Source organism: Ilumatobacter sp. (assembly GCF_039969435.1).
In the GTDB taxonomy this organism is placed as follows: domain Bacteria; phylum Actinomycetota; class Acidimicrobiia; order Acidimicrobiales; family Ilumatobacteraceae; genus Ilumatobacter_A.
This window is the reverse complement of sequence record NZ_JBDVNU010000006.1, coordinates 57,672-115,342: the sequence shown is the minus strand read 5'-3', so window position 1 is coordinate 115,342 and position 57,671 is coordinate 57,672. Positions and strand designations below refer to the sequence as shown.

Here is a 57,671-nt window from a genome sequence, read left to right as displayed (position 1 = left end):
GGACCTTCTTGCCGGCGCCGCCCTTCGACGACGCTGCAGCGCTCGGATCGACGAACACGGGCGCGCCGGCGTGCTGTCCGGGAGCTCCGAGGTACGCCGGCGCCGGACCGACCGAACCGGGCGGAGGGGGCGACTGACCGTACTGGCCGGGGGGCGGACCCTGCGGCGTGTGTCCGGCGACGGGTCCGCCGTACGGGGCAGCGGGCTGGGCGGGAGGACCGAGGGGCGCCGCAGCGGCCGGACCGGGGCCCGGGACGAAGCCACCGGGGGGGATCACGACGGTCCTCCCGGCATCGACGCCGTCGTCACTCGCGCCGTTCGTCGGCCCCGGGGCGTGGCCGGCGGGTTCCGGCATGACCGGAGCGCCACAGCCGTCGCAGAACTTCGACCCGGGTGGAAGGACGCGGTGGCACTGCGTGCACGGAGCGCCATCGGCGACGACCGCTGCGGGCGCGGGCGGATCGGCCGGAGCGGCAGCGGGCGCTGCCTCGACCTGGTCGGACCAGGAGCTCCCCGCGACCGGTGCGACCGTCCGATCCGCCGGCGCCAGGTGTTCGATCGTCGCCGCACCGTCCGCGAGATCGTCGGCGGCGTGACCGTCGTCTGCCTCCGGGTCCGACGTCGTGTCCGACGTCGTGTCCGGAGTCGTGGAGGTCGGCGACGACGCCGGACTGGCCACCTGCTCCGGCTCCGCGAAGGAAACGGCACGTTCGATGGTCATGCGTTGGTCGCCGAACTCGATCTCGGCGCCTGTCGGAATCGGGATCCACCGGTCACTCGGGACCGCCGTCTCCCCGGCGGCGTGGTGCAGGAACGTGCCGTTCGACGAACCGAGGTCGGTGATGATCAGGTCGGACTGGTCGAGGTCGATGCTCAGGTGCGACTTGGACACGAGCGGATCTCCGTCGACCTCGATCGTGGCGCCGTCGTCGGCTCGAGGGTCCCGGCCGATCGTCACCGGCCCGAACATCTCGTGGTCCGGGTGCCCAACGATTCGCAGTGTCGCGATCAGTTCGCCTGCCTCATCGGTCGTGGTCACGTCGTGGTCCTTTCGCTCGTCCGGTGGGGTCGCATGCGCCGTTTCTATCTGTTCCCGTGCATCGAACCCGTCACATCCCACGGGGACGTCTCCCCGAGACGACCTGCGGTCCTGCCGGCATCCTCCCCTCCCACCGTCAACCGACCGTCACCACGCCGATCGACACCTGCTCCCGACCGCTCACCACAGCGTGTCCTCGGCGGAGCCGCGGATGCGGACGGCGTCCGCCGGGAACACCAGGCACTCCGAGGTCCGCTCCCCCTCGCTCGCGTAGCGGACGTCGTTGGGTCGGATGGTCCGCAACCTCAGGTCGGAGTCGACGAGGTCGACGCCGAGGAAGTCACGGTACGGCGCGAGGCACTGGTCGAACAGCAGGTCGTCGATGGCGAGCTGGTCGTACTCGGCCGGAGCGTCCTGGAGGTCGAATCTGGCGATCAGCTGGGCGTCGTGGAACTCGTCGCAGTCCACCGGTTCGTAGACGAGGATCTCGTCGACGACGGTGTAGTTGGCGCAGTCACCCGGCTCGAGCCCACTCAGGTCGCTCGCGGTGACCTCGCCGACCGGGAACGGGTCGGCGGGCATGGTCTCGGGCCTCGGTTGCAACGACACGGTGAGGAAGACCGTCCCACCGGCAGGCAGCCGCTCGGCCTGAGCCGGACTCTGCTCGATCACCTCGTCGAAGAACTCAGCGTCGGTCGCGATGACGGTGGTGACGTCGACAGCGAAGTTCACGAGGCGCGCTTCGGCGGTCGCCTGGTTGACGCCGATGACGTTGGGCACCGGCAGCGTCTCGTCGTCCTCGGGGGAGGTGGCGGTCGACGGCGGCTGCACCGGCTGGCTGTCGACGACCGCGGGATCGGGTGGCGCCACCGTGCTCGGTGGGAGGGTGGCCAGCGGGATCGAGTCGGCCGTGTCGCCGTCCCCCGTCATCCCGGCGACGCCGAAGAACAGGCCACCGGCGACGAGCGCCACGGCGACCGCGGTGACGCCGATGGTTCCTGCCTTCATCCCCGCCCTACGAGGCCAACTCGAGCACGGCGAGGGTGAGGTCGTCGTTGACCATCCTGCCGTCGGTTCGCTCGGAGATCAGCCGGGTCGCGATGGCGTCGGGCTCGGTGCCGTCCAGGAGTTGGAAGCGCTTCGGGTCGCCCAGCAACCACTCCGACACCGCATCGCTCGCGAGCACCAGCAGATCACCGGGGGCGGTCGGGATGGTGGTCCACGTGGGTTCGTCGTGCTGACGGTCGGCCATGGAGCCGAGCAGTGACGGGTGGGATCCGAACTGCTCGGCATCCTCGTACGGGAGCGATCGACGCACGACCCGGTCACCCGACGGACCGGTCAGCACGAAGGCACAGGAGTCGCCGAGACACATCACCGTGGCAACCCTCGATCCGCCATCGCTCATGATCGCCGCACCCACGACCGTCGAGAAGGCGCCCTGACGCGCACCCTGCTCGCTCCACCACCCGTTCGGGTCGTCGGACTCGCGGCGCACCGGCTCGGGCGTGGCACCGCGAGCCTCACCCAGCCACTCGGAGAACGAACCGACCGACAGCGGTTTGGGCGGGGTCGAGACGAACTGCTTCGCGAGCGTGTCGGCCCAGGACACCGCCCCGAACGACGACGACGCTCCGTCCGCCACGGCGAGCACACCTCGTCGGGGGTCGACCGCGACGGCGTCCTCGCACTCGTCGATGCTGTTGCCGTGTTTCGCGATGCGAATCGAGAAGACGCGACTCTTGCCCTGGGAACTGGTCTTGATCTCGACACTCCTCGGATCGAACAACGCCGGGTCCAACGTCGCGATGTGCTTCTCGACCGGGGCCGCCGTGGCGTTCTGTTGCACCGGCTCACCGACTCTCGGCGGTTCGACCCCGCGCGGCGGGGGCAGCGATTCCGAGGTCGTCTGCGGCAACGGCCCGGAGCCGGCACCGGGGGCGAGGCCGAGGCGGTGATCGCGTCGGGGCGACATCGTCGCGTCGAGCAGCCAGAACGCCGCACAGGCCGCGACCGCCGCCACCACGATCCAGACGAGTCCGACGTCGCTGACGGCGGCGACCGCGACGACGATCGCGGCGATCGCCCCGCTCAGGACCAGCTTGCCGATCCGGTCGTCGCCCGCTGCGGAGGGTTCGGTGGCGTTCATCGCAGCAGGTGCCCGACGGAGGTGCCGACGTTGAGGAACGACACGACGGCTCGGAAGTCGGCGTTCATCGACATCCCGCGTGCTCCCGGTTCGGCCTGGTAGCCCTGACGGACGGCAGCGGCCCGCATGAACTCGGGGAGTTCGCTCGACATCGTGAACAACTGACGTGCGAAGCGGTCGGGGAGTTGGTTGATGTCGTTCGGGAACATCGCAGGAGCGAGCACGCTGCCCGTGGCGAGCATGATGTTGAACATCAGCAGCGGCCCGTCGTCGGAGCTCAACTTCTTGAGCCGCTCGGCCCACGTGGCGGCGTCGCCGTCGGTCGACTCCCCGTCGGTGAGGTTGATGACGATCGGCGGGAAGCTCTGCGGGTAGGTCTGGATCCAGGAGTGGGCGATGCGCCCGGCACGGTCCATCGCGGCACACATCGGCGTCCCGCCCTCGTTGAGCGGTTCGACCCAGATCGGCATGCGGTAGGACAGCGGACCGTCGCTCGTCTGGCGGGTGCGTTCCTCGATCCGCAACGGGTGCTGCGCGAGGTCGGTGGTCCACGCCAGATCACCCTGCTGGCCCGGGACGTTGATGCAGGCCTCGACCACGGCGTTCGCCGCGTGATCGGTGCGGTACCCCACGACCGACACGGCGAAGTACGGGCGCGGCGGCTCCGTGTGCGACTTCGAGCAGCGCTGGATCAGTTCCATCACCGTCGAGTTCAACTGCTCGGCCACGACCACCGACTTGGGTGTGTCGGTGCCCGCCATGGGGTCGTACATCGAGGCCGACTGGTCGACCAGGAAGATCAGACAACTGGGCGTCGCCCGGTCGACTCGCTGTGTGTACATGGGTCAGTTCTCCGTGATCGTCATGGTCGGGTCGATCTGGCAGCCTCCGACCGAACCGGTCTGTGAGAGGAAGGTGAAGATCGAGTTGCTCAACGGTTGTCCGGCTCGATTCCGGGTCGAGAACTCGCCGAACAGGCACACGGCCGATCCGAGTGCCCGTCGGTAGTCGTCGTCGCTGCGCACCTGGTCGAAGAGATCGGCGAGAGCCTCGTACCGCTCGTCGAAGCGGTCGCAGTCCACGTCCGCGAACCGATCGGCGGTCGTGACCAGCGTGAGGTTGTCGAACCAGCCGGGACTCGGCGCCGCCGGCGACCGCTCGTCGAGGATCGCCGACAGGAACTCGATGTAGCTGTCGAACGCCGTGGCTCCGTCTCCGATCTCCCGGCCGATGTCGGCGCTGATCCCGCCTTCGTTCTCGAATTCCTCGTCGGACACGACCGAGACGAGATCGCTGAAGTCGACGTCACACGGGGCCTGACTGCGTCGGTCCGACGATTCGCCTCCGTCCTCGAAGCCACCGTCCACCGGACCGCCACCCCCGGACGTCCGGTCGAACGACTCGAGTTCGGCGAGGACCGAATCACCCTGGACGTCCTCGAACTCCACGTCGTCGTCGCAGTCGAGGAAGACATCGGGATCGTCGGTCCTCGCGGCGAGTCGAGGGATCACCTCGTCGACGAACGGCGCGTCGATGATGGCCGTCGACGCTCCCGACACGAAGTACTCGTCGGAGGCGTCCTGTCCGAAGCCGTCGGTGAGCACGAGCACGCGTTCATCGACGGTGACGATCTCCAGGACGATGGCGCACGGCGCCGACGCCGTGGTGGGAACGGTCACCGGGGCGCTCTCGGAACACCCCGCGTCGGCCAGTTCCTCTGCACTCGCCCCGCTCTCGATCAGGTCGTTGCAGGTCGAACTGGTCGGATCGTTGTCCACGTCGCCCTCGTCCTCCTCCTCCCCTGACGGCACCGGCTCGTCGACCTCGGCCGCACCGGGTTCCTGAGCCGGCTCGGCCTCCTGCTCCGGGCCGTCGCCGTCGCGACTCGGCTGGGTCACGTCGGCATCGGTCGGTTCGACCTCGGTCACGACGACGGTCTCGTCGTCCGCGACGCCGACACCGACGAGCGTGACGCCGAAGCCGATCGCGAGTGCGGCGAGCGCAGCAACGAGACGCTGGGGGTTCATGGGCGGACTCCTTGGCCGGATTCGGACTTGATCTCGAGCCGGATGAAGACGCCCGCAACGGCCATCACCTGACCTGAATACATGGCGAATCGTCGAGGTTGGAGAGCACCGTCGACGAGGACCGAGATGTCGGACGTGACCTCGGCGTGATGGTCGCCGATGTCCATCTGGACCGCCCTGCTCGCGAGGTCGCGGCCCTTGACGACGAGCGTGTCGCTGCTGCTCCCACCGAGGGTGACCTTGTTCGTGTGGAAGTCGATCACCGTGCCCTGACCGGGCCCTTCGATCACGGTGAGCGATCCGTTGCGGGCGGTGCGGATGGCGACGGCGACGAGCACGCCGATCAACATCGCCACGAAGCTGGCGATCAGCAGCACCTGACCGTCGAAGCCGTTCACCTTGAGTGCCCGGTTCTCGAATTCGGCACTCGTGGCACCGTGGACCAGACCGCCGACGAACCCGGCGATGGCGCCACCCGAGAATGCGTAGGCGGCTGCCTTCGGCGATCGCAGGAGTCCGATCGCCAACCCGACGAGCGCAGCGGTGAGCGCCCAGACGTACGCGACGAGCACGGCGTTGCGGGTGTCGCCGACGCTCAACGTGGCCCGGGTCATGACGTCGGCGACGAACACGGCCACGATGCCCGCCACGAGGCCGACGGCGGCGCCGATGAGGAACCGACGGAGCGCGAGGGTGTAGTTCGAGAGGTTGAGCGCCGGCCACGAGTGGACCATGCCACCGAGCATGGCGGCGATCATGCCGACGAACAGCCCGCCGTCGAGTTGTGCCTCGGTGCTGATCGCTTGCAGGATCCCGCCGAGGATCGACCCGACGAGCCCGGCGACCGCGCCGCTCACGAGCCCGGCGAGCACCGGCTGACCGGTGATCTTCGCGAGTCCCGACCGACGTGGTGCGCTGGCGCGCGCTGCGGCAGGAGAGATCACGCCGGGTGGCCCCGACGGTGCCGGTTGGCGTACCTGGCTCGCGAGACCGGCCTGGGGCGGCGGGCCGCCGTTCGAGACTCCTGGTGCCGACGGAGAAGGCGCAGCGGGTCCCGGACGAACGGCCACAGGTCCCGGTGCCCCCGGCGTGGGCGGCTGAGATGCGGCGATCCCGGTGTCGGTCCCGCCCTTCCAGTAGCTGTCGGCGCCGGCGGGCGGACCGATCGACGGCCCGGGCGGTGTCGAGGTGGGTCCTCCGGCGTTCCACCACTCGTTGGTGGCGGCCGTGACCGGGAGGCCACCCGTGACGGTCGGCGACTGCGCCGAGTCGGGCTCGGCGCCCAGGGCGGACGGGTCGAACGATGCGTCGAGCGCTTCGCGTACCGACATCGCAGGTGGTCGGCCCGCCCGGGCGAAGGCGTGCAGTCGGCCGGTCAGGTCGACGACCTCGTCGCTCGACGACTTCGCCAGCGCCTTCCACACCTCGGCGGTGTCGGGCTCCTCGAAGTCGGTCTTGACGAACAACAGGTTCTCGCCGGTCATGAAGCGCGACAGGCTCTGGTCGTTCGAGAGGGCGAGCATCGACAGAGCGATCACGAGCGCCGAGAAGGTGTCGACGTACGGGCCCCAGTCCGTGTCGGACCGGTTGACGTGCTGGTAGTTCGGATGGCCGTACTCGTTGGGCGGACCCACACCCATGTCGGGCACCCAGATGCCGTCCAGGTCGACCAGCTCGAAGACGTCGTCGTCGGTGAGCAGGACGTTGCCGTGCTGGTAGTCGCCGTGCGCGAACTCCTTGTCCTGCAGGATCTCGACCAGGTCGAGCCACCGGTCGGCCAGCCGCGAGAGGCGCGCCGGGTCGTCGAGGCGGTCCTCGATGGCGATGTGCAACGGGTCACCCGACACCCACGGCATGACCACCACGGGCCACCACTGCCCGTGTACCCGGACTCCCTCGTCGAGCCAGGTCGCCGCCACGACCGCGGGCACGTGGTAGGCCTCGACGTGCTCCTCGAGCGCCCGGTAGCGGAGGCGTCCGTCGTCGTTCGCGCTGAGCAGGCAGCGCACCGCGACCGGACGGTCGGCGGCCTGCATGTGGAAGGCGATGGCGTTCTGTCCGCTCGCCGACGCCGGGATGCCGAGCGGGGTCAGCGTGAGTCGCCCGGTCTGCAACTCGGGATCGGAGAACGAGGTGCTCGGCTGCTGGACCGACGCGGCGTACTCGGTGCCGGTCGGCCACCGACTCGACCTCCCGGTTGCGGTCTGGCTCATGTCCACCACCTCTCGTTCGATGTCGGCGGCAGCGGCTTGGGAGGTCCCGACACCTGACCCGAGCGCTGGCCGGAGGAGTCGACCGATGGTGGTGGCGGCTGCGACGGACGGGAATCGCCGCTCCTGTCCGCCGGATTCGGTGGCGGTGGTTGTGACGGTGAGCCCGAGGGCGCCTGGGACGACGGCGGGCGCGACGGGCGACGGTCCTTGCTGGGACGTTCGGCGGTGACGTCGTCGCCGTGGGCCTCGCGTCGACGGCGTCGCCGGGCCGCGATCGGCGATTCGCGGTCCTCCTCGATCCTCTGCGACCCGGGGCCGGTCACGTCGGACAGCAACCCGAAGCAGTCGTTGGCGGTCGGGCGTTGCTTCGGGTCCTCGGCCAGACAACGTTCGATGATGTCGGCCACCTTGTCGGCGACCGCATCCTTTCCTCGGTTGTCGCGGGTGAGGTTCGGATCGGCGCCACGCCCACCACGGAACGACGGTGGCTCGCCGTAGAGCATGTGGAACATCGAGGCGCCGAGCGAGTAGACGTCGGTGGGTGATCCGATGTCGGGATCGTTGTCGAGTTCCTCGGGGCTCGCGTAACGCACCGACAACGCCGTGGTGTGGGTCTGGAACTCCGCCGACCGTTGGATCGCCGCGATGCCGAAGTCGCACAGCTTGACCTGCCCGAAACTGTTGACCAGCACGTTCTGCGGCTTCACGTCACGGTGGACGATCCCGACGTCGTGAGCCGCCTGGAGCCCCGACGCGGTGGCGGCGCCGATGAACGCGACGCGCGCCGCAGTGGTGTTGCCCGCCTCGTCGGAGTCGAGGACCGACCCTCGACTCATGAACTCCATCACGATCGCCGGACCGTTCGCCGTGCTCACGACCTGCTCGACCTGGACCACGTTGGGGTGGCCCTTGAGTGCCACCAGCGCGGCGATCTCGCGGCGGAGACGTCGCTCGAGCAGGTCGTCGTCGTCGCCGTGCGCTCGATCGAGCACCTTGAGCGCGACCACCCCACCCGTCGACGCGCGCGTGGCCTTGTAGACCGAACCGAAGCCACCCCCGGCCAGCGGCGTCACGTCCGTGAACCCGTCGATGTGCAGGCTCATCGCGACACGCCGTTCGTTCCGACGGGCGCGTCCAGGCCCGTTCGATCCGCTCCGGTTCCGCCCGGAGGGCACGCGCGCGATGCGTCTGCTCTCACCAAGGATGCAAACCTACGAGATCGGGCGGGACGATGTCACGTTCCGGGGACTGTTCCCCGCCACACCCCGAGAGCGTTCGCCCCGGTCCGGGCACTACCCCGTGGAGTCGCCTCCGTCGGGAGGGGCTGCGAGCGGGGTCGCCGCCCGGGCGTCGTCTCCGTGGCCGCGAATCGCGACGTACACGCCTGCGGCGACGGCAACCGTGACTCCCCCGGCGCCGAGTGCCCACACTGCGGCGTTGGACGAACTGCGTGCGTCGGCGGCGGCGACCGGTCGAGGTGCCACGACGGCCGACTCGTCGGCCCGTGGTGCCGGTGGTGAGATCACGGGCCCGGCGGCCACCGTGGGCGGCGCGGTCGAGGCCGGAACCGTGGTCGTGGTCGTGGTCGTGGTCGATGAGCTGGCCGGCAACGTGACGGTGCTCGACGGAGCCGGGGCCGTGGTCGACACGTCGGGCGCAGTCACCTCCGTCGATCGAGCAGCGGTGGTCGGCGCTGTCGGAGCGGGCGGCGGAGCCTGCGTCGATGCGGGGAGCGGGGCGACCGACGTCGCCGTCGACGGCTGCGGGGCGGGGGCTTGCGGGTTGCCGCGCAGCGCGTGGACCTCGGCCTGGACCCGCTCCTTGAGGTACGGGTGGAAGGTGTCGCCGGGGCACGCCGTCGAACTCATCTCACGATGCCCCGAGACGATGTCGGCGGTGACCTGCGTGCCCGCAGGCCACTTGTTGGAGCCACGCGACGTGAACGTCGCCGTGGCTCCCGGTGACGTGTCGAGCCCATAGCGGTTCGCGAGCCAGGCGAGCGTGCCGTTCAGCGACGCCAGTTGCGCGTCGGACGGGTTGCGGTCCGTGAAGTCGCCGAGCAGGCAGACCAGTTGTGCAAAACCCTGGTTGCCGCCGGTGGCCGACACCTCGACGGCCTGCTGGAGGCTGCCGGTGCGTCCCTCGAACACGCGCCCTCCGGGTTCGACGAAGAAGTTGTAGGCCACGTCGGGCCACCCCTTCTCCGAACTCGTGTGGAAGTCGTGGACCTCGCGGATGAGCTGGATCGGGTCACCCTCGCTCGGACCCGCCGTGTGGTGCACCAGCAGGAAGCGGACGTCCTCGGTCCGCGGGTCGCCGAGGTACGGCCTGCTGTCTCCGGCCCACGTCGCCCGCGGCTCCACGTTCACACCGAACTCCGTCTGGAACGAGCGGGCGGCCGCCGTCGGGTCGGGTCTGCCGAGGAGCGCGACCGCGGTGGCTGCACCGGCGAGCGCCAATGCCCGACGACGGGTCATCGGGGGCAGGCAGAGCTCACACATCGACGGACTCGACCGGTGCCGTCATGGTCGGATCCACGAATTCAGCCCGGCTCTCGGACGTCGACGACCGTGGCCTCGTCGAGGACGACGAGGTCCTCGCGGGTGACGAGGCGGACCGCCAGTGAGTACTCGACGAGCCGGGCTCTGCGGTTGGAGGCGAGACGTCCCACGTCGCCCTGGAGACCGCGGACGCCGAGTTTGCTCAGCTTGTCGCAGACGTTGTCGAGCTTGCGGTTGAACTTGGTGACCGTCCACCCGAGCCGCCGGGCGGCCTGCCCGGACGTCGGCAGCACGGCCGACGCTCCACCTCCCGAGGTCAGACCCGCTTCGGCGAGCGCCAGGATCAGCAGGCGCTGGTCGAGGGTCAGCACGATCCGCCCGATCGTGGTCTCGCCACCAGGGTCGACCACCGCCTGAATGTCGAGTGGGCTCGCACGGAATGCCGGCTCGTCGTGACGCAACAGGAGCTCGTACGTCGTCGGCCCGGCGGTGAAACGCACCACCGTCGTCTCGAAGACGATCGGGAGAACGGCGCCGGGGCCGAGGAAGGCTTCGAGGCGACCGAGTGGGTCGGACACCGTTGCGGCGAGCTGGTGGCCGACGTTCGCGAGCAACCACACCCCCGTCGCATCGGAGAGCGTGAGGAACTGCCGGTGCAGGAACCTGTTGTCGTCGACGACGAGGTCGCCTTCACGCCCGATCACGAAGGTCTCGCCGGACGCGGGGACCGTTTCGGTCCCCGCGAACTCGACGATCAGACCCACGGACGGGTCAACTCGCCGATTCGAGGGTGCAGTTCAGTTCGTCGCCGAAGTCGATGAGCGTGCCGGGCACGATGACCACCGGTTCACCGCCGCGCAGGCGACGGCGCTGCTGACCCGGCAGCTGCACCTCGGTGCCGTTCGTCGACTGCAGGTCCTCGACCAGCACCTCGCCGCCCTCCACCCGCACCTCGGCGTGCGTGCGCGACAGCCCCTGGCCCGGGCCGTCGAACTTCATGATGTGCGGCAGCCCGCCTTCGACCGCTCCGGCCACCTTCGGGTTGCGGCCGATGAGGATCGGACGGTCGACGTCGACACGCTCACCGTTCGAGAACACGAGGACCCCGTGGACGGTCGCGGCTCCTGCGGGCACGGCGGTGTGCCCTGCCTCGGCCTGGAGATCGTCGAGTTCGGAGCGACCCACGGTCATCCCGTCGTGGTCGCCCGGCGATGCGCCCGTGACGCTGCCTGCCGCGTGTTCGTCGAAGTCGTCGTCGAAGATCGAACTGGCCGGCCCACGCGACGGGCCGTCGCCGGGTCCCACGATCACCGTGGCGTCGGGCGGTGGGCCACCGGCGCCGGGGCCGATCGGCGGGCCCGACGGTCCTCCCGGGGGTGGTGGCTGCGGCGATGCCGGCTGCGGATCGGCCGGCTGGGGATCGCCCGGGACCGGATCGGCCGTGATGTCGACCGGTGCGACTGGCCCGCGCTGGTCGATCGGCTCGTCGGGCATCGCGGGTTGCGGCGGAACGACCGACGACGCCGCGCCGGCCTGGTCCTCGAACCACGAGTCACCCGACGGTGCCTCCACCTCGTCCCCTGCTCCGGACCCGCCTGCGCCCGCTGCGCCGGAGGATCCGTGGTCCGCGGCGTCGTCCGTCATCGAGTCCGTGGCGGCAGCGCCGGCGGGCTCGTCGATGTCGGAGAGCATCTCGAGTTCGACCACGGGTGCCGGGGACAGTTCTTCCTCCACGTCCTCGACCGGTGCGGGTCCGGGCTCGGACATCGCTGCGTCGGTACCGCCGGCCACCCAGCCCGCACCCGATTCGGCGAATTCGGCATGGTCGTCGGGCGCGTCGTAGCGACGGGTCAGCGAACTGGCCGGCACCGAACCGGCGAGCACGGCGAACGATCCTGCCTCGGCGGCAGGGTCGCCCTCGGACGCCGCCAATGAGATCGTGATCGCCGACACGTCGTCGACCAGTTCCTCGATCCAGGTGCGCACGCCCGACGGGTCGATCTCGTGGGTCGAGCCCGAGGACAGTTCCGCCGAGATGATCGTCCGTCCGCGAGCAACGACACGGATCGCCGAACCCTCCACCTGGGCCAGTCCGAAGTCGGGGAGCGCCTTGAGCCCCGTCGACGACAGTTCGTCGAGGATGTCGTCGAGCGGCGCGTCCTGCGAGACCAGCCCCCAGAGCCGCTCACGGGTCGAGGGATTGTCACGCTCGATGAGACCGATCGTGTGGCGCGCCACGAGTCCGACGTCGCCGCCCGGATCGAACGCCGTCGTGCCCCACGCGAGCGGGGACTCCGCGTCGTCGGCAGCGCCGTCGTCGCCGACACCGGCGTCGGGGTGGGCGTCGTCTGGGCTGCTGGCGTCAGTGGTCGTGTTGGCGGGCATGGCCTGTCTCCTGGTCGGTGGCGGGGGGCGGATCGGCGCGGTCGGCGTCGGGCGACACCCATGCTGCCGCACCGTGCGGCGTCGATGTGCGATCATCCGATTCGGATCTGCGATCGAGCGCATCGGGTGCGGCCCACGGCCGCAGGATCATGATCTCGTCGGTGGGGTCGGCACCTGCCTCGACCGCCGACTGCACGGCGGCGGCCGCGTGCTCGTCCGAGGTGGCCCACTCGAGCTGATCGGCGGTGGGTCGAAGCTCGGCCTGCGTCCGGCCACCCGCATCGGCGCCCACTGCGGCGAATTCGGCGGTGACGGCGGCACCCGGCGCAACGGGTTCCGCAGTGACGTCGGCGTCGGCTGCGATCGGTTCGGCCGTGACGCCGACGTCGAACTCGGCGGTGACGTCTGCCGTCACGTCGGCCGTGTGATCGTCGGCTGCTCCACCGGCAGCGGCGTCGGTCATCACCGGGATCGGATTCACGGCGGTGGACCTCGTCAGGTCGACCTCGGGGAACGCCACGTCGACGACGATCGCCGTGACGTTGTCGCGCGCCGGACCTTCGAGGACCGCGTCGATGAGCGCCACCGCAGCGGCCGTGGGGTCGGTGTGCGACGTGAGCAGATCCCAGATGCGATCGTCGTCGATCTCGCCGGACAGCCCGTCGGAGCACAGCAGGATCCGACAGTCCTCGTCGTCGAGCACGTGGAAGTCGGCCTGCACCGACACGTCGGCACCGAGGGCACGGGTGATCACGTTGCGCAACGGATGCGTCGCCGCCTCCTGGGCGGTGATCCGTCCCGCCTGGACCAGTTCCTCGACGTGCGAGTGGTCGCTCGTCAGTTGCTTCATCACGCCGTTGCACAGCCGGTAACAGCGAGAGTCGCCGACGTGGAACACGACGGCAGACGGAGCGTCACCGTTGTCGGCCACCGCGACACCGACCACCGTGGTGCCCATGCCCCGGGTGTTGTTCGCGGCACCCTTGCGGAGCACCGCAGCATTGAGCGCCGACACGAAGCGAGGCAGTTCGGACACGTCGAGTCGGTGTGTTCCGAACACGTCGGCCACGATCTGGGTGACGAGGTGGCTCGCCACCTCACCGGCCTGGTGGCCACCCATCCCGTCGGCGACGACGCACACGTCGGGGCTGACGAAGTAGGCGTCTTCGTTGTGGTCGCGGACGCCACCGACGTGGGTGCCCGCACCCCAGGAGAACGTCGGGCGTCCGCCGGCGTCGCCGGGGCGAGGCCCGACCGGTCGGACGACGTCTCCTCGAGCCACACCCTCGGTCCCCGCGACCGCGTCGTCCATCAGCAGACGTCCATCAGAAGAAGCGAGGGATCGATCCGTTGGCGAGGCGAACGGCCCAGATGACCACGAGAAGGGTGCCGTTGACGGCCGCCGCGACGACGATCGTCGTCGGAGGCGCCAGCCGGGACCGCAGTGGACGCACCACGGCGAACAGACCCGCGGCGACAGCGGCCTGGACCGCGATCAGCGGGATGATCGGGTGGTCCTGCCACGACGCTGCGAACTGGCCACGGGTGAGGTGACGAGCAGAACGGGTCACCCCGCATCCCGGGCAGTAGCCACCGGTGCAGCGTCGGAAGATGCACAGGCCGGCACCGTCGTCGGTCCCCCCTGCGTCGACCGCCCAGACCCCCGCCACGGCGAGGAGAACGAACCGCCACGGCGACGTGACGAGCGAGGAGAACCACGACCCTGCAGACGCTGCGTCGGGGCGGGGCGCGTGGGCTCCGGAGCCGTCGTGGTCGTGGTCTGCGTCGATGACGGTCATGAGAACGGAGACGCTCCGGGGCCGGGCGGCCAGGGTGCGGATGGTTGCTCCAAATCATAGAACACGCCCGGCTGCGGCGAGGGTCCGGCAGCGCTGCGACGAGAGGGCCAGAGCAGCAGGAGGGATCCGACGAACGGCAGGACGAACCAGGGCACGAACCGATCGATGTTGTCGGTGAGGATCGAGAACTCGATGAAGCCGAGCGACACCAGCACTCCGATGTTCAGGACGGTGGGGATCGCCACGAGCGCCACGACGATCCAACGCACGGTGGAGCGCGGGACGACGAGCGCTGCGATCGCACCGGCGACGGCGACGAGTGGCCCGATCTCGGCCGCCCACGAGAGGAACCCGAGACCGTCGGGCAGGGTGATCAACGAGAAGTACTCCTGGAAACGGAGTTCGTCTCGGCCGGGAGCGAGGAAGAAGTCGATCACGCGACCGTCGATCGCTCGGACGAGCGAGTCGGGGATCCATTCGCGGATCTCCAGGAACACGACGGCGCTCCAGACGGCGATGACGATCGCGCCGATCACGTGCGCCGAACTGCGGCCACCAGCCGATGCGGGCGCCGATGCCGACGCCGACGCCGACGAGGGGAACGTCGCGGACGGGAAGCCTGACCGAGGCGCAGCCGACGGAGGGAAGCCACCATGAGGGAAGCCGCCATGAGGAGAGCCGGCGGGCGCCCCGACCGGGAGCGGACCGCCGTCGAAGGCCGTCGGCTGAGGAGCCGCTCGGTCCAGGTAGGCGGTGACGGGAGCCACCGGCGGGGGCGGCTGCGAGGGAGGCGGCGGCTCCACCGGCGGGGGCGGCTGCGAGGTGAACGCCGGTTGCACCGGGGACGACGGCGGCTGAGCGGACGGTGGCTGAGCGGACGGTGGCTGTTGCGATGCCCACGACGGGACCGCTGGCTCCGCGACCGCCACGGGGGCAGGATCGGGATCGGTGACGGAGGACCAGTCGACGGTGCCACCGGGTCGGGCCGCAGGGACGACGGGGGGATCATCGGGCTCGGGCGTCGGGCCGGGGACGTGTGGCCGGACGGAGACCGTGCGATCGAGGTCGTCGTCGATCGGGTCGCGCGAGGAGCCGACGGCGGTCTCGACGGTGATGATCGTGCCGGTCCCCACTCGGATGTGCGATCCCGGCGGCACCGCGAGTCGTTGCCCCGGAACGGCCGACTCGCTGGTTCCGACGGCATCGACCACCTCGGTTCCGTTCGACGAGTTCAGGTCGACCAGCCAGACGCCGTCGGCGTCGTGACCGATCAACACGTGGGTCTTGGAGATCGTGGCGGCCGAGAGGCTGATCGATCGCGCCGACGGCGACGATTCGGGGGCGATGGGGGCACGGCCGAGCACGAGGTCGCCGTCGATCTCGACGCGACGACCGTCGGGGAGCACCAGGGTCGGGTCCATCACGTCACGCCGACGCAGCGATCACGACGACGTAGTAGAGGATGGCCAGTGCGAACAGTGAGAGCCCGATCAGTCCGACGATGAACGCGGCCTTTGCCATCCCTCGCTGGCTCGGATCCTGCTCGCCACGGTCGATCGCCTTCATCGACGTCCAGCCCATGATCGTTCCAGGAATCGACAGGACGAACCCGAAGCAGCAGAAGGTGAGAACGAGTCCGGAGATCGACAGGCCGAGCGCCCAACCGGGCGCCGAACTCCTCGGGTGAGACGGTCCGACGGCACCGTACGGCGTGTAGCCGGGAGGTGAACCGTACGCGGGTTGCTGACCGTAGGCACCGCCCGGTGCCGCACCGTAGGCGGGGGGCTGTTGACCTCCGTACGTGGGGATCTGCTGGTCGAAGCCCGAGGCCGGATGTCCGAAGCCGCCGGGTTGCAGGCCCGGCACCGACGGAGGTGACTCGGGTTGCGCCGACGGGAAGCTCGACGCCGCACCCGAGGCGCTGCGGCGTTCGTCGGTCCACAACCAACCGTCCCAGTAGCGCTCGCCGCCCGGTCGCTCGACGTCGGGGTACCAACCCGCTGGCGTAGATCCCGCTCCCATCCCGACTCCTCTTCTCGGCAGCGACATCGGCGTCACCACCGGCGGATTCTGCTCGGTTCACCGGTGGAGCGCAAGTACCGGACCGTCCTGCTGCGACTCCTGCAACGTGTCGACGACGACATGCGCCGTGCGTCGTGGTCCGCCAGCCGACGCGGTGTCAGAATCCTGCGACATGCTCGCCGGCACCGAGGTGGTCGTCGTGGACGACGGTGCCATCGCCGAAGCTCGCGAGTGACAGCGGCAGATCGCCGCGGAAGGAAGGGACGGACACATCGATGCGGTGCAACGGCTGCGATCACCACCAGCACGTGACGGGCCGGTTCGGCCCCGATGTCGCTGCGTCTTCTCGCGTCCCGGCGCGGTTCGGCGAGGGGGCATCCATCCGATGGATCGTCGAGGGCTGACCGCTGTCGTCGTCGCTGCGATCGTGGCCGTCGGATGCAACGGGCGATCCGATGCAGCCGACGGTTCGAGCGGCCCGGTCGGTTCCGTGCCGGCCACGCAGGTCGTCGGGAACGGACCGAGCTCCTCGGTCGGGACTCCGGCGACCACGGACGGGCCGGCCGATCGGGCGGTCGGCACGACGGAACCATCGTGCGAATCCGTCGAGCCCGAACTCACGACCGCGTCGGGGCGACGGGTGTCGTTCCGAGCCGACGGCCTGAGCGGGCCGGCACCCACGATCGTGGTGCTCCACGGGTTCACGAACACCCGTGTCGGAATCGAGCGGGTCGCCGACCTGACCGAGTCGGCGAACGTCGCGGGCATCGCGGTGGCCTACCCGTTGGGAACGCCGACGCCGATCGGTGGATTCGGGTGGAACAGCGGGGCGCGGGCATTCGCGACCACGGCCGGCGACGACGTCGCTGCGCTCGCCGACATGCTCGCTGTCCTCGAGGCGACCGGCTGCGTCGATCGCGACCGCGTCGTGATCACCGGTGAGTCCAACGGCGGGGGGATGACGCTCGCCGCACTGTGCGATGCGCGACTCGCCGGCCGCTTCCGGTCGGCCGTGATGGTGGTCCCCGCCGTCGACGACGGCGTGCTGGACCGGTGCGGCACCGACGTGGACACCACGGCGACATTGGTGGCCGTCGTCGGGCTTCTCGACGAGCTCGCGGTCTTCGAGGGCGGCAATGGCCTGCTCCCGCAACTCGAGTGGTTCGAACGGGTGGCCATGTCACGCGGGTGCGCAGACGTCGACGTCGCCGTCCCCGTCACCGGATTCGTCGACCGATACCGCGCATCCGGGTGCGATGCGTGCACCGAGCTGATCGCCGTGGCCGACGGACCGCACACGTGGCCCGGGTCGACGCAGAGCAACGGTGACCTCGTCCCCGGCACGTTCGACCTGAACCGGCGCATCATCGACGACCTCCTCGCCCCCGAACCCGAGTGTCTCAGCGAGCGCTGAGCCGGGCCGTCACCCGGCCGGTCAGGCGAGGGTCGCGGCGATGAGGTCCAGGTGGTCGAGGTCGGCGAGGTCGAGGACCTGGAGGTGCAGACGCTGCGCACCGGCCGCTCTCCACCGCTCCACGGTCGCACGCAGTTGATCCGGCGTGCCCGCGGCCCCGTTCTCACGCAGTTCGTCGGGCTCCCGGCCGATCGCCGCAGCCCGTGTGACGAATTCGGCTTCGTCCTGCCCGACGCACACGACCAGAGCCGCCGAATAGGTGAGCGAGGCCGGATCGCGACCGACCGCCTCACAGGCGGAACGCACACGATCGGTCTGTTCGACGAAGAAGTCGAGCGACACGAACGGCGTGTTGAACTCCGTTGCGAACCGGGCTGCGAGTGCGGGTGTCCGCTTGGGTCCACCTCCGCCGACGACGATCGGCATCGGCGACTGGACGGGCTTGGGGAGCGCCGGGGAGTCGGTGATCGGATAGTACGGTCCGTCGTGGGAGAACGTCTCGCCGGACGGGGTCGACCACAGGCCCGTGATCACCTCGAGTTGCTCCTCGAGGCGGTCGAAGCGTTCGCCGAGCCCGGGGAACGGGATGCCATACGCATCGTGCTCCTCGGTGAACCAGCCGGCCCCGAGACCGAGTTCGATCCGACCGTTCGACATCTGATCGACCTGTGCGACGGAGATGGCGAGCGGACCGGGCAGCCGGAACGTCGCCGAGGTGACGAGCGTGCCGAGCCGGATCGTCGTGGTCTCGCGAGCCAGCGCACCGAGCGTGATCCAGGCATCGGTCGGGCCGGGGAGGCCGTCGCTGTCGCCCATGGCCAGGTAGTGGTCCGAGCGGAAGAACGCTCCGAAACCGAGCCGTTCGGCGCGCTGGGCCACGGCCAACAGGTCGTCGTAGGTGGCTCCCTGTTGGGGTTCGGTGAAGATCGTCAGGTCGGCGAGGCGCATCCGCCCAGCGTAGAAGGCCACCCCGCCAACCCCCTGCTGCCGACCCTCTGCTGCCGACCGGTCAGCGCGCCCGCACGATCTGAGCGGTCAGAGGGTGACGACGGCCTTGCCGTGGACCTTGCGGTCGGCGATGTCCTGCAGCGCCTGGGCGGCATCCTCGAAGGCGAACGGCGGGTAGAGCGGCGGATCGATCGTGCCGGCCGCAGCCATGTCGAGCAGCGTCGTCATCTGCTCGCCGATCGATGCGGGGAACTTGGCGAGCGACGCTCCCCAGTGCACGCCGACGATCGAATAGCTCTTGAGCAGCGCATGGTTGGTCTTCACTTCGGGGATCCCGGCCACGAAGCCGATCACCAGGAGCCGACCGTCCCACCCCATGCATCGCCGCACCTGGTGGAAGGTGTCGCCCCCGACCGGGTCGTAGGCGACGTCGACTCCGCCGCCCGACGCCTCGCGCACCGCGTCGACCCAGTCGGGGGTCTCGTTGTGGTCGATCACCACGTCGGCGCCGAGTTCGGTGAGGAGGTCGACCTTGGTCTGTCCGCCGGCGACGGCGATGGTCGTGGCTCCGGCCGCCTTCGCGAGTTGGATGGCGGCTGTTCCGGTTCCTCCGGCCGCGCCCGTGATGAGCACCGACTCACCGGCCTGGAGCCGTGCGCGGTCGTGGAGTGCGTACAGCGTGGTGCAGTAGTTGATCGGGATCGCTGCCGCCGTGGCCGCCGACACGCCGTCGGGCACGGGGAACACCGCGCCCGCGTGGTGGGTGACCTGTTCGGCCAGTCCGCCGGACCCGAGGAAGGCGACGCGTTGACCGACCTCCACGTTCGTCACGCCGTCGCCGAGCGCGGCGACACGGCCGCACGACTCACCGCCGGGCGTGTGACCGGGGCCCGTCTTGACCTGGTACATCCCTCGACACTGCAACACGTCGGGGAATGCGAGACCCACCGCTTCGACGTCGATCAGCACCTCACCGGGGCCGGGCGTCGGTGCGTCCTCCTCGACCAACCGGAGTTGGTCGATCGGGTCACCGAGTTCGTTCAGTCTCCAGATGCGCATGCGTCCAACCGTAGGCCGCTCTGGTCGGACGGCTCCAAGCGATCCGCCCGCCGCGTCCATCGCAACCCGTGGGTCGCCACCTCATCGACGCTTCGGGTGTCGACGCGTCGGGTGAGGCGCTTCGCATGAGGCGTCCGTGTCAGGCCACCGGGCGGAGGCGAGGGAGGTCGAGGGTGGGGAACGGGCGGTCGTTCCAGACGGTCGTTCCGGTGAGCAGCTCGCACATCGACCACCACTGCGAACCACCGTCGAAGATCACCGCGTCCATCAGACGGATTCCGGCCACCTCGAGTTGACGGCGCAGACGCATGAAGTGCCGCACGTCGGCCTCGTTCGGCGACGGGTCCTCGCACGGTCGGCGCGGTGGCCGTTCGTCGACGATCACCCAGTCGGGGGTGCACGTGCCCTGCCTGCGGAACTCGAGGAACGTCCGGACGAGTCGCTCGGGGTCCATCGCCCAGTCGCGCAGCGAGTCGAGAGCCGTGCCGTTGGTGCCGCAGGCGAAGTGACCGTCCCGATCGAGGTGCCAGCTCTCGCAGTTCGCCTCACCGGTGAGCAGCGGTGCGAGTTCGGCGAATCGGGCGACATCGCCGGCTTCGCGGAACTCGAGGTCGTGGATGCCGATCCGGTCGTCGACGGGGACGGATCGATCGAGTGTGTGCGCCATGGCAGGCCTCCGTGTGCAGAGTGCAGTGGTGGGAGGTCGCAGCGACGGCGACGAAGCGACGGACGCGTCCGTCGGGACCAGTATGGCGCAGGGGTACTCCAGAGTTGCCCGACGCCGCCGGTCGTGACAGGGCGCATCGAGGTCGCACCGGGATCGGGGACGTGTCGGGGTCGGATCCGAACCGCGACACGGGTGTCGGTAGTGTCGCTTCGGTGAGCATCGTGGCGATCGACGGGCCGACCGGCGTGGGCAAGAGCACCACCACCCGCCGACTCGGGGCGTCACTGGGCTGCCCGCTCCTGCTCGACCCGGTGTCGGTCAACCCGCTCCTCGACGACTACTACACGGGTGAGGCCGCGCCCGCCGCCGCGCTCGCGGTCGAACTGGCCTTCCTGCGCTCCCGAGCCGAACTCCTGGCGGCCGCACCGACCGACCAGCTCACGGTGGCGGACTTCAGCGTCATGCGGACGGCTCCGTTCTCGGAGTTCCTCGACGCCGAATCCGACCGCCGGACCGTTCTCGACGAGATGCGGGGGTGGATCGCCCGCGGACCACGCCTCGACGTGCTCGTGCTGTTGCGTGCCGAACCCCGCGAACTCCTCACCCGGGTGCGCGATCGCGACCGGGCGGCGGAGAGCGACCTCACGATCGAACACCTCGTCGCGCTGCGCACCCACTTCGACACCTGGCACGACCAGATGTGCGCGCAGGCCGACACGGTCATCGAGATCGACACGTCACGCTGGGACCCTCGCGACGACTCCGACCTCGGCGCACTGATCGTCGACGTCCGCGCCGCACTCGACCCCTGACCACGAACCTCTGTTGTCCGCTCCCGGACGGATCAACAGAGGTTGGTCAGGCGGGGCGGATCGGGTTCTTGTACGTGTCGAGGTAGGTGATCGCGGCGACATCGTCACGCTTGGCGGGCTGGAAGTCGGTGCCCTTCGTGTACGCGACGGGCAGCAGGCCGGCCTGGGTCATGTGGTCCGGAATGCCCAACAGGTCGGCGGCCTCCTGCTCCTTGGCCAGGTGCAGGGTGGTCAGGCAACTCCCGAGACCGCGGCTGCGAAGTGCGAGCTGGAAGCTCCACATCGCCGGCATGATCGAGCCCATCAACCCGGCCGCTGCGTTCGCGCTGTTGTCGGGGAGCCGCCCGATGATCAGCGGGATCAGCAGGACGGGCACGTTCGCCAGGTTCTGTGCGAGGTAGTTCGCCGAGTCGATGACGCGGCCTTGCTGGCTGGCAGCGTCCATGTCGGCCGCCGCCGAGGCGAGGTACGCGCCGCCCGCCTCGTTGTACAGATCCTGCAGGGCCTGCTTCTTGGCCGCATCACGCACGACCATCCACCGCCACCCCTGCTGGTTGGAGCCGGTGGGCGCCTGCACGGCGAGTTGGAGGCACTCGAGCAGCACGTCGTCGGGGACCTCGCGTTCGAGGTCGAGACGCTTGCGGACCGATCGGGTCGTGGAGAGCAGAGCATCGGTCTGGGCCAGGTCGAAATCCATCCGGTCATCGTTGCCGATGGGGTCCGACGCCCACGATTCCACGGCCGTCGGCAGCCCACCCGGACGGGACGCCCACGGCGCCGGACGGATCGACCGGGCGTCGTGGCACACTCCGAGGATGAGCGACGTGAGACTGCTGGGACTCGTGGGCAGCCTGCGGACCGCATCCGTGAACGCAGCGACCGCCCGAGCGGTGTCGGCTTCGATGCCCGACGGAGTGTCTCTCCACGTGTACGACGTCCGCGACGTACCGCTCTACCACGGGGACGACGACCAGTCAGGTCCGCCCGCGCCGGTCACGGCTCTACGCGAGGCGATCCGTGCCGCCGACGGCATCGTGCTGTTCTCGCCCGAGTACAACAGCTCGCTCCCCGCAGTCACCAAGAACATCATCGACTGGCTGTCACGCGATCCGTCGACGTGGGCGAGCACGGGCATCACGATGGTCGTGATGTCGCCCGGTGGACGGGCCGGCGCCTCGGTGCGCGAGCACTTCGAGGCCATCATGTCCCGCCAGGCCACCCGGCTGTTCCCGACCATCGGATTCGGCAACTACGCCACGCTGCTCGACGATCAGGGTGAACTGACCGACCGGGCGACACTCGACCGACTCGCACGATTCCTCGCCGAGTTCGCCGAGTTCTGCGCGACGCCGCCCGCCGCTTCCTGACCCCTGACGGCTCCCCCGTTCCCCGGTCCCGCGTCGCCGTCCGCCACGTACCGGCGCGCCGTGGCGTGCGACGATCGTCGACGACGTTCGCGAATCACCGGGGGAACCATGAAACGAATTGCCGTCCTGATCACCTTCACCCTGGCGGTGGCCGCCTGCTCGTCGGGTGGCGACGACGGGGCGTCGACGACCGTCGACACCGATGTTCCCGCGAGCGCCACTCCCGCAACGGAATCGGCCGGCACGGATCCGGTCGGCACGGAACCGGTCGGCACGGATGCGGAACCCGCGACCAGCGAGTCGTCGGCCGAGCCCGTCTCCTCCGACCCGCCCGACACCGGTCCGGAGACCGGCTTCGCCGGCACGATCGAACTCGACGTGGAGTCACCCGAACGCTGCGAGGTGGTGGGTGAATCGTGCCTGTTGCCCTTTCCCTCCGACGCTCTGACGGTCCCCGACGACACGAGTGTCACCGGGCTCCGGGTGAACCTGTCGACGGAATCGATGCCTGCGAACGCCGACGGCGTGAACGTCGACACCGCTCGCCAGAACCGCAACGACGGGTTCAGCCCGGGCAGCGCCGCGCTCGTGCTGGTGCCAGGCGTCGACCCCGAGGCCTCCGCTCTCCCACCGGTCACCGACATCGCGCGGTCGCTCGATGCCGATTCGGGCAGCGTGATCGTCGACGCCACCACCGGCGAGACCCTCGCCCACTGGGCCGAACTCGACGCCACTGCCACCGACGACGCACGGCGCGGCCTGTTCCTGCGTCCGGCCACCAACTACGCCAACGGACACCGCATCGTGGTCGGGCTGCGCAACCTCGTCGACGCCGACGGCAACCCGATCGAGCCCACCGACGCCTTCCGCGCCTACCGCGACCGCCTGGAGTCCGATGTCCCCGAAGTCGAGGCCCGTCGCGACCAGATGGAGCAGGTGTTCGCCGACCTCGAAGCAGCGGGAGTCGATCGGGACGAGTTGACCATCGCGTGGGACTTCACGGTCATCTCGACGGAGAACCTGACGAACCCGCTGGTCCACATGCGCGACGACGCCTTCGAACAGTTGGGCGACGCCTCACCGACGTTCACGATCACCAGCTCCGAGGTCGAGATCGGCGAGACCGATCCCGCCGAACAGCGGCGCGTCGTCGACGGCACCTACGAGGTCCCGCTCTACCTGGAGGCCGGCGGAGCGAGCGGCACGGGCCTGAACCTGCCCGACGGATCCGACGTTCCGGAGGCGAACGGGTCGATCACCGCCCGGTTCCGCTGCCAGATCACCGAGGCATCCACCGCCGACGACCCCGGGGCCGGCCTGGTCTACGGGCACGGCCTGCTGGGAACCGAGGGCCAGGTCACCTCCGCCGGTCCGACTCTCGTCGCACGGAACCACAACTACGTCGTGTGCGGCACCGCTCTGATCGGGATGGCCGAGGAGGACACGGGCAACGCCGCTGCCTCGCTGGTGGACCCGGGCAACTTCTCGACGCTCGTCGACCGGTTGCTGCAGGGTCATCTGAACACGCTGTTCCTCGGTCGGCTGATGAAGCACCCGGACGGCTTCGTGTCCGATCCCGCATTCCGATCCGATGACGGTCGCCCGCTGCTCGACGTCGAACAACTGTCGTACTACGGGATCTCCCAGGGCGGGATCATGGGCCCGGTGGCCACGGCGATCTCACCCGACTGGGACCGGGGCGCCTTCGGCGTGCCGGGCATCAACTACTCGACGTTGCTGAATCGCAGCGTCGACTTCGACACGTTCCAGCAGATCCTCGACCCCGCCTTCCCCGACAAGCTCGACCAAGCGGTGGTGCTGCTCGCGATCCAGATGCTGTGGGACCGCGGCGAGGGAAGCGGGTACGCCGCCTACTTCCGCGAACCCCTCGACGGGATGAACCAGAAGTTCGCGTTGATCCAGGGTGCGCTCGGCGACTTCCAGGTGGCCAACGTCGCAATGGACGTGATGGCGCGCACGATGGGTGCGAGCGTGGGCGCACCCGACGTGCGCAGCACCGACGTCGAGCCGTTCTGGGGAATCGACCGGATCGAGTCGTACCCGTTCGACGGGTCGGCGGTGTTCCTCTTCGACAGCGGCACACCTCTGCCGCCGGTGACGAACACGCCTCCCCGTGAGGGCGTCGACCCCCACGAGGACGTGCGGCGCGCGGCCTCTGCGTACGACCAGGTCGCGGCCTTCCTGCGACCCGACGGAGTCGTGATCGACACCTGCGGAGGCAGCGCCTGCATCATCGAACCGCGCGGCTGACCACCTGCCGTCGCTGACGACGGTCGTGACCGACACGGGCCGGAGCCGCTGTCACCTGGACGGTCTCTTCCACGTGCGCAGTCCCCGGGACCCTGATTCGCGCCGATCCCGTCCCGGCACCGGGCAACTGGCACGGTCAGCCGACGGCCGACGTGGTGAGATTCCGGAGTTGGCGCAGCGCGACGGAGAGCGTGGTCAGGTCGTAGCTCTCGGCCCGGCGGATCTCCTGGTGCATCGCCACCGTCCTGGCGACGGCCCGCTGGTTCGCATCGACCCATGCCTCGGTCGTCCCGCTCTCGGAGCGCATCACGCGACGCGTCAGTTCGGCGATCACGTTCATCAGGTCGTCGCGCATCGACGAGCGGGCCTGGGTCTGCCAACGATCGGAACGTGGAAGCGCTCCGATGCCGTCCCACATCCACCCGATGTCGAACGCCTCGAACACCTCGCCGTAGACCGCGGCCGACCTGGACACGTCGCATCCCTCGTCGCGTGCGAGTCGGGTCATGTCGAAGGCGGTGTGCATCCACGGCCAGCGCGCCGACTGTGCGGCCAGGGTCGCAGGCACGCCCTCGTCGATCCGCCGGAGGCGCAGCCCTTCGATCTCCTCGGCGACCCGTCCGCCCATCGTGTCCTCCAGCGACTCCGACAGTAGTGCGATCCCCGCCGAGAAGGATCCGATCGCTTCCTCGATGTCCAGGGGCGGAGGCATGTGCCGCAGCAGCCATGCGGTGCCGCGCTCGCATATCCGACGGACCTCGAGGAGCAGGTCGACCTGGATGTCGAGTGAGATCGAGGTGCCCAGTTCGTCGATCTCGCGCCACCGTTCGCCGAAGTGGAAGATGTTGCGCGACGCCAGGAACGCTCGGGCCACGTCGGGGACCGACGCACCCGAGTCCTCGGTCATCCGATGGTCGAACGAGATTCCGGCCAGGTTGACCATGTTGTTCACCAGTCCGGTGGTGACGATCTCGCGTCGCAACCTGTGCCGGCGAAGGGCGTCGGGGAAACGTTCACGGAGAGCCGTCGGGAAGTACGCGAGCAGATCGGCCTCCAACACCGGCGACTCGGGCAGGTCGGTCGCCAGGATCTCGTCGATGTCCACGTTCTTCGTGTAGGCGATCATCACCGCGAACTCCGGCGCCCGCAGGCCACTTCCCGCCGACTGACGCTCCGCGATCTGCTTGTCGGTGGGAAGGAACTCGAGCGACCGGTCGAGCACACCGTCGTTCTCCAGCGCGTCGAGGTAGCGGGCGTGGACGTTGACCATCGGCAGGGCCTGGCCGCGAGCGATCATCAGGGCGAGGGTCTGGGCGCGGTTGTCGTCGAGCACGAGTTCGGCCACCTCGCCGGTCATCTCGACGAGCAGGTCGTTGCGCTGCTTCACGGTGAGGTCTCCGTCGCGCACGAGTTGGTCGAGCACGATCTTGATGTTCACCTCGTGGTCGCTGCAGTCGACGCCCGCCGAGTTGTCGATCGCATCGGCGTAGATGTAGCCACCGGCCATGGCGTACTCGACACGTGCGAGTTGGGTCAGCCCGAGGTTGCCGCCCTCGCCCACGATGCGGCAGCGAAGGTCGGTGGCGTCGACACGCAGCGAATCGTTGGCGCGGTCGCCGACCGCTTCGTGGCTCTCGGTCGACGCCTTCACGTACGTGCCGATGCCGCCGTTCCACAGCAGGTCGACCGGGGCGCGCAGGATCGCCGAGATCAGTTCGTCGGGCCGCAGCGACACGATGCCGTCGTCGATGCCGAGAGCGTCACGGACCGCGTCGGTGATCTCGATCGACTTCGCCGAACGGGGATGCACTCCGCCACCCGACGAGATCAGCGCCGAGTCGTAGTCGGCCCAACTGGACCGTGGCAGCTCGAACAGGCGTGCGCGTTCCTCGTGCGACGCGGCGGGGTCCGGGTCGGGGTCGAGGAACACGTGGCGGTGGTCGAACGCCGCCACGATCTTCAGGTGTGCGGACAGCAGCATCCCGTTGCCGAACACGTCGCCCGACATGTCGCCCACGCCGACCACGGTCATCTCGTCGGTGTCGACGTCCTTGCCGATCACCCGGGCGTGGCGTCGCACGCTCTCCCACGCACCGCGTGCCGTGATGCCCATCGCCTTGTGGTCGTAGCCGACGCTGCCACCGGACGCGAAGGCGTCGCCGAGCCAGAACCCGACCTCGCTCGCGAGTTCGTTGGCGATGTCGCTGAAGGTCGCCGTCCCCTTGTCCGCGGCGACGACGAGGTACGGGTCGTCCTCGTCGTAGATCACGGACTCCGTGGGCCGCACGACGTTCGGTCCGTCCAGGTTGTCGGTGACGTCGAGCAACGAACGGATGAAGCGGCGGTAGCGGTCGACTCCTTCGGCGCGCACGGCGTCGCGGTCCTCCGGCGGGGCCGAGCTGTTCTTGATGACGAAACCGCCCTTCGCTCCCACCGGCACGATCACCGCGTTCTTCACCATCTGGGCCTTGACCAGACCGAGCACCTCGGTGCGGAAGTCCTCCGGACGGTCGCTCCATCGCAGCCCGCCGCGCGCCACACGACCCCCCCGCAGATGGACGCCTTCGACCATCGGGGAACACACGAAGATCTCGAACATCGGGCGCGGTTCGGGGAGGAAGGCGATGTCGCGCGACTTGAACTTCACGGCGATCTCGTCGGCGAACCCGTCGCCGACTGTGTCGTTCTCGTTGCGTCGGTGCCGGAAGGCGTTGGTGCGCGACGTCGCGTCGATCAGGGTGAGGATGGCCCGACAGATGCGGTCGTCGTCGAGCGACGGGATCTCGTCCAGCGCAGCGAGCGCATCGGAGCGGATCTCGTCGGCGAGCAGCAGGCGGGTGACGGCGTCGATGTCGGTCGTCGGGTCGAATCGGGTGTCGAACAGTCGGGCGAGCAGGCTCGCGAGCCCGGCGTGACGCACGATCGCCTCCTCGACGTACGAGCGACTGAACGGGAACCCTGCCTGGTGCAGGTAGCGGGCATAGGTGCGCAGCACGGCGACCTGGCGACGGTCGAGGTTCGCGGCGATGATCAGCCGGTTCAGACCGTCGGCTTCGACCGTGGCGTTCATCAGGCCGGCGAACGCGGCGCGCACCTCGGACTGCTGGGTGTCGTCACGTCGCGTGCCGAACGTGGAGCCGGCGTCGAGGCGCACGCCGATGTCGTAGAGGTGGACCGCACCATCGGGGAAGTCGAATGCGTAGGGATGTTCGTCGACGGCGTGCAGCCCGAGGTGGTCGAGCAGCGGCACCAGCTCGGCGATCGTCGACGCCACCCCGCGTCGGAACACGCGGAATCGCCACTGGTTCTCGGGCGCGTCGACGGCACGACCGAGCGAGGTGGAGAGCGATTCCGTCGAGTCGGGCTCGGTGTCGAGCAGACGGGCGACGTTGACGAGGTCGCTCGTGGACGCTTCGGGGGCGACGCGTGCGCGGTAGTCGGTCGGGATCGCATCGCGCACGGCCGCGAAGGTCGAGCGGCCTCCGATGTCGCCGAGGACCTCGCAGATCGCCGTCTCGGCGCGCTCGTCCCAGGTCGTCGACACGTCGTCCACCGCCGCCGCCAGCCGCTCGAGGTCGACCCGATCGCTCGACCGTACGGTCATGGTGATCCGCGCCAGCGAACTGGCACCCACCAGGGTGTGCAGGTCACGCGCCTCGCTCGCGTAGTGCTTCTCGACGAGGTGACGGATCTGCTCGGGGAGAGCGGACTCGAAGCGGGCCTGGGGGACGTACACGAACACCGTCGTCCAGGGGCCGACCGGTTCAGCCACCTCGAAGACCCGGACGATGCGGCGTTCCTGCAGGCCGACGATGTCGATCACCAGCTCGGCGAGGGTGTGGGAGTCGAGCTCGAAGACCACCTCGCGCGGAAGTGTCTCGACCACGTGCTTCACGGATCGACCGAGATGACTCACCTCCGACGTTCCCGCCAGGTCGAGGATCTCGCGTGCGCGGTCGCCGATCGTGGGGATGGCGAACACGCTCTCGCGGTAGGCACCACTTCCGAGCAGGCCGACGAAACGGTGCTCGACCGAACCGCCGTCCGTCGCGGGCCTGATCGAGATGCACGTCATCCGCGCCGCCCGGTGGATGGTCGACACCGCTTCGGTCCGCGCGATGACCGTCCGGTCGTCGCCCGGCTTGGACGGCGTGGTCGGATCGGATGCGTCGAGGCGTGCCTCGGGCCGGTACTCGCCCAACTCGGTCCCGGGCTGCAGTCGCAGGGTCGGGGTGCCGTCGTCGCCGATCAGCCGGTCGAAGCTGGCGGCTCCGAGCAGCACGAAGTGCTGGTCGCCCAGCCACTCCAGGAGGCGGTCGCCATCGGCGAGCGAGCACATCCGGTCACGCATCGGGGCGAAGTCGGCGACGACCCGCATGACGTCGTCGATGGCGGTGGCGACGTCGGCCTCGAGTCGTTGTTCGAGGTCGGGTGGGCACCGGTCGAGTTCGATCAGCACCCACGCCTCGACGACCCCGGCGTCCGACGCGTCGTCGGACGCGCCACCCCCGGCCCTCGTGTCACCGACGGTCGGATCGGCGAAGCGGACGATCTCGTCGTTGCCGTCGCGCACGAAGCACAGCGTCGGGTGGACGAGGAGGTGGATGCCGAGGCCGTGGCGGTCGAGCACCATCCGGACCGTGTCGACGAGGAAGGGGACGTCGTCGGTGACGAACATCAGCACCGATCGCTCGGTGCGCCACCCGTCGCGTTCGGCCTTCGGCGACAGGACCCGCACGAGGACGTCACCGTGGGCTCGCCGCCGACCCAGGGTCAGGTGGGTGACCGCCGCCGCGTACGCGTCGTCGAGTCGTCGGTCGTCGGCGTCCTCGTCGGGCAGTTCGCGGTAGTAGCGCTGGATGAACTCGCGGAGGACCTGGTCGTCGGGTCTGCGCTCCTGGGCCATGGCCGCGAGCTTGGCGAGCGTCTCGGCCACCTCGGTGTGTACGTTCACGATTCCTCCGTCACCGCCCCGCCTCGTTGCGCGGCCATGATGCGACCGACAGTAGTCCGGCCCGGGCGAACACCCGTCCCGCGAGGGTCGCCGCACGCCGGCTCAGTCGACGAGGAGGGCGGACACGGCCGGGCGCAGGACCGGCTGGAACCGCTGCACGCAGAGCGTCTTCGACGGGCCTCCGTAGTAGTAGCCCTGCACGACGCGGATGCCCGCCGACGCGACCGCCCGGGCCATCTCGTCGGTCTCGACGCCTTCCGCCACGAGACGCAGGTCGAGCCGCTCCGCGAGCCCGACGACCGAGTCGACGATCGCCGCGTCGCGCCGATGGTCGCCCATCCTGGAGACGAAGCGTCGGTCGATCTTCAGTTCGTCGACGTCGAACAGGTCGAGCCGGGCGAGCGACGACGACGCCTGGCCGAAGTCGTCGAGCGAGAGTGACACGCCCGACGATCGGATGCGACCCGTCGTCTCCGCGATGCGCGTCGGACACACCTCGGCGTCGAACTCGACGACTTCGAGCGTGAGCCGGAGCGGGTCGAAACCGGTCGTCATGAGGACCATCTCGAGCTTCGAGACGAACTCCTCGCTCTGGATGTCGGCGACGGTCACGTTGACCGAGAGTCGGAGGTGGCGCGGCCAGGACAGGGCCTCGTGGATGGCCTGGCGGACCATCACCACCGAGAGTTCGCGCTGGAGTCCGGCGAGGTCGACGTGCTCGAGGAGTTCTCGCGCACCGACCAGACCGAAGCGCGGGTGCATCCACCGCGCCAGCGCCTCACCGCCGACCACGTCGCCCGAGATGATGTCCACCTGCGGCTGGAACCACGGCGCCACGTCGCCGCGACCCAGCGCACCGGGCAGGTCCTGCATCAGGACGATCCGGCGCTCGCTGTGCGGGTCGTCGGCGGGCCGGTACCAGGTCGGGCCGGTCCCGTCCCGCTTGGCCCGGTACATGGCGATGTCGGCGAACCGGAGGAGCGAACCCGGCGGGGCCTCGTCGGTGTGGGCCATCCCGATCGACGCCCTGACGGACAGCGACACCGCGTTCACCCACATCGCCGGGCCGAGGCACCGCTCGACCGCCGAGGCGAAGGCCGTGGCGCGCGACGCGTCGCCGTGCACGATCGCGGCGAACTCGTCGCCACCGAGTCGGACGACGACGATGTCGTCGTCGAGGCCCGCCAGGCGCATCGCGACCTCGCACAGCACACGGTCGCCGAGATCGTGGCCGAGCGTGTCGTTGATCTCCTTGAAGTTGTCGATGTCGAGCAGGAGCAGCGCACACGGCGACGGGCGTTCGTCGAGGTCGTCGAGTGCGCTGCGCAGCACGCGCCGGTTCGGAAGCCCGGTGAGCGAGTCGTGGTCGGCCTGGTACCGGGCGGCCACCGCCACCTCCTCGGCGAGGATCAGCGTGCCGCTCCGATTGAAGGCGATGTGACCGACCATCAGCATCCCCGCGCCGACCGCCAGCGGACCCGCGCCGAGGTCGTGGATCAAGGCCGGCGCGACCAGCGTCGCAGTCGTCAACATCGCGAGCGCTCGGTGCCAGCGCACGGGGAGGTACGGACTGTTCGACCCGAGCGAACCGATGGCGACGATGCTGATCGCCAGGTAGCCGGCGGGAGCGGTGACACCGATGACGAACATCAGCGTGTGCTCGACGACCAGGTAGTTCGCGACCTCCTCGGTGATCGAGATGTTGCGCCGCCGGACCAACGTCGTGGAGACGAGCTGGACGACGGCGATCATGAGTGCGAGCCACCACCGATGCGGCCCGAACGGAAGGAGGCCGACGAGCAGGCAGGCGGCGACGGTGAGCACGATGCGCTGGCCGATGGGGTCGGGACGCTGCCACGGACCCGGCGCATCGCGGGACAGCCGCGACCGTGGTCGGGCGCGTGGGGGTGCGGAACTCACAGCCGGTCATCGGTGTGAAGTCGGTCGAGATTGAATGCCACCTCCCCGACGAGACGACTTCTTGACTCTCTGGGCCGGCGGTCGCGGCACGACCCGATCCGACCGACGTCAGGTCGCGTCGGTGATCGCCGGCAGCACGTCGAAGAGGTCGCCGATGATCGCATAGTCGGCCTTGACGACCATGTTCGCCGCGGGGTCGGTGTTCACGGCGAGGATCTTCTTCGCCGCCTTCGCCCCGACCCAGTGCTGGATCGCACCGCTGATCCCGCAGGCGATGTACAGCTGCGGCGCGATCCGCGTGCCGGTCTGGCCGACCTGATCGGAGTGCGGGCGCCACCCGTTGTTCGTGACCGCCCGGCTGCACCCGACCACGCCGCCGAGCTTCGCGGCGAGTGCCTCGAGCACGGCGAATCCCTCCGCCGAACCGACGCCGCGGCCACCGCCCACCACGACCGGGGCTGTCGCGAGCGTGACGCCCTCGGTCATCACGATCCGGTCCCGGATCAAGGTCGCCGCCGACGACTCGGGCAGGGTGACGTCGAGGACCTGGACCGTCGCCGTCGCACCGGCGACCGGTCGGGCCGCCTCGACGGCGTGGGGCGCAACCGACAGGATCGGCATCGACGAGGCGAGCCGTGCCTCCTCGTTGAGCGAGCCGCCCCACTGGGTGCGGGTCATCTCCCAGTCGTCGGCGGTCTTCACCTCCAGACAGTTCGCGACGAAGGGCAGGTCGAGTTCTGCTGCTGCGTACGCGAGCACCTCGTTGCCGCGGTCGGATCCGGTCGCCACGATCGCCGACGGGGACAGCAGGCCGGCGGCCGCCGCCACGGCGCCGCCGTGGGCGTCGGGTCCGTAGTCGGTGAGTGACTCCGTCGCGACGTGGTGGACGGTCACGGCGCCGTGTGCGGCGCACTGGTCAGCGAGACCGGCCGCGTCGGCACCGATCAACAGCGCCTCCACGCGCACCCCGAGCTGCGATGCGATCCCGCCGGCGAACTCGAACGCCTCGAGCGACGAATCGGCCATCCGGCCACGATCGTGCTCCACCACCACGAGCACGCTCACGACGCTCCCCCGTCGTTGCTCATGACGACGACCCTTCGGGCCAGAGGCCGAGTTCCTTCAGCAGTTCGACAGCCCGGGGAGCAGCGTCGGGGCCGTTGCCGAGGATGATCGTTTCGGTCACCTTCTCCGCGGGTCGATGCAGACGGACCATCGTCTGCCCGCCCGGCGCTGCATCGGACGACACCGTGTCGACGGCGAGCTTCTTCGAGGCCAGTCGACCGCGCATCGTCGGATAACGGGGCCACGTGATGCCCTCTTTCACGCCGATCGCGCACGGCATCGGGAGCTCGTAGACCTCGAAGCCGTCGTCGGTCTCGCGGCGGGCCGCCAGCATCGCTCCGGCCCCGTCGACTCCCGGGTGGATCTCGACGCCCTTGATCGCGTTGACCATCGGCCGTTCGAGCGCTCGCGCCACTCGGATGCCGACCTGGAAGCCGCCCGAATCGGCCGACTCGTTGCCGAACACGATCACGTCGAATGCGCCGTCGGTCTGCTCGATCGAACGGATCGCGTCGATGAGCGCGCGAGCGGTCCGCTGCGGGTCCCACGCCATCGTCCCGACGTCCACCAACGTGGCCTTGGTGATGCCGATCGACGCCGCCCACCGACACTGCTCGTCGGCTGCGGCCACACCGAGCGTCAACGCGTGCGACTCTCCGCCGTGGGCCTCGACCAGCTGCACCGCCAGTTCGAGAGCGCACTCCTCGTGCGGCGAGATCGTGTGACCGAGGTTGGTGTCGTCGACGGCCATGCCGTCGTCGGTGATGTTGATCCTCGAGCCCGGCGCCGGGACCCGCTTGGCGCACACCAGAACTCTCATCTACTCATTCCAGTCGGTTCGGTGATCACTGCGGCCCGGGTGTTCGGTGTCAGACGTCGTTCACCCGGTTCTCGATCGAATGACCCGTGGTCGGTCGGGGTGAACGACGTCTGACGCCGAACACCCACCAGACACCGAACACCCACCAGACACCGCATCGGGTCAGCCCTTGAGCCTGGTGTCGTCGGGATCGAAGGGGCCGTCGGTGCCGACGACGGTGACCGGGAAGAACTCGTTCATGTACATCGTCTGCAGCTTCGTCCCGGGCGTCGCCATGTCTCGTGGGACGTATCCCATCAGGATCACCTTGCCGACCGACGGTCCGTAGCCCGCGGTGGTCACCCTCGACACCCGTCCGTGGGAGTCCACCAGCGTGTTGCCGTCGAGGTCGCAGATCGGCTCGTTGCCACCCTGCATCCATCGGACCCGGCCCTGCGAGTCGGTCTGGTCGTCGACGGTCATCGTCACCATCAGCACCTCGGGCTCACCGGCGTCACGGGTCGCGGAATAGGCCTCCTTGCCGATGAAGTCGACCGACTTCATCTTCGGACGGGCGAGGCCGGCTTCGAGCGGGTTGTACTCGCTCTCCAACTCGGCGCCCTGCAGGCGATACCCCTTCTCGACGCGACCCGACGTGCCGTACACGCCGCCGCCGGTCGGGCGGATCCCGAGATCCTCACCCGCCTCCATCAATGCGTCCCACAGCGCCGGCGCGTCGTCCCACGCCACGTAGATCTCCCAGCCCGTGTCACCGACGTAGGAGATGCGGAACAGCGTGGCCGAGACGTCGACGCCGCCGCAGCGCAACGTGACCTCGACGAGCGAACCGTACGGCGAGCCCTCGTGCGACAGGTCGGCGTCGGTCAACTTCGCGAGCACCGCCGGCGCGTTCGGCCCCCACAGGCCGAGCGTCGACACCTCGAGGGTCCTGTCGGTCACCGTGACCGAGCCGTCCTTGGGCATGTACTTCCTCATCCACGCCAGGTCGCGTCCTCCGTCGAACACGCCGGTGACGACCGTGACGACGTTCTCGGCGGTGCGATGCATCGTGAGGTCGGAGTGGAACCCACCGTCGGGGGTCAGCCACGGCGTGTAGGTGGCGCGTCCGACCGGGCCGATCTTGTTGACGCTCAGGTAGTCGGCGAACTCGACGGCACCAGGCCCCGAGATCTCGAACTCGTGGAATGCGGACAGGTCGACGAGGCCGACGTTCTCGCGCATGTTGAGGTGCTCGCCGACCGTGATCGGACTCCACCAACGGTTGTCCCACTCCACGTCCCGTTCGGCGATGCCGTGCCGTTCGACGAGGTCCTGGTTCGAGCCGTACCACTGCGGGCGCTCCCATGTCCGGGCCTGGAAGAAGAACGCATCCAGCGCCTGCTGCCGCTCGAAGAGCGGCGACACCTGGAGGTTGCGGCGGTTCTCCCACTGCTCGGCCGGGTGGACGATGCCGTAGGTCTTGTTGAAGTGCTCGGAAGCCCGCGACCAGATGTGTTCGTCGCTGCGCTCCTGGGCGTAGAACCGGGCGATGTCGGCGCCGTGCGCATCGATCACCCTCGGGTAGCCGTAGGTCATCCACTCGGCCACGACCTGCGCCATGCCCGGGCCCTCCTTCACCCACACGGCGGCGGCCGACCAGAGGTTGCGGACCTCGGTGGTCTCGCCGAGGCACGGCATCGCGTCAGGGGTGAGCGAGAGCAGGCCGTTGATCGCGTACTTGATCTCGGCGTCACCGAGCATGTCCATCAACTCGATCGCCTGCTCCATCTGATCGTCGAAGTCGTCGGGCGTGAACGGCATCTCCGTCGGGCTGAGAGCCGCCTCCTCGTTGGAGGGAATGTCGTCGGGGTGGTGCAGGATCGGACGGTGGGCGTACGAGCCGACCTCCATCGAACCCGACGACTGGCGCTCGTAGCAGAACGTGTCCATGTCCCGAACGATCGGGTAGCTGATCTCGCTCCGGGTCTCGGCGAGGATGTCCATCGGGCCGACATCGGCCATCTGGTGCACGGCAGGAACGAGCGGGATCGTGGCGCCGGCCATGTTCGCGATCCGATTGGACCAGACGCCACACGCGATCACGACGTACTCGGCCTCGATCCGGCCCTTGTCGGTCACGACCGCCACGACCTTCTGCAGGCCGGTACCGGGCTCCTCCTCGGTCTCGACGTCGAGCACCTCGGTATTGGCGAATACGCGCAAGTCGCAGGTGTCCACCGCCTCGTTCCGGAAGAGCGTGCCCGTGTCGAGCGAGTCGACCACGCTCACCGTCGGGCAGTGGAACCCGCCGAGGATGACGTCGTCGTTGATGAACGGCACCAACTCCTTGACCCGGCCCGGGGTGAGCAGTTCGGCCTCGACACCCCATGCCTTGGCCGAGGTCATCCGCCGCTGGAATTCGTCCATGCGCTCCACGGTGCGAGCGACCTCGATGCCGCCGGAGTCGACCGAGCGTTCGGCGTCGCGGTACTGGTTGGCGCTCTGCACGCCGAGCAGCGCCATCTCCTTGTTGTGGTCGACGGGGAAGATGAAGTTCGACGCGTGCCCCGTCGAGCCGCCCGGGTTCGGGAGTGGGCCCTTGTCGAGCAACACCATGTCGGTCCAACCGAGTCGGGCGAGATGCCCGACCAGACAGTTGCCGACGATGCCGGCACCGATCACGACGACCGTGGCGGTGGTCGGGACTTCCTGCTCGCTCATGTTCTCGCTCGTTTCGACCAGTTCGACGGTGACCGCACCTGTTGTGGTGTCCGACCCCGGTGTGTTGGACACCCAGGTGTGCTTGACAGTGGTGATATATCAACAGAGTATGACGGTCGTGTCAACCGCTGATTCCACACACGTGTCGCTCGCGGAGCGCGCGTACGACGAGATCCGCCGCATGATCATCCGTCTCGACCTCGCTCCGGGTGACGTGGTGCGCGAGGCCGAGCTGCAGGCGGTACTCGACATGAGTCGCACGCCGATCCGCGAAGCGCTGCAGCGCCTGGCGCGCGACCACTTCGTGTCGGTGATCCCCCGGCGCGGCATGTTCGTGGCGGCGATCCAGATCGACGAATTGGCGATGCTGTACGAGACGCGGGCGATCATGGAGCCCTACGCCGCACGTCTGGCGACCCGACGCGGCACGCAACGAGACTGGGACGAGATGGCCGACGTGCTCGCCGAGACCGCACGTCCCGGCACGCTTCCCGGAGAACTCCTGGAACTCGATCGCCGGTGCCACGAGATCATCTGGCGGGCGTCGGGCAACCGGTTCCTCACCGACACCCTCGACGCGCTGTACGCCCAGTCGGACCGCCTCTGGCACATGTACCTCGCCGACGTGCACGACATGGGCCATGCCGTCGACGAGCATGCGACGATCCACGCCGCACTGGTCGACGGCCGAGCCGACGACGTGGCAGACCTCGTGCAGAATCACGTGAACTCCTTCGATGCGCAGGTGCGTGCCGCCGTCGCCGAACGGCTCGGCACGCCGATCCCGCCGCCGGACTCGCATCGCACGATCGAGCTCGCTGCGTTCGTGCGGGAGTCCGCAGAGCACGAGGGGGTCGGACGATGAGCGTCAACGAGGCGCTCCTCGCACTGGCACGCGGCGATCGTGCCGAGGCGCTCGAGTCGTGCGACCGGGCATCGACCGACCTCTCCCGGCACCTCGCCGATCATCTGCGCTCGCACCCGGGCACCGGCGTCTACGTCGACCCCGCCGCGTTCGAGAGCTTCATCTCCGGCGGATCCAACGTGGCCCTCTACGCGTCGACGATCGAGATCCTCGCGGCGTCGAACGATCGTCGAGCCCTGCGCTCGCTGCTCGACATCGGCTGCGGCGACGGCCGGATGACCGCGGCGACGGTGCCGAGGTCGTGCGAGAGCGTGCACCTCCTGGAGCCGTCCCACTCGATGCTCGAGTCCGCGATCGCGCGCTTCGCCGACACGGAGATCGAGATCGAGTCGTCGTCGACCACGGTGCAGCAGCTCCTCACCGATCGCCCCGATACTTCGTGGGACGGCGTCCAGGCCACGTTCGCCTTGCACAACGTCGCCGCACCGGAGCGTCACGACGTGTTCAGGACGCTGGCGTCGAGGACCGGGGCGCTGGCGATCGTGGAGTTCGACGTCCCCGCGTTCGAGGACCACTCCGTCGCTCACGCCGAATACGCCACCGCCACCTACGAGGCCGGAATCGCAGAGTACCGGGACGACCCGTCGGTGATCGAAGGATTCCTGATGCCGGTCCTCGTCGGACAGTTCGACCCCGAGCGCCCCCGGCACACGTACGAACAGCCCGCGGAATCGTGGGCCGGCGAGCTCGTCGACGCCGGTTTCACGGACGTCACGACCACTGCGGTCGCACCGTTCTGGTGGGCCGACGCGGTGCTCGTGGAAGCCGCCGGGCACCGACCCGACCGCACGTGAACACCCGGTCTCCCCGGCTCTCGGTCCGACCCTCGACCGAATCGCATGCGTCGTCGAGCCGCACGTGAGGGGCCGTGCCACACCGCGATCAGAGCACCGGCGACGCGATGATCACGCGGTCAGAGCCGCGCCCAGTCCATCGGGAACACGGTCGCGTCACCGATGCCCTTCAGGTGGACCCGGCGCGGTGCCCCGAACACGATGTCGCCTCTCGACGCGATGATCTCCCTGGACAGCGACGACACGAGGATCTCGCCACCCTGGGCCAGGTTCGCGACGCGTGCCGCCACCACGACGTGCTGACCGAACAGGTCGCCGTCGGCATCGGCGAGCACCTCGCCGGTGTGCATCCCGATCCGGATGCGAACGGAGCGGTCAGGGTGCTGACTCGAATGTGCGGTGAGGTCACGCTGCACGTCCATCATGCAGTCGAGCGCCTTTCGTGCACCACCGAACGAGAGCATGAAGCCGTCGCCCTGGTTCTTGATGATCGTGCCGCCGTGCTGCGCCACGCGGTTCGACACGATCCGATTGTGGATGGCGAGCACGTCGAACCAGGCCTGGTCGCCGAGTTCGACGTTGCGCTCGGTCGACGACTCGATGTCGCTGAACACGATCGTCACGGTGCCCTGGTCGACGGGGAGCGACCGCACGTCGACGCCGTCGTCCTGGGCGCTGGCGGCGACGATGTCGATCGAGGAGCGCCGGAACCCCTCGGCCTCGGGCCGAGGCCGCTGCACCGGGAACGGATCGGCCGACCCACCCGGTGACGAGTCCACCCGAGGAGCGCCGGACGAAACGGGTGGAGGCGGCGGATTCGGCGGGGAACCCGGACCCGGGTCCGATCCTGCGACAGCGGTGCGGCCGGGGTCGACGGCACGAATCGACCCGTGCACGAGCGTGCCGCGGCCTGCGTCGCCGGTGCGCACCGTCACGTCGAGGAGTGTGTCCAACACGATCGTCGTCTCGCCGCAACGCACGACGTTGCCCGGTCCGAGAGCGGTCGGCCGGTCGAGGCGCCGACCGTCGATCGTCGATCCGTTCGTGCTTCCCAGGTCGGTCACCACGACGCGCCCGTCGGCGACGTCGAGCGACAGGTGTCGGCGGGACACCTGGGGGTCGGCCAACAGGAGGCCGTCACACTCTCGACCGACGACCAGAGGCCCGCGGACCGAGACGTACAGCGTGGTCTGATGCGGCTGTTTGATCTCGACCACCGGGTGCACGACGCAATGGTAGAAGACCGGGTCCGCCCGACCGTCGCCATCTCCGTCCGTCACCCGGTCGACCCACTCCGACGAATGCGACGGGAGGCACTCCGATGAAGGTTCCACGAACGCAGCGCACGAGCTGTGTGCGCCACCCGCCGACGACACGCTCGCCGCGGTGGCGGCCGTGCGGGCCGACGACGAGTCGGTCGGGACCCGAACACCCGACGGCGGTCGAGGCCGGGGTCGAACGGGCGGTTCGACTGTCAGGTGAACGCGAATGCGATGATCGCCACGACCCCACAACCGGACGTGACGCCGAGGAGCATCGAGCCCACCAACGGCAGCCATCCACCGACGACACTCCGATCGGTCGGCAGTTCCTCGGAGGTCCAACGAGGGTCGGCCGCGATCGCTGCGAGTTGATCGCGGTGGACCAGGTCGTCCAGCACCGCGACCTCGCGCTCCGCAGGATGCAGCTTCAACGCAACGGGCGCCGTCTTCAGGTTCGACGCGATCGAGGTCGGAGCGAGGAATGCCACACGTCTCGGACCATCGACGGCCAACGCCGTCGCCACGACGATGGAGGCGCCGTCGCCGAGCGGGTCCGATCGACTGGCCAGGAAGCCGTCTGCGGACCCGGCTTTCCGACTGCGTACCGTTCGGCCGGCAACCCCGACCGGGTCCACCTCCCCACGAACGATCGACCGACTCGCGACCTCGACATCGGTGATCAAGCGGGACTGGGCTCGCCGGGACCACGCCGCGAAGCCGAAGCTGCATGCGAGGAACACGAGCAGCGCCGTGAGCATCACGCCGATCGTGACCTCGGGAGCCGTGTCAGCGTCGAGCACGAGGACGAGACCGAGGAACATGCCGATCGCCATCGACTGTGCGACGACGAGTCGGCGGGTGACGGACGACAGATCGTTGAGCATCGACTCAGGGTATGAATCGGGTGCGGGCGGACCGGCGCGAACCGACCGGGGACGTCTCCCCTTCCTCGACTCCTCGGCGTCCGACGCCTCACGAACCGGTTCGCCATCGAGTGGGCGTCGACCTTCGTTCGACACATGGCTCACTGTTCTGTATAGTGGAACCGTTCCACATCGTGGACCAACCAGAACGGACGCCAGACATGAGTTTTCCTTCGGACCTCGAGATCGCCAGCACGGCCACGCTGCGCCCGCTGACCGAGATCGCATCGGCGTCCGGCATCCCTGCCGAGTGCATCGAACCCTACGGGACGGGGGCCGCCAAGATCGGCCTCGACGCGATCGAGAAGATGGCGGACCGACCCTCGGCCAAGTACGTCGTGGTGTCCGCGATCACTCCGACACCGCTCGGCGAAGGCAAGACCACCACCACCGTCGGCCTCGGCATGGGCTTCAGCCACATCGGCAAGCGCGGCGTGATCGCCGTCCGCCAGCCGTCGATGGGCCCGACCTTCGGCATCAAGGGCGGCGCGGCAGGCGGCGGCTACAGCCAGGTGGTGCCGATGGAGTTGCTCAATCTGCACCTCACCGGCGACATGCACGCCGTGACCGCCGCGCACAACATGTGCTCGGCTGCGCTCGACGCCCACCTCTACCACGGCAACGAGTCCGGCCTGGACGTGTACAACATCACGTGGCGTCGCGTGATCGACGTGAACGATCGGTCGTTGCGCAACATCACCATCGGCCTCGGCGGACGCCTGGACGGCGTGCCGCGCGAGACCGGCTTCGACATCACCGCCGCATCGGAGGTGATGGCCACCCTCGCCCTGTGCACGTCGCTGCAGGACCTGCGCGAGCGCCTCGGACGCATCGTCGTCGGCTACAGCAAGGCCGGCACGCCGGTCACGGCGGACGACCTGAAGGTCGCAGGGTCGATGGCGGTCATCCTGCGCGAGGCGATCAAACCGAACCTGATGCAGACGCTGGAGAACACCCCGGCGCTCGTGCACACCGGTCCGTTCGGCAACATCGCGACCGGCAACTCCTCGATCGTCGCCGACCGCATCGGCATCCACATGGGCGACTACCTGATCACCGAGGCGGGCTTCGGAGCGGACATGGGCGCCGAGCGGTTCTTCAACATCAAGTGCCGTGCGTCGGGTCTGGCACCCGACGCCGCCGTGCTCGTGGCGACCGTCCGTGGCCTCAAGGCCCACTCCGGCAACCACCACATCGTCGCCGGCAGGCCGTTGCCCGAGGACCTGTTGAAGGAGAACCCCGACGAGGTGCACCAGGGCGGCGACAACCTGCGCAAGCAACTCGAGAACATGCGCATCCACGGTTGCACCCCGGTCGTCGCGATCAACGTGTTCCCCGGCGACCACGACGGCGACATCGCTGCGATCGAGGAGATCGCCGAGGAGTTCGACGCTCGCTCGGCGGTGTCCACCCACTTCACCGAGGGTGGTGCCGGAGCGAAGGATCTCGCCCAGGCCGTGGCCGAGGCGGCCGAGGAGGAGTCGAACTTCCAGTTGCTCTACCCCGACGACATGAGTCTGCGCGACAAGATCATCACCGTCGCCACGAAGGTCTACGGAGCGGACGGTGCCGAGTTCTCGCCCGCGGCGAACCAGCAGATCGACAACTACGAGGCGAACGGGTTCGGCACCCTGCCGGTCTGCATCGCCAAGTCGCACCTCTCGCTCTCGCACGACGCGAAGTTGAAGGGCGCCCCGACCGGCTGGACGCTGCCCGTACGCGAGGTCCGCGCCTCGGTCGGCGCCGGCTTCGTGTACCCGATCTGCGGCGACATGCGCACGATGCCCGGGCTCGGCCAGACCCCGGCGCTGCAACACATCGACATCGACGCCGACGGCAACATCGTCGGCCTCGACTGAACCGGCACGGAGACGGAGATCACGATGTCCGCCCGAGCGATCGAACTGGCGACGAAGAACGAACCACGCCGCACGCGGTCGCGCACGAGCGCACTCCTCCCGCCCGGCCCGTCGACCCTGCGCCGACTCGTGGCCGACGCCAGGGTCGAACTGGTCCCGATGAAGTCGCTCGAACGGGCGGCGAGGGAACTCCGACCCGGGTCCCACGTCTCGATGACGTGTTCCCCGGCGAGGTCGATCGAGGCGACGCTCGACGAGTCCGAGCACCTCATCACCGCCGGTCATTCGGTCACTCCACACATTTCGGCGCGGATGGTCCGGACCCCCGAACACCTCGCGGCGATCCGGGCGCGCCTCGTCGCCCTCGGCATCCGCGAGATCTTCGTGGTCGGTGGCGATGCCGGCGAGCCCGGCTGCTACTTCGACGCCATCGAGTTCATCGAGGCCCTCCTCGAGGTCGACGACGCTCGAGGCCCCGAGCACCGCCAGATCGGCCACATCGGCCATCCCGCCTACCCGGACACGCACCCGTTCATCACGACCGAGCAACTCCACGAGGCCCTCCACCGCAAACAGGAACTGATCCTGGCGACGGGCCGCACGTCCCACGTGTCCACCCAGATGTGTTTCTCGGCCGACCAGATCCGGAACTGGCTGCGGATGGAACGTGCATCCGGATTCACGGTCCCCGTCCACCTCGGTGTGCCGGGCGTGATCGACACGGCGAAGCTGATGACGATGGGCGTCCGCCTCGGAGTGGGCACCTCGCTGCGCTACCTGACGAAGAACAGGAGGGCGCTCGGCTCGCTGATCTCCCAGCGATCCTTCGAGCCCGACAGGCTCCTCGCGCCGCTCGCCGACGACCTCGACGAGTTGGGCATCGACGGGATCCACCTGTACACGTTAAACCAGGTCGACGCGACCGAACGCTGGCGACAGCGGACCCTCGCCCGAAACCAAACGGTGTCTGACACCGAATGACAGACCGATCCATCCGGTGTCTGACACCGTTTGGATCACGCAGAAGCGACGAGGCCGTGCGGTCGTTCAGTCGCCGTCGAGGGGCGACACGGGGGCGGGGCCGTCGTAGATCTCGCTCGTGATCGGCGACGGGTGCTCGCGCTCGTCGCCGCGCGGCCCGGCGGGCGGCCGCATGCCGCTCTTGGTCGCAGCGCGGCGCACCGGGTTGATCACCAGGTTGATCGCCATCGCCCCCGCTCGGGCCGGGAACGGGATGAACTCGCGCTGACGCTCGAGCGGTTTGGTCTCACGGAACACGATCCGGAACCCGACGTACACCACGATCACCCCGAGCACGACCGACAGCGCCCAGAAGAACCACTGTGACCCGAATCCGGAGATCAACGGTGCGGTGGCGAGCGGACCGACGAGTGCGCCGGCGCCGTTGATCCGGATCAGAGTCCCCGACGCCCCCACGAGCTTGCCGTCGGGCGTCCAGTCGAGCGCGTACGACACGACGAGGGAGTACAGCGGGAACATCATGCCGCCGAGCAGGATCATCAGGCCCGCAACGGCGAGGCCGCCCTGCGGGAGCACGGCCATCGTGGCCGCCACCGCACTTCCCACGACGGCCACCGCGAAGATCACCCGGCGACGCGGGATCTTGTCGGAGAGCCGACCGATCGGCCACTGGAACACGATCGCGCCGATGGTCGGGGCGACGAGGAAGAAGCCCGTCCGCTCGATCGTGAGTCCGATCCGGGCCGCGTACACCGCACCCAGGCCGAGCAGGATGCCCGCTGCCGACCCGCTCATGAACGATCCGACCACACCGGTCGGCACGACGCCGATCAGTTCACGGATCGAGACCGGCTCGGGGACGGTGACCACCGGTTGTCTGGTGGTGGCCGCCAACGTGATCGGCACCAGCGACATGGAGACGAGCACCGACGAGACCACGAAGAGCTGGAAGCCGCTCGGGTCACCGATGGCCACGAGGTACTGGCCGATGCCGAGCCCTCCCATCGACACGATCATGTAGATCGCCAGCGTTCGACCGCGGTTCGACGCGTCGGTCATCTCGCCGAGCCACGACTCGATCACGATGTACAGCCCGGCCATGCAGAACCCGAACACGAACCTCATCAACGTCCAGGTGAGAGGGACGACCGAGATCGAATGGATGAGCACCGCACTCGACGCGGTCGATGCCAGACCGGCGAACATCCGGATGTGGCCGATCTTGGGGATCCGCGGGACCACGAGGCTCGGCGCGAGCAGGAAGCCGGCGAAGTAGCCCGCCATGACGACGCCCGTGACCAGGACACTGAACCCCTCGGCGGTCGACCGGATGCCGATGACCGCACCGTTGAGGCCGTTGCCGACCATCATCAGGGCGAGGCCGGCGAACAACGCCCACAGACCACCCATTCCCGTGGCCACCGGGCGCGGTTCGTCGACGAATCCGGTGCCGTCCGGGGCACCCGATGCCACGGCGGTCGCGTTCCAGTCGGTGGCAGTCAGGGCCGAGAGGGTACTGCGCGGGTCGCGTCGAACACGACGCCGGACATGCCGCCGACCGGTGACGTCGAGACCGGCGACGGCGAGGATGGCGATGACGGTGACGGTGATGGGGTCGTCGTCATCGTCGCTGTCCGCGCAGTTGGTCGATCTTGCGACGGTCACGCTTCGTGGGGCGACCCGTGCCGCGGTCACGCTCGGCGAACACCGCGACCTCGGGGAGGCGCTCGGGCGGCGGGGGCGAATGATCGACGAAGCAGCCCTCGGCCACGGCGGCACCGACACGTTTCGCGATCACGTCGGTGACGACGACGATCCGCTGGCGTCCGGCGAGTCTGGCTTCGATCCTGTCGTCCACGACGATCTTCGTGGCCGGCTTGGCCACCTTGCCGTTGACCTCGACTCGACCGCCTCGACATGCAGCCGCAGCATCGGCGCGGGTCTTGGTCAGTCGTACCGACCACAACCACTGATCCACACGAGCCGAGTCCACCACCTCCCCAGCCTGCCACCCCGACTCACGATGCGCTGCCACCGAGAACCCGGGTGCGTAGTATTTCTCGCACAGGGGTTGACATCCACGCATTGCGTGATAAAGTACGCATTACGAACACGCACCGGGCAACGACGCCAGGTCGCCATCCACACAGGAGTCATCCCATGAACGTCCCCACCCAGATCACCGAGAACTTCGACGCCGCCACCAAGACCTTCGTCGACGCCAACGAACGTGTCCTCGACACCGTGGTCAGCGTCAACCGTCGCCTCGTCGACACCGTCGTGCGCATCAACGAGAGCATCGTCGACCGAGCCCCGAAGGTGGAGCTGCCGATGGCCGACAAGCTGCCCGTGACGTTGCCGACGCCGGCCGAGTCCGGCGCCCGCTACATCGACTTCGTCGAGCGTGCCGCCTCGGTCAACCGCGACTTCACCGCCAAGGTCGTGGCGCAGCTCCCGACCGGCGTCGCCGCGACCGCCAAGACCAAGGCCACCAAGGCCGCCAAGTGATCCGTTCCGCCTCGGGCGGCTCGTGACGACCACGTGAGATCCCGGACCTCCCCCCGGTCCGGGATCTTTCGCGTCCCCACTGAACATAGGATCGAAGCGACATGAGCGAGACCCCCTCCCCCGCCAGCGCGTTCGGTGAGTTCATCAAGAGTCAGCGCAAGCTGGCCGCACTGAGCCAGCGCGAACTCGCCAAGCTCGCAGACCTGTCCGACGCCTACCTCTCCCAGCTCGAACGCGGCCTGCACGAGCCGTCCGTGAGGGTGCTCAACGGACTGTCGGACGCGCTCAACGTGCCCGCCGATCGGCTGCTGCGCTTCCTCGGACGCAACAGCGAGGCCGACGCCGACGCGGTGACCACCGAGAAGGCGATCCTGCTCGACGACGATCTCACCGACGTCCAGAAGCAGTCCCTGCTGGACATCTACCGCAGCTTCATCACGGCCAACAACATCTGAACCCCGCATCCGATCCGGCGACATCCGTCCCGGATGACAGCAGGTGATGGCAGCGGTTCAGGCGTGTTGGAGTTCGGCGGCGCGATCGCGATCACGCTTCTCGCCGTAGCGCTTGGCGACACGCTCACTCGTGGCCATGCGCTTCATCAACCGCTCCTGCGCCGCAGCGCCCTCGCCGGTGAGCCCGCCGATGTTGGCGGCGTCCCACTGACGCAGCACGACCGGAGCGAGGATCTGCTCGTGGTGGATCTGCAGGTCGTAGATCCCGGCCTTCGCGATCCGCTTGGAGTGTTCGTCGAAGCCGGGGATGCCGGTGCCGGGCATCGCGAACGTGCGGACCTGCTTCTCCATTGCGATCATCATCTCGTTCGGTGCAGCCTGGACGGCGGCGGCGGCGAGGTCGCGGTAGAAGAGCTGGTGCAGGTTCTCGTCGGCACACACCCGCTTCATGACCTCGTAGCCGACGGGGTCACCCATCTGCAGGCCGGTGTTGCGGTGCGAGATGCGGGTGGCCAGTTCCTGCAGTGCGAGGTAGACGAAGCCCTCGTGGAGCGTTTCGGGGTTGGGCGTCTCTCCCAGCGCCACCTGCGCCATCCGGCCCCGCTCGAGTTCCACCAGATCGATCGCACGGGTGGCGGCGAGGTAGCCGTAGATCACCATCGAGTGGCGACCCTCCTCGGCGGTCCACCGACGCACCCAGGTGCCCCACGGACCGTCGGCGCCGAAGAGCGACTCGACCGTGCGGAAGTAGTACGGCAGGTTGTCCTCGGTGAGCAGGTTGACGTAGAGAGCACTGCGCACCTCGGGCGTCAGTGCATGACCGCCGAGGTCGGCGTCGGCCTCGGTCCACTGGTGCCCCGGTTCGACGTCGCGGCCGCGGGCGTGCGGTACGTGCTCGTGGGGGAACCACTCCTTCGACGTCTCGAGATGGCGTTCGAGGAGCTGCTCGACCACGGGCGTCAGCTCGAAGAGGATCTGCTGGTCGTTCACAGGGACCAGCCTACCGTCCGGTAGGTAGGGCGTCCATCGCGACCGAGTGATTCCCATGCGCCACCGAGGCGGACGGTCGCTTGCTGCGCGTCAGGCGGGAGCGAAGATCGGTTCCCCGGTCTCGAGCAGGGTCTTCATCCCCGACAGGATCGTCACCCAACCGATCTCGAGGTGCGCCGCAACCTCCGTGTCGGGCAGGTCCTCGTGGACGCAGGAGAGGAACGTGACCCCCGGCATCGGCATGAACGGCTCGAAGATGCCGAAGGTGACCTTCGACTCCGGGAGCGCGGCGACGTCGGGCGCCCACAGCCCGTTGAACGTGGTGACGAGCTCTCTGCCGGGGTCGACGTCCACGATGGTTCCGGTGATGACATCACCGCCTCCGGCCTCTCGCTGAGGCGGTCCTGGCCGGACGCATCGGCCGCTACCAACTGCACGCGGCCATCCAGTCCGTCCACAACCGTCGAGCGCCGACCGGAGTGACCGACTGGGCGTCGATCGCTGCGCTCTACGACGGGGTGGCCGGCCTCGATCCGACCATCGGCACACTCGTGGCTCGCGCCGCCGCCCACGCATCGGCCAGTGGACCCGACATCGCGCTCCGCCTGCTCGGCGAACTGCCCGCCGACCGCACCGCCGACTACCGGCCGTACCACTCGATGCGGGCCCACTGCCTGGCGGGCGCCGTCCGGCCCGAGGCCGCCGGCGCGAGCGCTCGACGCGCCATCGAACTCACCGAGGACCCGGCCGTCGGACGGTGGTTGAGGTACACCCACCTCGGCGACAGAACCTGAGCTGCTCGAGCGTCGCGGACCGGTCGGTCCCGGCCGTGCCGTGGCGTCTCAGCTCCGACTCGATCGATCCCGCGGCTCGCTCCGTGGTGTCGGACCGAGGAGTCCGTGGACGATCAACCCGGTGAAGCGCGCCGCACGGTCTTCGACGTCGACGGACGTGAGGCCGAGCACCTCGTCGAGTTGGGTGAACTTCGCTCGGAGCTGGACGAGTCCCTGCACCATCGCCCAGCACAGGCGTGCAGCGTCGGTCACGTCGATGTCCGGGTTGCGTGACTCCGCGATGTCGGCGATGGTCGACTCCAACAGGCCGTAGGCACGGAGTCCGGCGGACTGGAGATGGGCGTCGTCGGCATCGACCACGTCGTCGCGGAACATCACCTCGCAGTGCCCGGGGTGGCGAACGCCCACCCGGACGTACCCGCGACCGATCGCCTCGAGCCGCTCGACGGGGTCCTCGACGCCGCTCGCAGCCGTCGAGGTCTCGGCGTACAGCGTCTCGAATCCCTCGATCGCCACGGCCGTCAGCAGGCCGCGGACGTCGCCGAAGTGGTACCCGGGCGCAGCGTGGGACACTCCCGCCCGCCTGGCCACCTCGCGCAGGCTGAACGCGCCGAGACCCTTGTCGACGATCACGTCGACCGCCGCGGCGCGCAGCGTGTGCGGAAGATCCCCGTGGTGGTACGGGCCAGGTGTGCTCACGGTCACCCGGTCAGTATGCCCAGATCATCTTGACGGTGTCACCTTCGATCTTTACAGTGTCAACCGAGGCTTCATGACACTGTCAAGTCGCCACGGAACCCGATCGGCAGAACCGCCGAACACCATCCACGCAGGAGTCACGATGTCCATCACCCCCGAAGCCCGGCCGCTGGCCGCAACCGACGTGGCGTCCACCACGGACCGAAGCGGTGCACCGCCCAGCGATCCCCGACGATGGGCGATCCTCGTCGTCGTGTGCGTGGCGGTCTTCGTCACCACGCTCGACGGGCTGATCGTCAACATCGCACTCCCGACGCTGTCGACCGAACTCTCGGCGAACACGCGACAGCTCCAGTGGATCGTCGACGCCTACCTCCTCGTGTTCACCGGGCTGCTCCTCGCAGCCGGTGGGCTCGGCGACCGGTTCGGTCGCAAACGGACGCTGATCATCGGCTTGACGGTGTTCGGCGCCACCTCGGCCTACGCCGGGACCGTCGGAACGGCCGGCGAGCTGATCGTCGCCCGCGCGCTGATGGGCATCGGTGCCGCAGCGATCTTCCCCGCGACGCTCGCCATCATCACCAACGTGTTCACCGAACGCGGCGAGCGCGCCAAGGCGATCGGGATCTGGAGCGCGACCAGCGGCGTGGGTGTCGCCGCCGGGCCGATCGCGGGCGGTTGGCTGCTCGAACACTTCTGGTGGGGGTCGATCTTCTTCGTCAACATCCCGGTGGTCGTCGTCGGCATCGCCGCGACGATTGCGATCGTTCCGGAGTCGCGGGACGAGTCCACACCGCCACTCGACCGAGGCGGGCTGGTGCTCTCGATCGCATCGATCGCCGCACTCGTGTTCACCATCATCGAGGCGCCCGTGTACGGCTGGCTGAGCGGCATCGTGTTGGGTGGGTTCGCACTGTCGGCGGTGCTGCTCGCAGCGTTCATCGCATGGGAACTGCGCGTCCAGCATCCGCTCCTGCCGGTGCGCATCTTCGAGAACCTGCGCTTCAGCGCCGCCAGCGTGTCGGTCACCTCCGCGTTCTTCGCGCTGTTCGGCTTCGTGTTCCTGATCACCCAGTACTTCCAACTCGTGCGGGGCTACACGCCGCTGCAGGCCGGCGTGCGCACGCTGCCGGTCGCGTTCTCGATCGCCGCTGCGTCCGTTCTCTCGCCGCGCATCGTCGAGCGGGTCGGCACCAAGGTGGTCGTCGCCGGCGGGTTGGCCATGATGGCGGCCGGCTTCGTGTGGGTGTCGACGGCCTCGGCGCAGACGCCCTACATCGAGATCGTCGGCCAGATGCTGCTGCTGGGACTCGGGCTCGGGTCCACGACCGCACCCGCCACCGAATCGATCATGGGCTCGCTCACTCTCGACAAGGCCGGCATCGGATCGGCCGTCAACGACACGACGCGCGAACTCGGCGGCACGCTCGGCGTCGCAGTCGTCGGATCGGTGTTCAGCTCCGTCTACGTCGCGGCGCTCGCCGACAGCTCGACGGTCGCTGCCCTCCCCGATGCCGCTCGCGCTGCGACCGAGGAGTCGGTCGCAGCCGCCGGCACCGTGGCGCCGACGCTCGGGGAACTGGCCGGTGTCTACCTCACCGACGTGAGCGACGCCTTCCTGTCGGGTCTGTCGGTCGCCTGCCTGGTGGTGGCGGGTGTGGCCGCAGCTGGATCACTCTTCGCCCTCCGCTACCTCCCCGCACGCGAACGTCCGACCGACGAGCCCGCGACCGGGTGACCTCCGCCGGCGAGCAACCGGCGGGTGCTCGGCACCGGCACGGTCGGCTCGCACGGGGAACCCGACCGTTTGGAGGGGCCGTCGGCCGAGGACACCGAGCCGGTGAGTTCTGCGCTGTGGTTCCGACACCCGGGGCTCTGGCCGAACCCGATGCGCAGCTCGTCCCGTGCCGCCACCGACGACGGTGCCTCCGACGAGATCGCCGACTCGGCATCGAGTCTGTGGGAGACGACACTCGACGCGATTCCCCGTGTCGCCACGGCGCTCGTCATCGTCGCCGTCGGCTGGCTGGCAGCCCGGGCGATCCGCTGGCTGCTCCAACGATTCTGGGAGCGCAAGCAGACACCGAGCTTCGCGCAGGTGATGAGCAAGGTGGTCGGGTGGATCTTCCTGACGATCGTCGTGCTGCTGGCCATCGCCGTGACGTTCCCCTCGGTGAAACCGGTCGACATCCTCGCCGGACTCGGCTTCTTCTCGGTGGCGGTGGGGTTCGCCTTCCAGGACATCCTGGAGAACACGCTGTCGGGTGTGCTCCTGCTGTTCCGACAGCCGTTCCGCACCGGTGACCAGATCACGGTGGTCGATCGTTCCGGGACGGTCGAGGGCATCACGATCCGTGAGACCCGCCTGATCACCTACGACGGTGAACTCGTGGTGATCCCCAACCGCGACGTCTACAAGAACGTGATCGACGTCCATACGTACCGCCCGTCTCACCGCATGCAGTTCATCGTCGGCATCGCCTACGAGAACGACGCCGCCGAAGCCACGGCAGCGATCTGCGACTCGCTGACCGATGTCGATGGCGTCGAGTCCGACCCCGCTCCGATCGCACTGGTCGAAGCGCTCAACGTGTCCACCGTCGACATCGCGGTGATGTTCTGGACGTCGAGTCAGAGGCGTTCCTCGATCGAGGTGCGCGATGCTGCGATCAAGGCGGTGAAGCGTCGACTGGATGCCGACGGCATCGAGATGCCCGCCGACATCATCGCTCTCCAGGCCACGCCGAGCTTCAAGGCCGCACTGCAGAACGAGGCCGAGGTGACACCGGCGGGCAGCGTCAAGCGACAGGTGGACTGAACGGTTCCGTCACGCGAGGTCGTGCGCCGCCCGCAGGACGTCGACGGCAGGTCTGCCGAGGGCGTGGGAAGCGGTTGCCACGTCGTCCCATTCCGCACTGACGTTGACCACCTCGCCGTTGCGTCGGGCGATCTTGACGCCGATGCGGTGACCCTCCACCTCGACCGACGACTCGCTGCGTTCGAGCGCCTCGCGTTCCACGACGTGACGACGCAGACCGATCGTCGACGTGCTCGCGAAGATCGCCGCGCTCACCGCATCGACGGCGTCGGGTCGACAGAGAGCGCTGAACGTGTGAGCGGGCCGACCCTTCTTCATCACGATCGGCGTCACCCACGCGTCGACCGCGCCGGCACGCATCACCTCCGTGATCGCCTCGGGCCACACCCGCGGGTCGAGGTCGTCGACGTTCGCCTCCAGCACGATCATCGACTCGTCTGCCGACGCCGAGTCCGACACCGACCGCGACACGACCGGCGCACCGATCACCAGACGCGTGACGTTCGCGACCGCCTCGGTGTCCTTCGTGCCGGCACCCATGCCGGTGGAGCCGAGCCTCATGGCCGGCATCGGCCCCCATGCCGTGACCCACTCGGCGAGCAGCGCCGCGCCGGTGGGCGTGGTCGACTCGTACGGCGCCGGACCCGCCGCCACCGGTGCGATGCCGTCCAGCACGGCGAGCACCGCCGGAGCCGGAACGGGAATCGGGCCGTGGGCCCCGCGTGTCGAGCCGCTGCCGAGTGAGAGCGTCGAACAGTGCACCTCGGCGAGGTCCAGTGCATCCATGCCGATGCACACCCCGGCCACGTCGGCGATCGAGTCGAGTGCCCCGACCTCGTGGAAGTGCACGTCGTCGATCGAGGTCGCGTGCACCTTCGCCTCGGCGCGGGCCAGACGTTCGAAGGTCGCGACCGCACGATCCCGAGCAGAGCCGTCGAGCCGGGTGAGCAGTTCGACGATCTCGGGCAGGTGACGCATCGTCGTGGCACGAGGGACGTCGACGTGGACCTTGGTCGCCGCGAGACCGGCGCGCACGACCGATTCGGACCGCAACGTGATGCCGAGGTCGAAGCGATCGATGCCGTCCTGGACGAGGGCGAGCGGCACGCCAGCGTCGACGACTGCGCCGAGCAACATGTCGCCGCTCGCGCCGGCGGTGCCGTCGATCCAGCCGATGCGCGCCGCCGCGGGGACGGACACGGTCATCGACCGCCGCCGACGAGTGACAACATGCGCACGGCGGCACAGGCGGCACCGAACCCGTTGTCGATGTTGACGACCGTGACTCCCTGGGCACAACTGGCGAGCGCACTGTGCAGCGCAGCGGTTCCACCAGCGGCCACCCCGTAGCCGACCGAGGTGGGTACGGCCACGACGGGTGCAGCGACGAGCCCGCCGAGCACCGAGACGAGCGCGGCGTCCATGCCGGCGACGGCGATGACGATGTCGGCCGAGCGGATCTCGTCCAGGCGCGCCTCCAGCCGCCAGAGACCGGCGACGCCCACGTCGACGATCAGTTCGCAGTGCACGCCGGAGAACCGCAGCGTCCGTGCTGCCTCCGTTGCCACGCTCGCGTCGGACGTTCCCGCAGCGACGACCGCGACGGTGCCGGAGCGCTCGGGAAGCGTGCCGTCGAGGAACGCCGTGAGCGACGTGCGATCGTCGTCGAGCCGGTCGAGCACCGCCTGCGGTAGTGCATCGAGTTGTTCGTCGCCGAGGCGGGTGAGGAGCCGGGGTCCGTTCGACGACGACGCGAGTTCCACGGCGATCGCACGCACCTGGTCGACCGTCTTCGTTCCGCACAGCACCGCTTCGGGCATCCCGATGCGCTCGAGCCGGGCGTGATCGTGCTGATGCATCACGCTCCCCCGACGACAGCGCCCGCAGTCGGTCCGTCTGGTTCCGAACCGACCGGATCGACCGCGGATCGCTCCGAGCGGTGGCCGGTGCCGGACGCACCGACGAAGGCCCTCCCCGGCTCGTACGCACGGGCGTCGAGTTCGACGGAGGTGATCGACGGTTCGATCGAGCGCATCGTGGCGGCGAGTCCGACGAGGAGGCGGTCGTCGATCAGGTCGCGGTCGACGTCGGCGACCTCGACGAGCACGGCCGTGTCGCGTACTCGGCAGCGGACCACGCCGATCCCCGATCGCTCCCGCACGAGCGCCTCACCGGCTTCGATCGCCCGGAGCATCGACGGGGTCACCCGGGTCCCCGTGTAGAGCCGGCTCGCGAGGCACGGCGACGCAGGCAGGTCGGCCTCGGCTAGACCCAGATGCCTCGCGATCGAACGGATCTCGGCCTTGGTCACCTCGGCCTCCACGTACGGATGGCGCACCTCGCGTTCGGCGGCGGCGGCCAGGCCCGGGCGGTACTCGCCGAGATCGTCCAGGTTGGCCCCGCTGAGGATCACCGCGTCGGGCAGCGTGTCACCACGGAGCGCCATCACGGCGTCGTAGAGGTTGCTCTTGCAGTGGTAACACCGGTCGGTCGGGTTGGACAGGTAGGCCTCGTCGTCGAACTCGCCGGAACGGACGATCCGCGTCTCCCAACCATGGCGTTCGGCATGGTCGACGACACGGGCCGTCCCGTCGCCGGGAACGGCCGGGGTGACCGTGTGTGCGATCAGCGTGGCGGCCGGGGCGGCCTCGTGCGCGACGTGCGCGAGCAGCAACGAATCGATGCCGCCGCTGCACGCGACGATGCGTGGATGCATCGATCCGAGCACGGCGTGCAGGCGGCCGAGGGCGCCGACCGCGTCGGGTCGTGCGGTGATCGAGACCTCCATCGCGCCCAGTGTCGCAACTCGTCCGTCTGGTTCCTCACTCTGCGATCCGACGCCTCGTCAGGTGGCGCAGTGCACACAGTGGACCGCCCAGGGAATCGCCTCCAGGCGCTCCTCGGGGATCACGGAACCGCACGAGTCGCACCGGCCTCCGTCGCCGTCCCGCAGCTTGGCCTCGGCGCGGCGGATCGTGGCGAGTTCGTGTTGCAGACCGTCGTGGATGGCGACCTCGCTGAATCGTTCGACGGCGATGTTGGTTCCCTCTCCGACCCGCTTGCCGAATCCGATGCCTCCGACCGCGGTGACCGCCGCCGCTTCGATCGCGACGAGTCGGGCTTCGATCTCGTCGGCGCGGTGCGCGAGCGACGGGGCGTCCATCGCTGCCGGTGTCCGATCGTTCATCGTGTGGGTCCAACGCACGCCGTCGGTCGCGTGTTCCTCACCATCGGGTGATCCGGCACACTGCGATCCATGAGCCGACTGTTCGTGTGTCTGTGGCCGCCGGAGGAGGTGGTGACCGAGTTGGAGGAGCTGCATCGCAAGGATCAGGTCGGCGCCCGGTTCCTGCCGCCGCAGAACTGGCACGTCACCCTGCGGTTCGTCGGCAACGCCGATCCGAACGAGGTCGCCGGAGCACTCGACCGGGCGGTGTTCGAGCCGACCGAGGTGACGCTCGGTCCTGCGGTCGACATCGGGAACGGTGGCACCCTGTTCGTTCCCGCTCGCGGCGCCGACGACCTCGCCGCATCCGTCGTCGCTGCGACACGCCACCTGGGTGACCAGCCGATCCGCTCCCGATTCCTCGGACACGTCACCCTCGCCCGGCTGAAGAAGCGGGCGAACATGCCTCGCGCGCTCGGGGAACTGGTGAGTGCCTCGTGGACCGCGACCGAGGTGGCACTGGTCGAGAGCACCCTGCGCCCCGACGGCGCCCGGTACGACACGCTGCAGACCTGGCCGATCCCGACGTCCTGAGGGGATCAGAGCTCGCAGTCGACGCAGTGGACGTCGGGCGGGACGTCTCCGTCCACGAGTTCGGTGATCCAGTCGATCAGCCGCACTCCCTCCACCTCCACGTCGTAGACGTCGTCGTTGCCGATGATCGTGTGCGAGTTCCCGGGCGCCACGTAGACCGCGAGCGGGATGCCCGACGTCTCGATCTGGAGTTCCGTGGCGTCGAGGAGACCCGGGATCTGGTCGGGGACGAGGCCGAGTGGCCCCACGAGGTCGGCCTGGATTCCGTCGAAGGCGAAGTCGAAGCGGGCGAACGTGATGTCGGGGTCGCGGAGGCCGGCTCGAACGGTCAGACCCGGCACGCTCCACCCGGTCTGGCCCTCGGCTTCCGGCCAGTCGGGGATCGCAGCATCCGCACCCCACAGCGTGACGATGGACTCGTTGATCACCGGGAGGTCGGGATACGCACCCGAACCGTCGCCGAACGTGACGATCTCGGCGGCGGGAAGTCGATCGGACATCACACCGGCGACGAGCGGGGTGGCCACCGAGCCGGCGCTCTCACCGGCCACCACGACCTGAGCGACCGCGGGGTAGACCTCGACCAGGTGGTCCAGGACGGCGTCGGTGTTGGCCCAGCCTCGATGCTCCACGACGACGCCGGGTGAGTACTCGGTCCGGATGTTGCCGAGGTGTCCGTCGCCGGTGCAGTACGGGACGTAGATGATCGAGTGGTCGGCCAGCGGATTCGCGTCGTTCGCTGCATCGAACAGACCGGCCCCGGCGGCGAGCTCGTCGACTCCCTTCCTGATCCCGACCGAGTACGTCGGGTCCCCGTTCGAGTCGCAGGTCTCGGCGCTGTAGCAGGCGCCACCACCCTCGAAGAACAACAGCACCTTCGACGGATCTCCGGGCCTCTCGAAGAACGAGTACGCACTGCCGTCACCACACATGCAGTCGGGCGAGTCGGGCACGATCCGGTGCCAACTCGCTGCCCCGTCGGGCACCTCCGGAGCGGACGGACCAGGCGCGGAATCGTCGGTGATCCCTGCACAACCGGCCGCGAGCAGAGCAACCGTTGCGAGCGCGGCGGCGACCCTGTTCATCACGCGAGTCTGGTCGCGTCCCGCCGACGGCGCGCGAACCCCGGTCGGGGCAGGTGTCGTCACGTCGGCACGAAGACGCTGTCGAAGCGGGGGCGACCGGCCGACGACGTCACCACCTCACCGTCGGCGACGAGTTTCACGAGGTGGCCGAGCACGCTCGCTCCGGCGGGGCGGTGCAACTCGACGCGCACCGCGGCGTACAACTCGCTCACCATCTCCGGAATCGTCGACAGGCCGCGACGCACGGCGTCGAGCACCTGGCGCTCGCGTTCGACTCGGTGCTCGACGAGCTGCCCGATGTACCGACTCGGGTCGGGGATGGGTGCACCGTGCGTGGGGAGAGCGACGTCGTCGTCGCGGCCGGCGACCATCCGCAGCGAGTCCATGTAGGCACCCATGTCGCCGTCGGGCGGCGACACGACCGTCGTGCTCCACCCCATCACGTGATCGCCGGTGAACAGGACGCGCCCGGCATCGGTTCCGCTCAGCGAGAAGCAGGTGTGGTTCGAGGTGTGACCCGGCGTGTGCAACGCCCGGATCTCGAGTCCGCCACCGGTGAACACGACGTCGTCGGTCCGGACGCGTGCATCGGGATCGAAGTCGAGGTCGGTCGACTCCTCCACCGGTGGCTCGGTTCCGGCGGCGTCGTCAGCCGTGCCCTCACCGTCGGTCGGCTCGGGTGCGCGGCCGAAGTCGTCGGGGAGCGAGCCGATGTCCCACTCGTCCACGGCCTCCGCGTGGGGGCCGAATGCGTAGGTCGGTGCCCCCGTCTCGGCGGACAGCCACGACGCCAGTGGCGAGTGGTCGGCGTGGCAGTGGGTCACGAGGACCGAGCGCACGGTCCTGCCGTCGAGAGCCGCCGCCAGTGCGTCGCGATGCGAGTCGAGACGCGGGCCGGGATCGACGACGGCCACCTCGTGGCCGCCGACGATGTACGTGCCGGTCCCCCGATACGTGAACTTCGACGGATTCTCGGCGATGATCCGCTGCACACCCGGCACCACGTCCTCGACCACGCCGTAGGCGAAGTCGTCGGGTTCCAACGTCACGTGGTCCATCACCGTGAACCTATGCGCCCTGCCACGGCCCGGACGGGTGGAACCCGTCCGGTGCACTTCACCGTCGACGGCGACGGCGCACTCGGGGATTCGATCGTCGGCCGGGTCACCCGCCGGCAGTCGCCCAGAACGGGGCACGCAACTCGCGTTTGAGGATCTTGCCCGACCCGGTCTTGGGCAGGACGTCGATCCATTCGATCGACCGGGGGATCTTGTAGTTCGCGAGGTGGGCGCGTGCGTGCACATCGACTCCCGCCTCGTCGATGTCGGCGCCCTCGCGACGGACGATCACCGCGTGGACGGACTCGCCCCACTCCTCGTTCGGGATCCCGAACACGGCCGCTTCGAAGATGTCGGGGTGGGCTTCGAGCGCTGCCTCGATCTCGGCGGGGTAGATGTTCATCCCGCCCGAGATGATCATGTCCTTCTTGCGGTCGCAGATGTAGATGAAGCCCTCGTCGTCGCGGTACGCGATGTCGCCGACGGTCTGGAACCCGTCGCGGTGGTCCTCCTCGAACTTGTCGTGCTGCTTGTAGTAGTCGTTGAACACGGAGCCCGACCGGACGTACAGCTCGCCGGTCGCCTCGGGTCCCGTACCGGTCACGACGTTGCCGTCGTCGTCGTACAG

Annotated in this window: 51 protein-coding genes (2 of these 51 cut by a window edge); 14 read left to right on the top strand and 37 right to left on the bottom strand. The window is 69.0% G+C overall.

Annotated elements, in window-relative coordinates; genetic code table 11:
• The 14 genes from ABJK40_RS01450 to ABJK40_RS01385 all read right to left on the bottom strand — a co-directional run.
• A protein-coding gene (locus ABJK40_RS01450) for an FHA domain-containing protein (protein ID WP_348478649.1) crosses the window boundary here: on the bottom strand, positions 1–1,039 show its 5' portion. Its footprint begins 1,166 nt before the window's first position; only the first 1,039 of its 2,205 coding nucleotides appear in the window; it begins with the start codon at positions 1,037–1,039; the stop codon falls past the left edge of the window.
• A gap of 180 nt (positions 1,040–1,219) precedes the next feature.
• Complete coding sequence (locus ABJK40_RS01445; protein WP_348478650.1) at positions 1,220–2,047, bottom strand: PASTA domain-containing protein; 828 nt, start codon at positions 2,045–2,047, stop codon at positions 1,220–1,222.
• 7 nt (positions 2,048–2,054) lie between these two features.
• A complete protein-coding gene (locus tag ABJK40_RS01440) occupies positions 2,055–3,188 on the bottom strand; it encodes a hypothetical protein (RefSeq protein ID WP_348478651.1) in 1,134 nt (377 codons plus the stop codon).
• Positions 3,185–4,030: a vWA domain-containing protein gene (locus tag ABJK40_RS01435; protein ID WP_348478652.1), complete on the bottom strand. Its 846-nt coding sequence runs from the start codon at positions 4,028–4,030 to the stop codon at positions 3,185–3,187. The genes ABJK40_RS01440 and ABJK40_RS01435 overlap by 4 nt, the downstream gene beginning before the upstream one ends.
• Positions 4,031–4,033: 3 nt before the next feature.
• Complete coding sequence (locus tag ABJK40_RS01430) at positions 4,034–5,215, bottom strand: hypothetical protein (RefSeq protein WP_348478653.1); 1,182 nt, start codon at positions 5,213–5,215, stop codon at positions 4,034–4,036.
• Positions 5,212–7,428 (bottom strand): hypothetical protein, encoded by a 2,217-nt coding sequence (locus tag ABJK40_RS01425; RefSeq protein ID WP_348478654.1) that lies wholly within the window; start codon positions 7,426–7,428, stop codon positions 5,212–5,214. Before ABJK40_RS01425 ends, ABJK40_RS01430 begins: the two co-directional genes overlap by 4 nt.
• A complete protein-coding gene (locus ABJK40_RS01420) occupies positions 7,425–8,531 on the bottom strand; it encodes a serine/threonine-protein kinase (RefSeq protein WP_348478655.1) in 1,107 nt (368 codons plus the stop codon). The genes ABJK40_RS01425 and ABJK40_RS01420 overlap by 4 nt, the downstream gene beginning before the upstream one ends.
• 189 nt (positions 8,532–8,720) lie before the next feature.
• Complete coding sequence (locus ABJK40_RS01415) at positions 8,721–9,929, bottom strand: N-acetylmuramoyl-L-alanine amidase (RefSeq protein WP_348510124.1); 1,209 nt, start codon at positions 9,927–9,929, stop codon at positions 8,721–8,723.
• Positions 9,930–9,970: 41 nt separating this feature from the next.
• Positions 9,971–10,693 (bottom strand): hypothetical protein, encoded by a 723-nt coding sequence (locus tag ABJK40_RS01410; protein WP_348478658.1) that lies wholly within the window; start codon positions 10,691–10,693, stop codon positions 9,971–9,973.
• A 7-nt stretch (positions 10,694–10,700) separates the two neighbouring features.
• Positions 10,701–12,314, bottom strand: coding sequence for an FHA domain-containing protein (locus tag ABJK40_RS01405; RefSeq protein ID WP_348478659.1), 1,614 nt, complete (start codon positions 12,312–12,314; stop codon positions 10,701–10,703).
• Positions 12,292–13,626, bottom strand: a complete 1,335-nt coding sequence (locus ABJK40_RS01400; RefSeq protein ID WP_348478660.1) for a protein phosphatase 2C domain-containing protein — start codon at positions 13,624–13,626, stop codon at positions 12,292–12,294. Before ABJK40_RS01400 ends, ABJK40_RS01405 begins: the two co-directional genes overlap by 23 nt.
• A gap of 13 nt (positions 13,627–13,639) precedes the next feature.
• Positions 13,640–14,113, bottom strand: coding sequence for a DUF2752 domain-containing protein (locus ABJK40_RS01395; protein ID WP_348478661.1), 474 nt, complete (start codon positions 14,111–14,113; stop codon positions 13,640–13,642).
• Entirely contained in the window at positions 14,110–15,534 is a 1,425-nt protein-coding gene (locus ABJK40_RS01390) for an FHA domain-containing protein (protein ID WP_348478663.1), read from the bottom strand. Before ABJK40_RS01390 ends, ABJK40_RS01395 begins: the two co-directional genes overlap by 4 nt.
• A 4-nt stretch (positions 15,535–15,538) precedes the next feature.
• Entirely contained in the window at positions 15,539–16,135 is a 597-nt protein-coding gene (locus ABJK40_RS01385) for a DUF2510 domain-containing protein (protein ID WP_348478664.1), read from the bottom strand.
• A gap of 385 nt (positions 16,136–16,520) precedes the next feature.
• On the opposite strand from ABJK40_RS01385, the gene ABJK40_RS01380 reads away from it, so the two are divergent.
• Positions 16,521–17,549, top strand: coding sequence for a prolyl oligopeptidase family serine peptidase (locus tag ABJK40_RS01380; protein ID WP_348478665.1), 1,029 nt, complete (start codon positions 16,521–16,523; stop codon positions 17,547–17,549).
• Positions 17,550–17,570: 21 nt separating this feature from the next.
• On the opposite strand, the gene ABJK40_RS01375 is transcribed toward ABJK40_RS01380, so the two are convergent.
• From ABJK40_RS01375 to ABJK40_RS01365, 3 genes are all read right to left on the bottom strand, one after another.
• Entirely contained in the window at positions 17,571–18,497 is a 927-nt protein-coding gene (locus ABJK40_RS01375; protein WP_348478760.1) for an LLM class F420-dependent oxidoreductase, read from the bottom strand.
• Positions 18,498–18,584: 87 nt separating this feature from the next.
• Positions 18,585–19,556: an NADPH:quinone oxidoreductase family protein gene (locus tag ABJK40_RS01370; RefSeq protein WP_348478667.1), complete on the bottom strand. Its 972-nt coding sequence runs from the start codon at positions 19,554–19,556 to the stop codon at positions 18,585–18,587.
• 139 nt (positions 19,557–19,695) lie between these two features.
• Complete coding sequence (locus ABJK40_RS01365; protein ID WP_348478669.1) at positions 19,696–20,223, bottom strand: hypothetical protein; 528 nt, start codon at positions 20,221–20,223, stop codon at positions 19,696–19,698.
• A 212-nt stretch (positions 20,224–20,435) separates the two neighbouring features.
• Here ABJK40_RS01365 and ABJK40_RS01360 point away from each other — a divergent pair, with 212 nt between their 5' ends.
• Positions 20,436–21,035 (top strand): deoxynucleoside kinase, encoded by a 600-nt coding sequence (locus ABJK40_RS01360; protein WP_348478670.1) that lies wholly within the window; start codon positions 20,436–20,438, stop codon positions 21,033–21,035.
• A gap of 46 nt (positions 21,036–21,081) precedes the next feature.
• On the opposite strand, the gene ABJK40_RS01355 is transcribed toward ABJK40_RS01360, so the two are convergent.
• Positions 21,082–21,732 (bottom strand): nitroreductase family protein, encoded by a 651-nt coding sequence (locus ABJK40_RS01355; protein WP_348478672.1) that lies wholly within the window; start codon positions 21,730–21,732, stop codon positions 21,082–21,084.
• Positions 21,733–21,850: 118 nt separating this feature from the next.
• On the opposite strand from ABJK40_RS01355, the gene ABJK40_RS01350 reads away from it, so the two are divergent.
• Positions 21,851–22,402: an NADPH-dependent FMN reductase gene (locus tag ABJK40_RS01350; protein ID WP_348478673.1), complete on the top strand. Its 552-nt coding sequence runs from the start codon at positions 21,851–21,853 to the stop codon at positions 22,400–22,402.
• A gap of 108 nt (positions 22,403–22,510) precedes the next feature.
• Entirely contained in the window at positions 22,511–24,673 is a 2,163-nt protein-coding gene (locus tag ABJK40_RS01345) for a hypothetical protein (protein WP_348478675.1), read from the top strand.
• A gap of 136 nt (positions 24,674–24,809) precedes the next feature.
• On the opposite strand, the gene ABJK40_RS01340 is transcribed toward ABJK40_RS01345, so the two are convergent.
• From ABJK40_RS01340 to ABJK40_RS01320, 5 genes are all read right to left on the bottom strand, one after another.
• Entirely contained in the window at positions 24,810–29,627 is a 4,818-nt protein-coding gene (locus ABJK40_RS01340; RefSeq protein WP_348478676.1) for an NAD-glutamate dehydrogenase, read from the bottom strand.
• A 102-nt stretch (positions 29,628–29,729) separates the two neighbouring features.
• Positions 29,730–31,547, bottom strand: coding sequence for an EAL domain-containing protein (locus tag ABJK40_RS01335; protein WP_348478677.1), 1,818 nt, complete (start codon positions 31,545–31,547; stop codon positions 29,730–29,732).
• Positions 31,548–31,655: 108 nt separating this feature from the next.
• Positions 31,656–32,612, bottom strand: a complete 957-nt coding sequence (locus ABJK40_RS01330) for an electron transfer flavoprotein subunit alpha/FixB family protein (protein WP_348478678.1) — start codon at positions 32,610–32,612, stop codon at positions 31,656–31,658.
• Between the two features lie 19 nt (positions 32,613–32,631).
• Positions 32,632–33,432 carry an electron transfer flavoprotein beta subunit/FixA family protein gene (locus tag ABJK40_RS01325; protein WP_348478679.1) on the bottom strand — a complete coding sequence of 267 codons (801 nt, stop codon included), beginning with the start codon at positions 33,430–33,432 and terminating at the stop codon, positions 32,632–32,634.
• A gap of 162 nt (positions 33,433–33,594) precedes the next feature.
• Positions 33,595–36,132, bottom strand: coding sequence for an FAD-dependent oxidoreductase (locus ABJK40_RS01320; protein ID WP_348510123.1), 2,538 nt, complete (start codon positions 36,130–36,132; stop codon positions 33,595–33,597).
• 109 nt (positions 36,133–36,241) lie between these two features.
• Here ABJK40_RS01320 and ABJK40_RS01315 point away from each other — a divergent pair, with 109 nt between their 5' ends.
• Together ABJK40_RS01315 and ABJK40_RS01310 are read left to right on the top strand one after the other, a co-directional pair.
• Positions 36,242–36,997 carry a GntR family transcriptional regulator gene (locus ABJK40_RS01315; RefSeq protein WP_348478682.1) on the top strand — a complete coding sequence of 252 codons (756 nt, stop codon included), beginning with the start codon at positions 36,242–36,244 and terminating at the stop codon, positions 36,995–36,997.
• Positions 36,994–37,851 carry a class I SAM-dependent methyltransferase gene (locus ABJK40_RS01310; RefSeq protein WP_348478684.1) on the top strand — a complete coding sequence of 286 codons (858 nt, stop codon included), beginning with the start codon at positions 36,994–36,996 and terminating at the stop codon, positions 37,849–37,851. The genes ABJK40_RS01315 and ABJK40_RS01310 overlap by 4 nt, the downstream gene beginning before the upstream one ends.
• 119 nt (positions 37,852–37,970) lie before the next feature.
• On the opposite strand, the gene ABJK40_RS01305 is transcribed toward ABJK40_RS01310, so the two are convergent.
• Together ABJK40_RS01305 and ABJK40_RS01300 are read right to left on the bottom strand one after the other, a co-directional pair.
• Positions 37,971–39,077, bottom strand: coding sequence for an adenylate/guanylate cyclase domain-containing protein (locus tag ABJK40_RS01305; RefSeq protein ID WP_348478685.1), 1,107 nt, complete (start codon positions 39,075–39,077; stop codon positions 37,971–37,973).
• Positions 39,078–39,325: 248 nt separating this feature from the next.
• Positions 39,326–39,997: a hypothetical protein gene (locus tag ABJK40_RS01300; protein ID WP_348478687.1), complete on the bottom strand. Its 672-nt coding sequence runs from the start codon at positions 39,995–39,997 to the stop codon at positions 39,326–39,328.
• Positions 39,998–40,197: 200 nt separating this feature from the next.
• Between ABJK40_RS01300 and ABJK40_RS01295 the strand changes: the two genes are divergently transcribed.
• On the top strand, positions 40,198–41,895 hold the full coding sequence (locus tag ABJK40_RS01295; RefSeq protein WP_348478689.1) for a formate--tetrahydrofolate ligase: 1,698 nt from the start codon (positions 40,198–40,200) through the stop codon (positions 41,893–41,895).
• Between the two features lie 24 nt (positions 41,896–41,919).
• Positions 41,920–42,876: a hypothetical protein gene (locus ABJK40_RS01290; protein WP_348478690.1), complete on the top strand. Its 957-nt coding sequence runs from the start codon at positions 41,920–41,922 to the stop codon at positions 42,874–42,876.
• A gap of 66 nt (positions 42,877–42,942) precedes the next feature.
• Here ABJK40_RS01290 and ABJK40_RS01285 read toward each other — a convergent pair whose 3' ends face one another.
• Together ABJK40_RS01285 and ABJK40_RS01280 are read right to left on the bottom strand one after the other, a co-directional pair.
• Positions 42,943–44,541, bottom strand: a complete 1,599-nt coding sequence (locus tag ABJK40_RS01285; protein ID WP_348478692.1) for an MFS transporter — start codon at positions 44,539–44,541, stop codon at positions 42,943–42,945.
• Positions 44,498–44,869, bottom strand: a complete 372-nt coding sequence (locus ABJK40_RS01280) for an RNA-binding S4 domain-containing protein (protein WP_348478761.1) — start codon at positions 44,867–44,869, stop codon at positions 44,498–44,500. The genes ABJK40_RS01285 and ABJK40_RS01280 overlap by 44 nt, the downstream gene beginning before the upstream one ends.
• Positions 44,870–45,036: 167 nt before the next feature.
• On the opposite strand from ABJK40_RS01280, the gene ABJK40_RS01275 reads away from it, so the two are divergent.
• Both ABJK40_RS01275 and ABJK40_RS01270 read left to right on the top strand, forming a co-directional pair.
• Positions 45,037–45,384 (top strand): hypothetical protein, encoded by a 348-nt coding sequence (locus ABJK40_RS01275; protein ID WP_348478693.1) that lies wholly within the window; start codon positions 45,037–45,039, stop codon positions 45,382–45,384.
• Between the two features lie 101 nt (positions 45,385–45,485).
• A complete protein-coding gene (locus tag ABJK40_RS01270; RefSeq protein ID WP_348478694.1) occupies positions 45,486–45,839 on the top strand; it encodes a helix-turn-helix transcriptional regulator in 354 nt (117 codons plus the stop codon).
• Positions 45,840–45,896: 57 nt separating this feature from the next.
• Here the strand turns inward: ABJK40_RS01270 and ABJK40_RS01265 are convergent, their stop codons facing one another.
• Positions 45,897–46,829: an acyl-ACP desaturase gene (locus tag ABJK40_RS01265; protein WP_348478695.1), complete on the bottom strand. Its 933-nt coding sequence runs from the start codon at positions 46,827–46,829 to the stop codon at positions 45,897–45,899.
• Positions 46,830–46,919: 90 nt separating this feature from the next.
• Positions 46,920–47,183 (bottom strand): hypothetical protein, encoded by a 264-nt coding sequence (locus tag ABJK40_RS01260; RefSeq protein ID WP_348478696.1) that lies wholly within the window; start codon positions 47,181–47,183, stop codon positions 46,920–46,922.
• Between the two features lie 125 nt (positions 47,184–47,308).
• Here ABJK40_RS01260 and ABJK40_RS01255 point away from each other — a divergent pair, with 125 nt between their 5' ends.
• Entirely contained in the window at positions 47,309–47,623 is a 315-nt protein-coding gene (locus ABJK40_RS01255; RefSeq protein WP_348478697.1) for a hypothetical protein, read from the top strand.
• Positions 47,624–47,671: 48 nt separating this feature from the next.
• Here ABJK40_RS01255 and ABJK40_RS01250 read toward each other — a convergent pair whose 3' ends face one another.
• A complete protein-coding gene (locus tag ABJK40_RS01250) occupies positions 47,672–48,328 on the bottom strand; it encodes a TetR/AcrR family transcriptional regulator (RefSeq protein WP_348478698.1) in 657 nt (218 codons plus the stop codon).
• A 136-nt stretch (positions 48,329–48,464) separates the two neighbouring features.
• Between ABJK40_RS01250 and ABJK40_RS01245 the strand changes: the two genes are divergently transcribed.
• Together ABJK40_RS01245 and ABJK40_RS01240 are read left to right on the top strand one after the other, a co-directional pair.
• Positions 48,465–50,060: a DHA2 family efflux MFS transporter permease subunit gene (locus tag ABJK40_RS01245; RefSeq protein ID WP_348478699.1), complete on the top strand. Its 1,596-nt coding sequence runs from the start codon at positions 48,465–48,467 to the stop codon at positions 50,058–50,060.
• Positions 50,061–50,084: 24 nt separating this feature from the next.
• Positions 50,085–51,140 carry a mechanosensitive ion channel family protein gene (locus tag ABJK40_RS01240; RefSeq protein WP_348478700.1) on the top strand — a complete coding sequence of 352 codons (1,056 nt, stop codon included), beginning with the start codon at positions 50,085–50,087 and terminating at the stop codon, positions 51,138–51,140.
• 9 nt (positions 51,141–51,149) lie between these two features.
• Here the strand turns inward: ABJK40_RS01240 and larC are convergent, their stop codons facing one another.
• Genes larC through ABJK40_RS01220 form a run of 4 tightly spaced genes read right to left on the bottom strand, consistent with a single transcriptional unit; the run spans position 51,150 to position 54,327 of the window.
• Complete coding sequence (gene larC, locus ABJK40_RS01235; protein WP_348510122.1) at positions 51,150–52,346, bottom strand: nickel pincer cofactor biosynthesis protein LarC; 1,197 nt, start codon at positions 52,344–52,346, stop codon at positions 51,150–51,152.
• The gene (gene larB, locus ABJK40_RS01230; protein WP_348478703.1) at positions 52,343–52,999 is read right to left on the bottom strand and encodes a nickel pincer cofactor biosynthesis protein LarB; all 657 of its coding nucleotides are present in this window, start codon (positions 52,997–52,999) and stop codon (positions 52,343–52,345) included. Before larB ends, larC begins: the two co-directional genes overlap by 4 nt.
• Positions 52,999–53,928 (bottom strand): ATPase, encoded by a 930-nt coding sequence (locus ABJK40_RS01225; RefSeq protein ID WP_348478704.1) that lies wholly within the window; start codon positions 53,926–53,928, stop codon positions 52,999–53,001. Before ABJK40_RS01225 ends, larB begins: the two co-directional genes overlap by 1 nt.
• Positions 53,929–53,985: 57 nt before the next feature.
• Positions 53,986–54,327 (bottom strand): TraR/DksA C4-type zinc finger protein, encoded by a 342-nt coding sequence (locus tag ABJK40_RS01220; RefSeq protein ID WP_348478705.1) that lies wholly within the window; start codon positions 54,325–54,327, stop codon positions 53,986–53,988.
• A 69-nt stretch (positions 54,328–54,396) separates the two neighbouring features.
• Between ABJK40_RS01220 and thpR the strand changes: the two genes are divergently transcribed.
• The gene (gene thpR, locus ABJK40_RS01215) at positions 54,397–54,900 is read left to right on the top strand and encodes an RNA 2',3'-cyclic phosphodiesterase (protein ID WP_348478707.1); all 504 of its coding nucleotides are present in this window, start codon (positions 54,397–54,399) and stop codon (positions 54,898–54,900) included.
• A gap of 5 nt (positions 54,901–54,905) precedes the next feature.
• On the opposite strand, the gene ABJK40_RS01210 is transcribed toward thpR, so the two are convergent.
• The 3 genes from ABJK40_RS01210 to ABJK40_RS01200 form a co-directional block, all read right to left on the bottom strand.
• Positions 54,906–55,985 (bottom strand): pectin acetylesterase-family hydrolase, encoded by a 1,080-nt coding sequence (locus ABJK40_RS01210; protein ID WP_348478708.1) that lies wholly within the window; start codon positions 55,983–55,985, stop codon positions 54,906–54,908.
• A gap of 59 nt (positions 55,986–56,044) precedes the next feature.
• Complete coding sequence (locus ABJK40_RS01205) at positions 56,045–57,043, bottom strand: MBL fold metallo-hydrolase (protein WP_348478709.1); 999 nt, start codon at positions 57,041–57,043, stop codon at positions 56,045–56,047.
• Positions 57,044–57,149: 106 nt separating this feature from the next.
• On the bottom strand, positions 57,150–57,671 hold the end of the coding sequence (locus ABJK40_RS01200) for an AMP-binding protein (RefSeq protein ID WP_348478710.1). Its footprint extends 1,041 nt past the window's final position; only the last 522 of its 1,563 coding nucleotides appear in the window; the start codon falls outside the window, past its right edge — the gene reads right to left on this strand; it ends in the stop codon at positions 57,150–57,152.

Coding starts and splice junctions, on each gene's coding strand:
- ABJK40_RS01445 (WP_348478650.1), bottom strand. CDS start 2,047: ATGAAGGCAGGAACCATCGGCGTCACCGCGGTCGCCGTGGCGCTCGTC.
- ABJK40_RS01440 (WP_348478651.1), bottom strand. CDS start 3,188: ATGAACGCCACCGAACCCTCCGCAGCGGGCGACGACCGGATCGGCAAG.
- ABJK40_RS01435 (WP_348478652.1), bottom strand. CDS start 4,030: ATGTACACACAGCGAGTCGACCGGGCGACGCCCAGTTGTCTGATCTTC.
- ABJK40_RS01430 (WP_348478653.1), bottom strand. CDS start 5,215: ATGAACCCCCAGCGTCTCGTTGCTGCGCTCGCCGCACTCGCGATCGGC.
- ABJK40_RS01425 (WP_348478654.1), bottom strand. CDS start 7,428: ATGAGCCAGACCGCAACCGGGAGGTCGAGTCGGTGGCCGACCGGCACC.
- ABJK40_RS01420 (WP_348478655.1), bottom strand. CDS start 8,531: ATGAGCCTGCACATCGACGGGTTCACGGACGTGACGCCGCTGGCCGGG.
- ABJK40_RS01415 (WP_348510124.1), bottom strand. CDS start 9,929: ATGTGTGAGCTCTGCCTGCCCCCGATGACCCGTCGTCGGGCATTGGCG.
- ABJK40_RS01405 (WP_348478659.1), bottom strand. CDS start 12,314: ATGCCCGCCAACACGACCACTGACGCCAGCAGCCCAGACGACGCCCAC.
- ABJK40_RS01400 (WP_348478660.1), bottom strand. CDS start 13,626: ATGGACGACGCGGTCGCGGGGACCGAGGGTGTGGCTCGAGGAGACGTC.
- ABJK40_RS01395 (WP_348478661.1), bottom strand. CDS start 14,113: ATGACCGTCATCGACGCAGACCACGACCACGACGGCTCCGGAGCCCAC.
- ABJK40_RS01390 (WP_348478663.1), bottom strand. CDS start 15,534: ATGGACCCGACCCTGGTGCTCCCCGACGGTCGTCGCGTCGAGATCGAC.
- ABJK40_RS01385 (WP_348478664.1), bottom strand. CDS start 16,135: ATGGGAGCGGGATCTACGCCAGCGGGTTGGTACCCCGACGTCGAGCGA.
- ABJK40_RS01380 (WP_348478665.1), top strand. CDS start 16,521: ATGGATCGTCGAGGGCTGACCGCTGTCGTCGTCGCTGCGATCGTGGCC.
- ABJK40_RS01375 (WP_348478760.1), bottom strand. CDS start 18,497: ATGCGCCTCGCCGACCTGACGATCTTCACCGAACCCCAACAGGGAGCC.
- ABJK40_RS01370 (WP_348478667.1), bottom strand. CDS start 19,556: ATGCGCATCTGGAGACTGAACGAACTCGGTGACCCGATCGACCAACTC.
- ABJK40_RS01365 (WP_348478669.1), bottom strand. CDS start 20,223: ATGGCGCACACACTCGATCGATCCGTCCCCGTCGACGACCGGATCGGC.
- ABJK40_RS01355 (WP_348478672.1), bottom strand. CDS start 21,732: ATGGATTTCGACCTGGCCCAGACCGATGCTCTGCTCTCCACGACCCGA.
- ABJK40_RS01350 (WP_348478673.1), top strand. CDS start 21,851: ATGAGCGACGTGAGACTGCTGGGACTCGTGGGCAGCCTGCGGACCGCA.
- ABJK40_RS01345 (WP_348478675.1), top strand. CDS start 22,511: ATGAAACGAATTGCCGTCCTGATCACCTTCACCCTGGCGGTGGCCGCC.
- ABJK40_RS01325 (WP_348478679.1), bottom strand. CDS start 33,432: ATGAGAGTTCTGGTGTGCGCCAAGCGGGTCCCGGCGCCGGGCTCGAGG.
- ABJK40_RS01320 (WP_348510123.1), bottom strand. CDS start 36,132: ATGAGCGAGCAGGAAGTCCCGACCACCGCCACGGTCGTCGTGATCGGT.
- ABJK40_RS01315 (WP_348478682.1), top strand. CDS start 36,242: ATGACGGTCGTGTCAACCGCTGATTCCACACACGTGTCGCTCGCGGAG.
- ABJK40_RS01310 (WP_348478684.1), top strand. CDS start 36,994: ATGAGCGTCAACGAGGCGCTCCTCGCACTGGCACGCGGCGATCGTGCC.
- ABJK40_RS01300 (WP_348478687.1), bottom strand. CDS start 39,997: ATGCTCAACGATCTGTCGTCCGTCACCCGCCGACTCGTCGTCGCACAG.
- ABJK40_RS01295 (WP_348478689.1), top strand. CDS start 40,198: ATGAGTTTTCCTTCGGACCTCGAGATCGCCAGCACGGCCACGCTGCGC.
- ABJK40_RS01290 (WP_348478690.1), top strand. CDS start 41,920: ATGTCCGCCCGAGCGATCGAACTGGCGACGAAGAACGAACCACGCCGC.
- ABJK40_RS01275 (WP_348478693.1), top strand. CDS start 45,037: ATGAACGTCCCCACCCAGATCACCGAGAACTTCGACGCCGCCACCAAG.
- ABJK40_RS01270 (WP_348478694.1), top strand. CDS start 45,486: ATGAGCGAGACCCCCTCCCCCGCCAGCGCGTTCGGTGAGTTCATCAAG.
- ABJK40_RS01245 (WP_348478699.1), top strand. CDS start 48,465: ATGTCCATCACCCCCGAAGCCCGGCCGCTGGCCGCAACCGACGTGGCG.
- larC (WP_348510122.1), bottom strand. CDS start 52,346: ATGACCGTGTCCGTCCCCGCGGCGGCGCGCATCGGCTGGATCGACGGC.
- larB (WP_348478703.1), bottom strand. CDS start 52,999: ATGCATCAGCACGATCACGCCCGGCTCGAGCGCATCGGGATGCCCGAA.
- ABJK40_RS01225 (WP_348478704.1), bottom strand. CDS start 53,928: ATGGAGGTCTCGATCACCGCACGACCCGACGCGGTCGGCGCCCTCGGC.
- ABJK40_RS01220 (WP_348478705.1), bottom strand. CDS start 54,327: ATGAACGATCGGACACCGGCAGCGATGGACGCCCCGTCGCTCGCGCAC.
- thpR (WP_348478707.1), top strand. CDS start 54,397: ATGAGCCGACTGTTCGTGTGTCTGTGGCCGCCGGAGGAGGTGGTGACC.
- ABJK40_RS01210 (WP_348478708.1), bottom strand. CDS start 55,985: ATGAACAGGGTCGCCGCCGCGCTCGCAACGGTTGCTCTGCTCGCGGCC.
- ABJK40_RS01205 (WP_348478709.1), bottom strand. CDS start 57,043: ATGGACCACGTGACGTTGGAACCCGACGACTTCGCCTACGGCGTGGTC.